The following is a 57671-nucleotide window of genomic DNA, read 5'->3' on the forward strand; positions in this document are numbered from 1 at the left end:
CGGCCGTCCGCGAGGCGGAGGACCGCGGCGTCCGGCCGTCGTCGCCCGATATGAGCAACGGGTCGAACATGACCACCGCCGTGGCGAACAGCAGGAAGACGAGCGGGCCGAGCAGCATCGGCAGCACGACCGACATCACGTGCGTGCCGGAGCCGCCGCCGCCCGGTCCGTTCACCCCTTGGTCAGGACATCCTGACCATCACCCACATTCCGCACCCCACGCCCCGGCGTCGTTCCCCGACTCCCTGCGAGATCCAGCCCCTCGGGCTCACCGAAGAGCGCCCGCCGGACGTCCGCGCGGGTCCGGCGGACGGTCGTACGGACGGAACCGAGAGCCTGTCGCGTGGCGCGTCCCACACGACGGCCCGCCTCCGCGGCCGGCCGCAGCACGGCGTCGCGCACCAGATGCCCCACCGGGGTCAGCACGCCGCGGTACACCCACCGCACGGGCTCCACGAAGGTCCACCGGAAGAGCGCCGCGAGGAACCGCCCCACGGCGAGCGAGACATGACCCGCGATCCGCCAGGCATGCCCGAAGGCGGCGCCGATCTCCCGCGCGACCACCGCCAGCACCCGCCCGACCGGCGCCAGGACCCAGCGCCACACCGCGAGCGCGGGGAGCACCAGCAGGACCCGGGCCGTCCAGTACAGCGCCGTAGCGACCCCGGTGACGATCATCGTCAGCAGCCACAGAAGGCCCCTCCCGCACCAGGCGAGCCCCCTGCCGCACCACACCGCCGCGTGCCCGACCGGCGTCAGGATCCACCGGTACACCCACCCCGAGGGCACCACGACGAGATACCGCCCCAGCCACGCCAGCCCCGCCCACACCCCGGCCCCGGCGGCGGCGAGCGCCCGGCCGGCCGGAGTCAGCACATACGCGTACACCCATACCGCGACATGCCCGAGCGGAGTCAGCACATACCGGTGGAACGCCATGGCCGGAAGGACCACGAGCACCTTCCCCAGCCACGCCGCCGCCCGCCCCAGCGGCACGAGCACATACCGCCACAGCCCCACGAACGGCCACACGAACACCGCCCGCCCCACCCACAGCAGGGCCCGCCCGACAGGCCGGAACACCGTGTCGTTCAGGAACCGCCCGCCGACGACGAGCGCGTCCCGGACCATCCGCACCGGCACGACCAGCACGAGCACCACGATCCGCACGGGGATGCGGATCGCCACGGCGAGGCACCCCTCACCACGCGCGGGCTCCGACGACTTCTCGAGATCCATACCGGCGTGGACGCCGCAGCGGCCCGCACGGATCCCGGATACCCGCGAAAACGCCCCTCATATGCTGAACGCCAGTCGAAAAAAAGGAATTCCGAGGCTTATATAAAGCAATTTTACCTCCGGCTGTTCACTCATTCACCGCGCATCCAAGTGATTCGGACGCCGTTAGTCGCTGTATGAAGGCAAGCAGGTCAGGGCCGCCCCAACCACCCACTGCAGAACCGCTGTTGAATGCCCCCACCGGCCCGATGAATCAATCCTGACATGAATGATGAACGCTACGACCCCCTCTGGTACGGCGCCGACATCCCGGACCAGTTCAATGAGACGGGCACGGGACGGCACCGGGCCGGAGCCGTCTACGCGGAACCCGTGGAATCCGCCGTCCCGCCCTGGAACCCCGTCAGGGAACCGGTCACCCCCGCCTGGGACCCGGCCATGGAACCGGTCACCCCCGCCTGGGACCCGGCCATGGAACCGGCCGTCCCGCCCTGGGACCCGGCCGAGGAACTGGCCTACCTCCTCCAGGAGGCCCGCAGCGAGGAGTACGGCACCACCGTGCCGCCCCCGCGCGAGGAGGCCTCGGTCACCGCGCCCCCCGCCGGCACCCCCATGGGCAACCTGCAGGAGATCACGGCCGAGCTGCCACCGCTGCGCGCCAGCCCCCGCGGCCACCGCAAGCCCCCGCGCAAACGCCCCGACGCACTGCGCGTCGCCAGCTACATCATCGCCGCCATGGCCGCGGTCACCGTGTCGATGGTGAGCGTCTTCAGCGGCGTGGTCACGTACGAACCCCTGCTCCTGGTCACCACGGCGCACAGCAGCGGCAGCACATCGGCCTGGTGGCCCATCCTGGTCTACGGCCCCTGGCTGGCGGGCTCCCTCTCCATCCTCCGCGCGGCACTGCACCAACGACGCGCCCTGCACTCCTGGTTCGTCGTCCTGCTCTTCTCCTCCGTCGCGGTCCTCCTCTGCGTGGCCGAAGCCCCCCGAACCCTCACCGACACGGCCGCGGCGGCCCTTCCGGGCGTCGCCGCCCTGGCATGCTTCCAGCAGCTGGTCCGCCAGATCACCCTCACCCGCCCACCCCGGCGCACCGTCTCCCCCCGGCACCGCATCCGCCCCTACGGCCGCCAGGTCCCGTAGCGGCGCCCCCCCAGCACGCGGAAGCGGCCCCCGCCGTCGACGGGGGCCGCTTACCTGTCCGCACCGCACGGGCGCCGCACTCACCTCAGTGCGCGTGACCGCTCAGTGCGCGTGACCGCTCGGTGCGGGTGCCCCGTTCTTGACCGTCAGCGGCAGCAGCTTCGCACCGGTTGGCCCGACCTGGATACTGGTGTCCATCTGAGGACACACCCCGCAGTCGAAGCACGGGGTCCAGCGGCAGTCCTCGACCTCCGTCTCGTCGAGGGCGTCCTGCCAGTCCTCCCAGAGCCATTCCTTGTCGAGGCCGGAGTCGAGGTGGTCCCAGGGGAGGACCTCCTCGTAGGTGCGCTCGCGGGTGGTGTACCAGTCGACGTCGACGCCGAACGGGGCCAGGGCCTTGTCGGCGCAGTTCATCCAGCGGTCGTAGGAGAAGTGCTCACGCCAGCCGTCGAAGCGGCCGCCGTCCTCGTAGACCGCGCGGATGATCGCGCCGGTGCGGCGGTCGCCCCGGGAGAGCAGGCCCTCGACGATGCCGGGCTTGCCGTCGTGGTAGCGGAAGCCGATGGAGCGGCCGTACTTCTTGTCGCCGCGGATCTTGTCGCGGAGCTTGCCGAGGCGCTCGTCGGTCTCCTCGGCGGACAGCTGCGGGGACCACTGGAAGGGCGTGTGCGGCTTGGGGACGAAGCCGCCGATGGAGACCGTGCAGCGGATGTCGTTGGAGCCGGAGACCTCGCGGCCCTTGGCGATGACGCGGGTGGCCATGTCGGCGATCTGCAGGACGTCGTCGTCGGTCTCGGTGGGCAGACCGCACATGAAGTACAGCTTCACCTGGCGCCAGCCGTTGCCGTAGGCAGTCGCGACGGTCCTGATCAGGTCGTCTTCCGAGACCATCTTGTTGATGACCTTGCGGATGCGCTCGGAGCCGCCCTCGGGGGCGAAGGTGAGGCCCGAGCGGCGGCCGTTGCGGGTCAGCTCGTTCGCCAGGTCGATGTTGAAGGCGTCGACGCGGGTGGAGGGGAGGGAGAGACCGACCTTGTCCTCCTCGTAGCGGTCGGCCAGGCCCTTGGCGACGTCGCCGATCTCCGAGTGGTCGGCGGAGGAGAGGGAGAGCAGGCCCACCTCCTCGAAGCCGGTGGCCTTCAGCCCTTTGTCGACCATCTCGCCGATGCCGGTGATCGAGCGCTCGCGCACCGGGCGGGTGATCATGCCGGCCTGGCAGAAGCGGCAGCCGCGGGTGCAGCCGCGGAAGATCTCCACGGACATGCGCTCGTGGACCGTCTCGGCGAGCGGGACGAGGGGCTGCTTGGGGTAGGGCCACTCGTCGAGGTCCATGACGGTGTGCTTGGACACGCGCCAGGGAACGCCCGACCTGTTCGGTACGACACGGGCGATACGGCCGTCGGGGAGGTACTCGACGTCGTAGAAGCCGGGGACGTAGACCCCGCCGGTGCGCGCCAGGCGGAACAGGAGTTCCTCGCGGCCGCCGGGGCGGCCCTCCTCCTTCCAGGCGCGGATGATCCGCGTGACCTCCAGGACGACCTGCTCGCCGTCGCCGATGACCGCGCAGTCGATGAAGTCGGCGATCGGCTCGGGGTTGAAGGCGGCGTGGCCGCCGGCCATGACGATCGGGTCGTCGAGCGTGCGGTCCCTGGCCTCCAGGGGAATGCCGGCGAGGTCCAGGGCGGTGAGCATGTTGGTGTAGCCGAGCTCGGTGGAGAAGCTCAGGCCGAACACGTCGAACTTCTTCACCGGGCGGTGGCTGTCGACGGTGAACTGCGGGACCCGGTGTTCCCGCATCAGCGCCTCCAGGTCCGGCCAGACGCTGTAGGTGCGCTCGGCGAGGACGTCGTCCTGTTCGTTGAGGACCTCGTAGAGGATCATGACGCCCTGGTTGGGCAGTCCGACCTCGTAGGCGTCGGGGTACATGAGCGCCCAGCGGACGTCGCAGCTGTCCCACGGCTTGACCGTGGAGTTGAGCTCTCCGCCGACGTACTGGATCGGCTTCTGCACATGCGGGAGCAGAGCTTCGAGCTGCGGGAACACAGACTCGGCGGCTTCGGCAGGCATCTCGCGAACCTTTGTGTGCTGAGTGGGGTGACCATTCAGCGTAACGCGGCCGGAGGGGTACTCCCTACGTTGTCCAGGGCCGAAGGTCCTTGCTGATCGACTTCCAGGCCTCGGGGAGGGCGCTCTCGGCGATCTCCGCGCGGCGTTCCTCGCGGGCGTGGAGGACGCCGTGGGTGAAGGTGTTCTCCCCCGCCGCGTGGGCGACGGCAGCGAGCTCGCGCAGGGTTCGGCGGGCCATGACGCTGTCCTGGTGGTCGCCGAGCAGGCCCTGGAGCGACTTCATGGCTCCGGCCAGTTCCTCCGCCGGTCCGCCGAGCGCGGGGGCGGCCGTCTCGGCGGCGTAGCGGGTGCGCTTGGTCTTCTTGCGGGCCTCGTGCAGGGCGACGTCGCGGTCGGTGCCGGGTGGGAGTTCGAGGGCGTGGGTGACGAGGGCGGCGAGTTTGTCGAGGTCCTTGCGTACGGCCCGGGTGAGGACCTTCTCCGGTGCGGCGCCGGCCTTCTTGCGCAGGGGCGGGTCCTCGAGCAGGGCGGCCAGGGCGTCGAGGAGGGTGAGGTAGCGGCGGGAGCCGAGGATGGCGGTGAGGTGGCCGTGGGCTCCGGCGTGGCGGGCCTCGGACCAGGCGGTGAGGCGGTCGCCGACGGGGCCGGAGACGAGGGTGCCGGGCAGCGCGGCGAGGGCCGCGCCGAGGCGTTCGGCGAGGACCTCCCGGTCGCGGTCCAGGCCCAGCTCGCCGGCCAGCCATGTGAGGTCGGTGGCGATGGGGTCGGTGCTCTCGCGGTCGAGGACGCTGCCGAAGGTGCGGAAGGTGCTGCGCAGGCGGCGGGTGGCGACGCGCATGCTGTGCACGGAGTCGGGGAGGTCCTGGCGTACGGCCGGGTCCAGTTCGACGAGGGCGTCGTGCTGGGCGCGGACGCAGGCGAGGACGTGGTCTCCGGCGGTGACGGGTGTGCCGACCGCTCGTGAGCGCCGTTTCTGTCGCGGGGCCGCCTCGGGTGCCGTGGCGGGGGTGGAGGTGGTGGCGGTGTCCGGTGCCGTCTCGGCGAGTGCCCTGGCCAGTTTGGAGGTCGACTCCGAGGGGCGGACGCCGGCCTTGCGCAGGCGTTTTTCCACCTTGTCGAGGAAGGCGGGGTCGCCGTCGTCGGCGAGTTCGACCTCGATCTCGGTCCACCGGGCGGTGCCGCCGTCGCCGGTGAGGCGTTCGGCGTGGACGGTGTCGACACTGACCTCGGCGAGCAGCCGGCCGTCGGTGTCGACGAGGTGGTGCACGTCGCGGTCGGAGCGCAGCCGGACGACGGGCAGCAGGGGCCGGTCGCGGACGCGGGAGCGGACGAGGGCGGCGAGCTCGTCCGGGAGGGTGTCGGAGAGCGGGGCGCGGATCTCGTCGCGCACTCCGGGGGCCACGGGGAATTTCAGGTGCCAGCCGGCGTCGGAGCCGCCGGTGCGGTGTCGCAGGGTGACGGCGGACGCGGCGAGGCGTGCGTCGGTGGTGTCGTGGTAGGTGGCGTCGAGGTGGCTGACGCCCTGGTGGAGCACGGACGCGACGCCGGTGACGCGGGTCAGGTCGGGCAGTGTGCCGGTGTCGGACTCGTACTTTCGCTCGATCTCACGCTTGGTGTCCGCCATGATTCGAATCTAGTCGCCGTGGGTGCGGAGCGGCAGTGGGCCGCTCCGCACCGGTGAGGTACGGGACCGGCGGAGGGGCCGGTGGCCGCGTGGGTCCCCGGCCGTGGGTCTCCGCCGTGGGCGCCGGCCGCTACGCGGACATGGGCCGTTGCATTCTGATCGACTGCAGGAGCCCTATGGCCAGCCATACGGCGAACATGGAGGAGCCGCCGTAGGAGACGAACGGCAGGGGCAGACCGGTGACGGGCATGATGCCGAGGGTCATGCCGATGTTCTCGAAGGTCTGGAAGGCGAACCAGGCGACGATGCCGGCGGCGACGACGGTGCCGTACAGGTCGGTGGTGTCGCGGGCGATCCGGCAGGCGCGCCAGAGGATGATGCCGAGCAGGCCGATGATCAGGGCGCCGCCGACGAAGCCGAGTTCCTCACCGGCGACGGTGAAGACGAAGTCGGTCTGCTGTTCGGGGACGAACTGGCCGGTGGTCTGGGAGCCGTGGAAGAGGCCGGAGCCGGTCAGTCCGCCGGAGCCGATGGCGATGCGGGCCTGGTTGGTGTTGTAGCCGACGCCGGCGGGGTCGAGTTCGGGGTTGGCGAAGGCGGCGAAGCGGTTGATCTGGTACTCGTCGAGGATGCCGATCTGCCAGACGGCGATGGCACCGGCGGCGCCTGCGCCGATCAGGCCGAAGATCCATCGGTTGGAGGCGCCGGAGGCGAGCAGGACGCCGAGCACGATGATGACCATGACCATGACCGACCCGAGGTCGGGCATGAGCATCACGATGATCATGGGGACGACGGCGAGGCCGAGGGCCTGCAGGACCGTGCGGTGGTCGGGGTAGGGCTTGTCGCCGGCGTCGACTCTGGCGGCGAGCAGCATCGCCATGCCCAGGATGATCGTGATCTTCACGAACTCGGAGGGCTGGAGGGAGAAGCCGCCGGGGAGCTTGATCCACGAGTGGGCGCCGTTGATCGTGGAGCCCAGCGGGGTGAGGACCAGCAGGATCAGGAAGACCGAGGCACCGTACAGCAGGGGCACGGCGGTGCGCAGGACGCGGTGGCCCAGCAGGACGGCGCCGATCATCAGGGCGAGTCCGATGCCGGTGTTGAGCCAGTGCCGGACCAGGAAGTAGTAGGGGTCGCCCTGGTTGAGTTCGGTGCGGTTGCGGGTGGCCGAGTAGACCAGGAGGGAGCCCAGCAGGGACAGGGCGATCGCCGAGAGCAGTATCGGCCAGTCGAGGCGGCGGGCGAGGGAGTCGCGGGCGAACACCCGGGTCCAGCCGGCCCGCTCGGGTCCGTATCCGGAGACCTGGAAGCTGTTGACGCCGCCGGTCATGACGTCGTCCTCCGTGTTCCCGTGCGGCCGGCGCTCCGGTGGCGGGTGCGCCGGAGGGCGGCACCGCCGCCGGGTCCGCCGGCCCGTCGTCGCTCGCGGCGGCGGGTTTCGCGGTTGGTGTTCTCCGGTGAGGGGACCGTGCCGGGCTGCTGCGGGTCGGCGGGGTCGCCGTCCTGCGGGGTGGTGGCCTGGGCGTCGGGCGAAGAGGTGGCGCGGTCCTTGGCGGGGTCCTTGGAGACCTTCGGGGACTTGATGGTGCCGTCCGTGCGGACCTTGGGGAGGGTCTTCTGCGGGGTGGGCAGCAGCGCCTTCTTCTTGTCGATCTCGCCGTCCTCGGAGACGCCGTACAGGGCGTTGTAGATGTTGCGCACGGCGGGGCCGGAGGCGCCGGAGCCCGTGCCGCCCTGGGAGATCGTCATGACGATCGCGTAGTCCTCGGTGTACGTGGTGAACCAGGAGGTGGTCTGCTTGCCGTGGACCTCGGCGGTACCGGTCTTGGCGTGCATCGGGATCTCGTCCTGCGGCCAGCCCCCGAACCGCCACGCGGCGGTACCGCGGGTGGCGACTCCCTCGAGGGCTTCGTCGATCTGGGCGAGGGTCTTCTTCGACGTCGGCAGCTTGCCGTGCGCCTTGGGCTCGATCTCGGTGACCGTTTTGCCGTCGGGGCTGATGACGGCCTTGCCGACGGTGGGGTTGTAGAGGGTGCCGCCGTTGGAGATGGCCGCGTAGATGGTGGCCATCTGGATGGGCGTGACGAGGGTGTCGCCCTGGCCGATGGAGTAGTTGACGGAGTCACCCGCGCGCAGCCGGTTGCCTTCGAGACAGTTCTCGAAGGCGATCTTCTCGGCGTAGCTGCCGTCCTTCTTCCCGTACTTGCACCAGTCGTCCTTGTTGGCCGTCCAGTAGTCCTTCTTCCACTGGCGGTCGGGGACGCGGCCGGTCACCTCGTTGGGCAGGTCGATGCCGGTCTCTTCGCCGAGGCCGAACTGGTGGGCGGTCTTGTAGAACCAGTCGTGGGCGTTCTTCTTGGGCTTGTTGCCGCCGTCGCGCTTCCACTCCTCGTGGGAGAGCCGGTAGAAGACGGTGTCGCAGGAGACCTCGAGGGCGCGGCCGAGGCTGATGCCGCCGAAGCTCTGCGACTCGAAGTTCTTGAAGACCTGTCCGCCGATGGAGTACGAGCTGGAGCACTCGTAGGGGCCCTCGAAGGAGTAGCCGGCCTGTATGGCGGCCGCGGTGGGGATCACCTTGAAGACGGAGCCGGGCGCGGACAGGCCCTGGGTCGCGCGGTTGAGCAGTGGGTAGTTGGACTTCTCGCCGGTGAGGGTGGCGTAGTCCTTGGCGGAGATGCCGCCCACCCAGGCGTTGGGGTCGTAGGTCGGGTTGGAGGCCATGGCGACGACGCGGCCCGTCTTGGCCTCCATGACGACGACGGCGCCGGAGTCGGCCTCGTAGTTCCGGTTGGTGTTGCGGTCGTGCTGCTTGCGGGCTTCCTTCATCGCCTCGTTCAGCTCGTACTCGGCGACGCGCTGGACGCGCGAGTCGATGCTGGTGACGAGGTTGGCGCCGGGCTGGGCCGGGTCGGACTCGGCCTCGCCGAGGACGCGGCCGAGCTTGTCGACCTCGTAACGGGTGACGCCGGCCTTGCCGCGCAGCTGCTTGTCGTACTGGCGTTCCAGGCCGGAGCGGCCGACCATGTCGGAGCGCAGGTAGGGCGAGCTGGTGTCCTGCGCCTTCTGGATCTCCTCGTCGGTGACGGGTGAGAGGTAGCCGAGGACCTGTGCGGTGTTGGCCTTGCCGGGGCTCGCGTAGCGGCGCAGGGCCTGCGGTTCGGCGGTGATGCCGGGGAAGTCCTCGGCGCGTTCGCGGATCTGCAGGGCCTGCTTGGGCGTGGCCTCGTCGGTGATGGGGATGGGCTGGTACGGCGAGCCGTTCCAGCAGGGCTGGGGGGTCTCGGCGTTGCACAGGCGGACCTTCTGCTCGACGTCCTCGGGCTTCATGCCGAGGACGCCGGCGAGTTTGGTGAGGACCGCCTTGCCGTCGTCCTTCATCTTCATGAGGTCGGTGCGCGAGGCGGACACGACCAGCCGGGTCTCGTTGTCCGCGAGGGCCACTCCGCGCGCGTCCAGGATGGAGCCGCGGACGGCGGGCTGGACGACCTTCTGGACGTGGTTGCCGGAGGCCTCCTTGGCGTACTGGTCGCCCTCGCGGATCTGGAGGTACCACAGCCGCCCGCCGAGGGTGCCGAGGAGGGAGATGACGAGGACCTGGATGACGACGAGCCGGATCTGGACCCGCGGGCTGCGGCCGGTCTCGGGGATGTTGGTCACGCGGTTTCCTCCTCTCTCAGAGCGTGTGCGCGGATGTGCGTACGAGTGATGAACGGCCGGTGTGCCGGTCGGCGTTCCGCCTTCGTTCACTCGTTCCGGTGAAGTTCTGGGAGGTCACAGGCGCTTGACCCCCTTGATGCGGCCGGCGCGGGCCATCCGGGCGCGGGCCGCCTTGACCTTCAGTCCGCCGCGCTGGCCGCCGACGCGCAGTCCGGTGCCGCCGGAGAGCCAGCCGGAGGAGATGTCGCCGGACCCCGCGGAGCCGGTCTCGGCGAGTGGGTCGTTCTCGGCGCGCCGGGCCAGGGCCATGACGCCGGGGACGACGAACGGCGCGAGCAGCAGGTCGTACAGGGCGGCGGTGAACAGCAGGCCGCTCAGGCCGACATGGCGGGCGGCGGTGTCGCCGACGAGGGCGCCGACACCGGCGTAGAGCAGGGTGGAGCCGACGGCGGCGGCGACCACCACGACCATCGGACCGGTGGCCGACTTCACCTGGCCGCTCTCGGGTTTGACGAGTCCGGCGAGATAGCCGATGACGCACAGCACGAGGGCGTAGCGGCCGGCGGCGTGGTCGGCGGGCGGGGCGAGGTCGGCGAGGAGTCCGGCGGCGAAGCCGACGAGGGCGCCGCCGACATGGCCGTAGACCAGCGCGAGGCCGAGGACGACCAGCAGCAGCAGGTCGGGGACGGCGCCCGGGAGGTGGAGGCGGGCGAGGACGCTCACCTGGATCACCAGGGCCACGACGATCAGCGAGCTGGAGAGCAGGATCCGGTTGACGCGCATGGGGTGACAGCTCCTACTGCTCTTGCTGGTTCAGGCCGTCGGCAGCGGCGGAGGGGGTGACGGTCACCGTCACGGTCGGCGTGGGCGTCGGCTTGGGCTTCTCGGGCAGCACCGTGTCGCGCGGGTCCTTCTCGGGCGCCTGGACGACGACGCCGACGACGTCGAGCTTGCTGAAGCTGACGAACGGCGTGACGTAGAGGGTGCGGGTGAGGTCGCCGCCGGAGGGGTCGACGCGGGAGACGACGCCGACCGGGACGCCGGGCACGAACGGCTTGTCGGCCTGTGAGCCGAACGTGACGAGGCGGTCGCCCTTCTTGATCTCGGCCTTGCCGTTGAGCAGTTCGACCCGCAGCGGGCGGTCGCCCTGGCCGGAGGCGAAGCCCAGTTCGTCGGAGCTCTCCATCCGGGTGCCGACGGTGAAGTCGGGGTCGCTGGCGAGCAGCACGGTGGCGGTGTTCGAGCCGACGGTGGTGACGCGGCCGACGAGCCCGTCGCCGTTGAGCACGGTCATGTCGCGCTCGATGCCGTCGTCCGCCCCCGCGTCGATGGTGACGGTCCAGGAGAAGCCCTGGGCCGCTCCTATGGCGATCACCTGGGCACCCTTGATGCCGTACTGGCCCTTGCCGGAGACCTTCAGCAGCTTGTCGAGCTGGGCGAGGCGGCTGCGGGCGCGGTCGTCGCTGCCGAGTTCGGCCTTGAGCGCGGCGTTCTGCTGCTCCAGTTCGGCGAGCCGGTCGTGCCGGTCGCCGGATTCACGCACGGCGGTGACCGCGTTGCCGATCGGGTCGACCGCGCTGGAGACGCCGTTCTCGATCGGGCCGAAGACGGTCGCCGCGGCGTGCCGGGCACCGTCGACCGGTGAGTCCTCCCCGCCGCGGATGTCCACCGTGATCAGTGCGAACGCGGTGGCGATCAGCAGCACCAGGAGCAGCCGGCTCTCTCGTGTGTCCCTCACGTGCGGCGGCCGTGCCTTCCTCGTCGAGAACGGGTGTGCGATGTCGTGTTGTTCGGATTGTCCGGTTGTCCGGCGGTCAGGCGGTCAGGCGGCCCGTCGGCCGGCGGTCCGCTGCCGGGTCGCCAGGGGGCCGGTGGTCCGGTGCCTGACGGTCAGCTGTCTGACGGTCCGTGGGTGGCTTCGAGGCTTATGGGGGAGCCTATGTCTCTATACCAGCGATCCGCCGTACGAGAGGAGAACATCCCGTACGGCGGAATCGAGGCGTCGCGTCATCTGCGGGGCTGGGCGTCCAGCACCTGCTGGAGCGCCTCGAACTCCTCGACGCACTTGCCGGATCCGAGCGCCACGCTGTCCAGCGGGTCCTCGGCGATGTGGATCGGCATGCCCGTCTCCCGGCGCAGCCGCTCGTCGAGGCCGCGCAGCAGCGCTCCCCCGCCGGTCAGCACGATGCCCCGGTCCATGATGTCGCCGGACAGCTCCGGCGGGCACTTGTCGAGGGTCGTCTTGACCGCGTCCACGATGGCGTTGACGGGCTCCTCGATCGCCTTGCGCACTTCGGCCGCGGAGATGACGACGGTCTTGGGCAGCCCGGAGACCAGGTCCCGGCCGCGGATTTCGGTGTGCTCGTCGGTGTCGAGGTCGTACGCCGAGCCGATCGTGATCTTGATCTGTTCGGCCGAGCGCTCACCCAGCAGGAGGGAGTACTCCTTCTTGATGTGCTGGATGATGGCGTTGTCCAGTTCGTCGCCCGCGACGCGGATGGACTGGGCGGTGACGATGCCGCCGAGGGAGATGACCGCGACCTCCGTGGTGCCGCCGCCGATGTCCACCACCATGTTGCCGGTGGCCTCGTGGACCGGCAGTCCGGAACCGATGGCGGCGGCCATGGGCTCCTCGATGATGTGCACCTGGCGGGCGCCGGCCTGGGACGACGCCTCGATGACGGCGCGGCGCTCGACGCCGGTGATGCCCGAGGGCACACAGACGACGACCCGCGGACGAGCCAGGTACCTCCGCTTGTGGATCTTCAGGATGAAGTAGCGGAGCATCCGCTCGGTGATCTCGAAGTCGGCGATGACGCCGTCCTTCAGCGGGCGGACGGCAACGATGTTGCCGGGTGTGCGCCCGATCATCTTCTTCGCTTCGGCACCGACCGCGAGGATGCCACCGGTGTTGGTGTTGATCGCGACGACGGACGGCTCGTTGAGTACGATCCCGCGACCCCTGACGTACACCAGCGTGTTGGCGGTCCCGAGGTCGACAGCCATGTCACGGCCGATGAACGACATTGAGTTCCCCATCAGGATTCGACTGGCCTTCCCACGAGCTTGAGGGCTTCTCAGGTTGGCGAGGTGGGTGCGGTGACGTGAAGGCTCCATGGTAGACGCGCCTTCGCGCACACTGTGCGAGGGTCTTCGCCATTGTCATCAGATGGCGACGCGCCCTGCTTGTGGAGACGGGCCATCGGGGGCATCCGTTCCCCCGAACGCCGCGCATATGCCAGAAACGGCCCGGGGGCAAAGCCCCCAGACCATCCGACAGGCGGCAAACGTGGCGCACACGGCCGCGACGTGATCGTTATGCGCGGGATTTCCGCACGTCCGGCCGTACGGCGTCACCCGCGACCCGCTGTACGACGTCACGCACGGGGGGTCGCGACGGCGCCGCGCGCGGCGCGTCGCGACGGCGTCACGCGCGCCCGGGGAAGAAGATCTTCACCTCGCGCTCGGAGGACTCCTCCGAGTCGGACGCGTGGATCAGGTTCTCGCGGACGATCACACCGAAGTCGCCCCGGATGGAGCCCGCCTCGGCGGCGATCGGGTCCGTGGGACCCGCCAGCCGGCGCACGCCCTCGATGACCCGCTCACCCTCGACGATCATCGCGACGACCGGGCCGGAGGCCATGAACTCCACCAGCGGCTCGTAGAAGGGCTTGCCCTTGTGCTCGCCGTAGTGCTGCTCCAGCGTGTCCTGGTCCAGGGTGCGCAGCTCCAGCGCGCTGATCTGCCAGCCGGCCTTGCGCTCGATACGGCTGATGATCTCGCCGGTCAGGCCACGACGGACGGCGTCAGGCTTGAGCAGGACGAGGGTGCGCTGGGTCACGACGGAGCTCCTTGTGCGTGAAGTGGTGCGGAAACACGAGGTTACCGGGCGTGTCGGGGCATCTGTCACGCAGCGTCAGGCTGCTCCGCCGCAGCGGCGAAACGGGCCTTCGCTTCGTCCACCTTTCGGCCGAAGTGCACCGACGCCCACCACAGCAGCGCGAAGACCGCGCCCATGAAGAACATCATCGGGACGAACACGCCCGAGGCGATGAGCGCGATCTGCAGCGCCCAGCCGAGGGCCACCCCGCCGGGCCGGGTGATCACCCCGCACAGGGTCACACAGAGGAACATCGCGATGCCGCACACCGTCCACACCGTGCCGGTGGACATGTCCTGGTCCTTCATGGCGACCAGCCCGGCGAAACCGATGATGAAGAACTCGCCGATCAGCGTCGAAGCGCAGAGCGTACGCACAGGTCTCAGCCCCTCCTCAGGAGCAGTCGGGCCTCGCCGACGGTGATGACGGAGCCGGTGACGAGCACACCGCCGCCCGCGAACTCGCCCTCCTCCTCGGCCAGCGTGATCGCGGCCTCCAGCGCGTCGGGCAGCCGCGGTTCGACCTGGACCCGGTCCTCGCCGAACACCTCGACCGCCACCGCGGCCAGCTCGTCGGCGTCCATCGCGCGGTGGCTGGAGTTCTGGGTGACGACGACCTCGGCGAAGACCGGCTCGAACGCCTCCAGCAGCCCGCGCACGTTCTTGTCGCCGCTCGCGCCGACCACGCCGATGAGCCGGGTGAACTCGAACGCCTCCCCGATCGCCCCGGCCGCCGCCCGCGCGCCCGCCGGATTGTGCGCGGCGTCCAGGACGACGGTCGGCGAACGCCGTACGACCTCCAGCCGGCCCGGGGAGGCGACGGCGGCGAACGCCTTGCGCACGGTGTCGATGTCGAGCGGACGGGCGTGCTCGGAGCCGATGCCGAAGAACGCCTCCACGGCGGCGAGCGCCACGGCCGCGTTGTGCGCCTGGTGCGCGCCGTGCAGCGGGAGGTACACCTCGGGGTACTCGCCGCCCAGCCCGCGCAGCGTCACAACCTGGCCGCCGACGGCGATCTGCCGGGCGACGACCCCGAACTCCAGACCTTCCCGGGCCACCGTGGCGTCCACCTCGACGGCCTTCTTCAGCAGCACCTGAGCGGCGTCGACCAGCTGCTGGGCCATGATCACCGTCGCGTCCCGCTTGATGACGCCGGCCTTCTCGGTGGCGATCTCCGCGGGCGTGTCGCCCAGCCGGTCGGTGTGGTCGAGGTCTATGGGCGTCACCACGGCGACGCTCCCGTCGATCACGTTCGTCGCATCCCAGCTGCCGCCCATGCCGACCTCGACGACCGCCACGTCCACGGGCGCGTCGGCGAAGGCGGCGTACGCCATGCCGGTGAGCACCTCGAAGAAGGACAGCCGGTACTCCTGACGGGAGTCGACCATCTCGACGTACGGCTTGATGTCCTGGTACGTCTCGATGAACCGCTCGGCGGAGACCGGCGCCCCGTCGAGACTGATCCGCTCGGTGACCGACTGGACGTGCGGCGAGGTGTAGCGGCCGGTGCGCAGCTCGAAGGCACCGAGCAGGGCCTCGATCATGCGGGCGGTGGAGGTCTTGCCGTTGGTGCCGGTGATGTGGATCGAGGGGTACGCGCGCTGCGGCTCCCCCAGGACGTCCATCAGCGCGGAGATGCGGCTGACCGAGGGCTCGAGCTTGGTCTCGCCCCAGCGGGTGGCGAGTTCCGCCTCCACCTCGCGCAGCGCCTTGTCGACCTCGGGGTCGACCGGGCGCGCGGGTACCTCCGCCTGGGGCCCGCCGCCCTGGGTGCGCAGGGTACGGCTGCCGGCCTCGATCACCGCGAGGTCGGGGTCGCGGCGGGTCTCCTCCTCGACGAGTTCCGCGAACTCGTCAAAGGTGTCGTCCGGGTCGGGACCTGCTGATTCTGGGCGCTCGCTCACGGTCCCAGTCTACGGACCGCCCTGCCCGTGCCCGGCAGACCCCGGCCCGGCGTCAGCCGAGCCATCTGCGCAGTCCCAGACTGCCCCACAGAACGCTCACGGCGAAGGCCGCCGCGACCGCGGCCGACGCCGTCACGGCGAGCGCCACGGGCGCCCAGAAGCCGCGCGGCAGCCACTCGGCCACGGGCCTGACCAGCAGCAGCACCCACAGCAGATGCACCAGGTACGTCCCGAACGACGCGTCCGACAGCCGCCCCAGCAGCGCCCGCGCCCGCTCCGGCACCCGCACTCCGCGCCCCGCGCCCCGCGCCGAGGACGGCGAAGGTCAGCGCGGCCACCGTCACACTCCCGTACGCGGCGGGGTGCCGCACGGTGAGCTGGTACAGGACGAGCGCCGCGAGCGCGACCACGGCGCCCGCGAGCCAGAGCGGACGCGGGCCGTACCGCCAAGCGGCGAGCAGCGCGCCGCCCGCCACCGCGTACCCCAGCGAGGACAGCGACACGCTCCACTCCCACTCGGGCAGCGGCAGCCCGGTGAGCGTCCGCGCGTCCCCGGCGAACGCCGGTGCGACGGCGAACGCGACGAGCAGCAGCAGCGCGCGGCGGGGCGTGTCGCGCCGCCTGACGACGAGCACCGTGACGCCGAGGAGCAGGAGGAGCGGCACGTAGGTGTAGAGGTACCAGAGGTGGTAGGCGGCCCGCACAGAGCCGAAGAGCGCGTGCACAGCACCTCCTCGGCGCCGTCGTCCAGGGGCGGCCCGGCCACGAACTGCCAGAGGAGGTAGAGCGCCGTCCACACCGCCATCGGGCGCAGGATCCGGCCGAGCCGGGTGAGGAGCTGGGCCTCGCCGCGCACCGGCGAGCCGGCCAGGGCGGCCCAGCCGGCCATCGCGAAGAACGCGGGCACGGCGGACCGGCCGGCCGAGTCGCCGACCACACCGGTGGTGCGGTGTCCCCCGTGGATGAACTCGGCGGAGGCGTGCACCAGCACGACGACGGCGGCGGCGGCGGCGGTGCAGACGACCCGCAGGAGGTCGATGTCGTGGCGCCGCTCCCGCTCGGACTCGCGCCGCGCGGTCGGTCCGGCGGGCGGCGCGGCGGGGGTGGGCACGGTGCGGGACATCGGAGGGCTCGCTCCTGGGGCGTCGGCCTGGGAAGGGGTCGAAGCCACAGAATCCCGCCGACGGGTTACGCGACGGCCACCACGACATGAACGGCCCCCGGCCGAAGAGGCCGGAGACCATGGACACACCGGCGCCGGTAAGGCCCGGGGCCGGTGGCGCTCCGGCACCGGCGACGATCGAGACCGCCGCCGCCCTCGGCCCCCGGGCCGTCCTCGGGGCCCGGCGCCCGGCAGGGCCCGGCGCCGGGGACGATCTCGGTCGACGCCGACCAGGACCCGGGACGGTCCGGGGCCCAGGACGGTCCGGGCCCCGGGGACGGTCCGGGCCGTATCCCTGGTTCCCGCCTCGGGTCAGGCGGTGGGGAGGCGGTCCAGTTGGGTGCGGATGCGGGCGATGTCCTCGTCCGCCTTGGCCAGGCGGGTGCGGATCTTGTCGACCACGTGGTCCGGGGCCTTCGACAGGAACGCCTCGTTGCCGAGCTTCGCCGTCGCCTGGGACTTCTCCTTCTCGGCGGCGGCGAGGTCCTTGGCCAGACGCTTCCGCTCCGCGGCCACGTCGATCACGCCGGACAGGTCCAGCGCGACCTCGGCACCCGAGACCGGCAGGGTCGCCGTCGCGGTGAAGGAGTCCCCCTCCGGCTGGAGACGCAGCAACTGCCGGATGGCCGGCTCGTGCGGAGCGAGCGCCGTGCCGCCGAGGGCGAGCCGGGCCGGGACCCGCTGGCCGGGCTGGAGCCCCTGGTCGGCACGGAAGCGGCGGACCTCGGTGATCACCGACTGGAGCGTCTCGATCTCCCGCTCGGCGTCGCCGTCCCGGAAGCCGCTGTCCTTCGGCCACTCGGCGATGACGACCGACTCGCCGCCGGTCAGCGTGGTCCAGAGGGTCTCCGTGACGAACGGGACCACCGGGTGCAGCAGCCGCAGCGTGACGTCGAGGACCTCGCCGAGGACCCGCTTGCTGACCTCCGCCGGCTCGCCGCCCGCCTGGAACGTCGTCTTGGACAGCTCGACGTACCAGTCGAAGACCTCGTCCCACGCGAAGTGGAACAGCGTGTCCGACAGCTTCGCGAACTGGAAGTCCTCGTAGTACGCGTCGACTTCGGCGACCACCGAGTTCAGCCGGGACAGGATCCAGCGGTCGGTCGGCGACATCCGCGACGCGTCCGGCAGCGGGCCGTCCACCGTCGCGCCGTTCATCAGCGCGAAACGCGTGGCGTTCCAGATCTTGTTGGCGAAGTTGCGCGAGCCCTGGACCCAGTCCTCGCCGATCGGCACGTCGACGCCCGGGTTGGCGCCGCGCGCGAGGGTGAAGCGCAGGGCGTCGGAGCCGTACTTGTCCATCCAGTCCAGCGGGTTGACCGCGTTGCCGAAGGACTTCGACATCTTCTTGCCGAACTGGTCGCGGACCATGCCGTGCAGGGCGATGGTGTGGAACGGCGGGGTGCCGTCCATCGCGTACAGGCCGAACATCATCATCCGGGCGACCCAGAAGAAGAGGATGTCGTAGCCGGTGACCAGGACGGAGTTCGGGTAGAACTTCGCGAGGGATTCGGTCTGTTCGGGCCAGCCGAGCGTGGAGAACGGCCACAGGCCGGAGGAGAACCAGGTGTCGAGGACGTCGGTGTCCTGGTGCCAGCCCTCGCCGGCCGGCGCCTCGTCGTCCGGTCCGACGCAGACGATCTCGCCGTTCGGCCCGTACCAGACGGGGATACGGTGACCCCACCACAACTGCCGCGAGATGCACCAGTCGTGGAGGTTGTCGACCCAGTCGAAGTACCGCTTCTCCATCTCCTGCGGGTGGATCGTGACGCGGCCGTCGCGCACGGCGTCACCGGCGGCCTTCGCCAGCGGGCCGACCTTGACCCACCACTGCATGGACAGCCGCGGCTCGACGGTGGTCCTGCAGCGCGAGCAGTGGCCGACGGAGTGGACGTAGGGCCGCTTCTCGGCGACGATCCGGCCCTCGGCGCGCAGCGCGGCGACGATGGCGGAACGGGCCTCGAGCCGGTCCAGGCCCTGGAAGGGGCCGTGGGCGGTGATGACGGCGTGCTCGTCCATGACGGTGATGGCGGGCAGGTCGTGCCGCCGGCCGATCTCGAAGTCGTTCGGGTCGTGCGCCGGCGTCACCTTGACGGCGCCCGTGCCGAACTCGGGGTCGACGTGCTCGTCCGCGACGACCGGGATGGAACGGCCGGTCAGCGGCAGCTTGATGAGCGTGCCGACCAGGTGCTTGTAGCGCTCGTCGTCCGGGTGGACGGCGACGGCGGTGTCGCCGAGCATCGTCTCCGCGCGGGTGGTGGCGACGACGATCGTCTCGTCCCCGTCGCCGTACTTCATGGAGACGAGCTCGCCGTCGTCGTCCTGGTACGAGACCTCGATGTCGGAGATCGCGGTCAGACAGCGCGGGCACCAGTTGATGATGCGCTCGGCGCGGTAGATCAGCTCGTCGTCGTAGAGCCGCTTGAAGATGGTCTGAACGGCCTGGGACAGGCCCTCGTCCATCGTGAAGCGCTCACGCGTCCAGGCGACACCGTCGCCGAGGCGGCGCATCTGGCCGGAGATCTGGCCGCCGGACTCGCCCTTCCACTGCCAGACCCGCTCGACGAACGCCTCGCGACCGAGGTCGTGACGGGACTTGCCCTCCTTGGCGAGCTCCCGCTCGACGACGTTCTGCGTGGCGATGCCGGCGTGGTCCATGCCCGGCTGCCACAGCGTCTCGAAGCCCTGCATGCGCTTGCGGCGGGTGAGGGCGTCGATGAGCGTGTGCTCGAAGGCGTGCCCGAGATGCAGGCTTCCCGTGACGTTCGGCGGCGGGATGACGACGGTGAAGGGCGGCTTGTCGCTCGCCGCGTCCGCCTCGAAGTAGCCGCGCTCTACCCAGCGCTCGTACAGCGGCCCCTCTACATCGGCCGGCGCGTACTGGGTCGGCAGTTCGGTCGTGGGCGCGGGTGGCTGCTGCTGAGCGTTCTCGGTCACGCGGCTCAGTTTAGAGGCGTCACGGGCCTGTCCCGAAACGCCTTTCCTTTGTAACGGTGCGACCCCCGCCTGCCTGAAGGCGTCGCTCCTGAGTCAGGATGTCAGCGACGCATAAGCATCTGGAGGGGAACCCAGAAATGAGCTACAACCAGCCGGGCCCGTACGGCGGGCAGCCCCAGCAGCCCGGGCCGTACGGCCGGCCGGGACCTTACGGCCAGCAGCCGCAGGCTCCGCAGCCCGGCTACGGCTACCCCCAGCAGGCGCCTCCGCCCGGTCAGCCCGGCTACGGCTACCCGCCGCAGCCCGGCCAGCCCGGCGTCCCGCCGCAGCAGGCCCCGTACGGCCAGCAGCCTCCCTACGGGCAGGCCCCGTACGGCATGCAGCCCCAGCCCCCCGCCCCGGGCGGCGGCGGCAAGAAGGCCGGGATCATCGTCGGCGCGGTCGCGGTCGTCGCGGCGATCGGCGTGGGCGTGTACTTCGTGGTCGGCGGGGGCGGCGGCGCGGGCGGCCTGGAGGACGACGGCGCGCACAAGCTGTCGACGCCAAAGACAGTACTGAACGACTACACGCGCTTCGGCGACGGCACCGAGGAAAGCGGCTCCGACACCGCCAAGGACATGGCGAAGAGCGGAGTCGAGGACGGCAGCGCCGTCCTCGCGCAATGGTCGACCGCCGACTTCGGCGATTATGACCCGACGGACCCGAGCACGGCAGACGACTTCCCCGACCAGTCCGAGTTGCTGACCGCTAAGGGCATCACCATGGTCGGCGGTTATGGCAAGATCGCCGACCCTGAGGCGACACTGGACAGGTTCTTCACCACCATCCAGGAGCGTGTCGAGAAGAACTCCTCGAGTTCTTCGAGCGGCATGCAGAACGCCAAGCTGATCGGTGAGCCCGAGAAGGTCGAGATCGACGGCACGGTCGCCAAGTGCCAGTCGACCAAGAGCACCAACTCGCTGACCAAGAAGGAATCGACCGACTGGTTCTGCGCCTGGGCCGACTACAGCACGTTCGCCATGGTCTCTCCCGGTGACAACACCGGCACGGGCGTCGACAAGGAATCAGTGGTGGACCTCACCATCAAGCTTCGCGAGCAGATCCGCGTCAAGGCTTGACCGGACCACACCAGTGGGGGGCAGTGGCCAGCCGTAGCCGGGCCCCCAGCCCGGCTACGGCTACCTCCGGCAGACGGCTGGGACACCTCGGCGCGGTCATCGCGGCGATCGGTGTTTGGGGGACTTCGTGATCAGCGGAGGCGGCAGCGCGTGGGCTGGGGCACAACGGCCCGCACAAGCCCACCGCGCTGTCGACACTGCTATCGCATAAATGCCACCGCGTGGGCGAAGCCAACGAGCTCGTGCACGGTAGGCGGTGAGGCGTCGAGCTCTTGATCGTCGATCATGGTCGTGTGGTGGGGAACGCGTCTCGTGCAGCGATCATCAGCGACCGGAGGATCACGGGCCTGTCGGCCGACGTGATCGCTGAACTCGTGGCAGATCTGGGCCCGTTGTGGCATGAACGGCACCAGGCCAGACTTGCCTCCAGGCCGCGGAAGCGGGCTGTGGGCGCGGGTGCGAAGTACCGGCTGGTGTTCGTCGACCGCGCTCCTGGCCACGCTCGTGCACCTCCGGCACGCGACCACGCACGACGTGCTCGCCTGCTGGTTCGGCGTCGACCGCTCCACCATCACCCGCGCCATCGGCGAGGTACGACCACTGCTCGCCGAACGCGGCTGCACCATCAGCCCGGGTGTGCGGCTGCGGACCCTGGCCGAGGTCGTCAACCACCTCGGAACCAGTGGGAAGACCGGCATCATCGACGGCACCGAGATCCGGGTCCGCCGGCCGGCAGCCGGACGCAAGGACCGGGAGACGTTCATCTCCGGCAAGAACAAGCAGAACGCGGTCAAAACCATGGTCGTCACGGACGGCGACGGGCGGGTGACCTTCTGCAGCCCGGCCAAGCCCGGAAGCTGCGCGGACATCACCCACGCCCGCCAGCTCGGGCTGGTCAAGCTCCTGGCCGACGGACCCGCGGTCGAGATCCTTGCTGATGCCGGCTACCAGGGCCTGGGTGCCCAGACCGGCGGACGGGTGATCACACCACCACACCGCAAGTTCAAGAAGAACGCTCCCGACTGGTACGAAGAGATGCACGAGCGCCAGCGCAAAGCTCACTCCTCGAGGCGTATCCGGGTCGAGCATCAGGGCTTGATCAAGTTCCGTTGAGGTCGTGCTTGTAGGTGATGCCCAGGATGGGGAGGGCTCGTTCGGGTTGGTCGCGGATGGCGCGGGTGGTCTTCGCGATGTTGGTCGCTCCGAGGGCTTTGAGGGCTCCGATCGCGAGGTTGCGGAGGGTGGCCATGACGCGGGGTGCGTTGCCGGCGTGGACGGTGGAGGCGTCCTCGGCGAAGGTACGGTCGCGGATGTGGTGCTGGGCTTCCACGGTCCAGTGTCCGCGCAGGTGGGAGGCGAGTTCGGCCGGTTTCGCCTGGTGGACGTCGAGGCTGGTGACCGCATAGACGGTCTCGCGGGTCTCCTTCCTGCCGGTCTCTTTGCGGCGGCGGTGGACGCGGAGGGCGAGCTTCGCGTGGGGGAAGGCGATGCCGCCCAGGTTGTCGGCGATGGCCAGAGTCTTGACCGAGCGGGACTCGCGACGGCCGTGTCCCTTGTTCGAGGCGGTGTGCTGGATGGCCACCGCATGCCAGTCCAGACCGTCCAGTTGAGCCCAGGCGGTGGGCTGATTGGGCTTGATCACGGCCACGTAGTGCGCCTTCTTGGTCTCGGCCAGCCAGGCGACGTTGGCCTTCACGGAGTGCAGCGCGTCGAAAGTGACCACGTCCCCGTCCAGGTCGAGCGGTGCAAGCAGGGGCTGGAAGTGCCGTGTCTCGTTGGTCTTGGCCCCGACCTCAGCCTGGGCGAGGGTGACCGGGCAGCCGTGGGTGACGGCGGACAGCAGATGCCGGCGGGTCTGGTTTAGGCGGGCGGAGCCCCGCAGCGCCTTGCCGTCCACGGCGATCACCCGTCGCCTGCCCGGGGCTGCGGCCCTGTGGCGGTGAGCCAGCCAGGCGCCCACGGCCGCATCGAGTGCGTCGGTGTCGAGACGCTCGAGGACCCTCCCGGTCGCCGACCTGGACGGCGCATGCCGCCAGCACAGCAGGTGACGGCGCACGCCGAGCGCGGCGAGCAGCCCTGCGTCGGCGCGAGCGCCCCACTCGGCGAGTTCGTCGATGGTCCGGGCTCCCGGGACCACGGCGGCCGCGCAGACCAGCAGGATCGAGGTCAGCGAGTACCAGCGGCCCCGCCGGGAGCGCGGATCGGGCACCGCCTCCAGGAGGAATCGCAGGTCAGGCATGTCGTCCGGATTGAGCGGCCCCAACTTGGCCAACACGGCAGGGATCGGGGAAGATGAGACAGCGGACACGGGAACCCTTTTGATCACTTGGCTTAGACACCTGAATGATCACGGATCCCGTGTCCGCTCTGTCGTCCACCCCAACCCGCGGCACCCTCACGCCAGTTGGGCGATCCCGGGAACTTGCGCAAGCCCTGGCTCCAGGCTATCGGCGTAAATACCAGAAACGCGGACACAGCTTGCACGTGGGCTTAAAGGTAGACATCGCTCACACCTGTAGATGGCGACCTTGGGCGGGTAATGCACCAAGGTGGACGTGATCGCATTCGCCGTCGAACTCCTTCAGCTCCGCCTCGAAGTCCTCGCAGACCTTGCGCATGATCTCTTCGCAGCGCGTCAGCACCTCGTCGTCGAACACCCCGCGCGCCGGGGAGCTTCACCACAAGGGCAAGCGCGCCTCTCCATCACGGATGGTGAATGCGTCTTATATGCCTTTTGCCGTTCTGCATCGTGAGGAGGTGAACAATCGTAGGGTCCTGGGTGTGCAGCTCCGCTACAACTACCGGGCCTACCCGGACGCCGCACAGCGCCGCGCACTGGCCAGTGCGTTCGGGTGCGCCCGCGTGGTGTGGAACGACTGCCTGCGCGACCGGAAACAAGCCCACGCGGCAGGACTGCCGTACGTGACGTCGGCCGAACTGTCCCGGCTTCGCATCACCCAGGCCAAGCGAACCGAGGAACGCGCCTGGCTCGCCGACGTGTCAGCGGTCGTCCTGCAACAGTCCCTGCGGGACCTCGACACCGCCTACAAGAACTTCTTCGACAGCCTCAGGGGCAAGCGGCAGGGCCGGAAGGTCGGCCCTCCCCGCTACAAGTCGAAGAAGGACACCCGGCAGTCGATCCGCCTCAACACCAACGCCTTCACCGTCCAGGGCGACGGCACGGTGTACGTGGCCAAGGTCGGCAACCTCAAGGTCCGGTGGTCCCGCAAGCTTCCGGCCGCACCCACGTCCCTGACCGTCACCAAGGACAGCTCCGGCCGATACTTCCTCAGCTTCGTCGTGGACACCGAGCCGGACATCCTCCCCGAGCTTCAGACCGACGCCGGTATCGACCTCGGCCTGTCCGCCTTCGCCGTCCTGTCCGACGGCAGGAAGATCGACAGCCCTCGCTTCCTGCGCCGTGCGGAGAAGAAACTCAAGCGTCTTCAGCGGGAGCTGTCCCGCAAGCAGAAGGGGTCGAAGAACCGGGCCAGGGCCCGTATCAAGGTCGCACGCCAGCACGCCAGGGTGGCCGACCGGCGCCGGGACTTCCACCACAAGGCTTCCACACAGATCATTCGCGACAACCAAGCGGTGTATGTGGAAGACCTCGCGGTGTCCGGTCTCGGCCGTACCCGGCTCGCCAAGTCCGTGCACGACGCGGGATGGTCCGCGTTCGTCGGCATGCTCCAGTACAAGGCGGCTCTGCACGGCCGCACCTTCACCAAGGTGGACCGGACCTTCCCCTCCTCTCAGGTCTGCTCGGCCTGCGGATTCCGGGACGGCCCCAAGCCCTTGCACGTCCGGGAGTGGACATGCGGGGCCTGTGGCACCGTGCACGACCGCGACCACAACGCAGCCCGCAACGTCCTCTTCGAAGGACGCCGAATCGTCGCCGCCGGACGGACGGAGACGCTAAACGCCCGTGGAGCGCCGGTAAGACGGGCACCCGTGCCCGCACAGCGCGGTGAAGCAGGAAGCCCCCGGAAGGGTCAGACGGCCCAGGCCGGAATCCCTGGACTCTAGGTCAGGGAGCACGTCAAGCCGTCTTCTGCTCGCCGGATCCCCGGCCGCGGGCGTCGCGCGGGATCAGGGTCGGGTTGACGTTGGAGAGGACCACGTCGGCGGTGATGACGACGCGGGCTACGTCCTTGCGGGACGGGACCTCGTACATCACGCCCTGGAGGACTTCCTCCATGATGGCGCGCAGGCCGCGGGCGCCGGTCTGGCGGAGGATGGCCTGGTCGGCGATGGCCTCCAGCGCCTCACGCTCGAAGTCCAGCTCCACACCGTCGAGTTCGAAGAGGCGCTGGTACTGCTTCACCAGCGCGTTGCGCGGCTCGACGAGGATCTGGAGCAGGGCCTCGCGGTCCAGGTTGTGGACGCTCGTGAGGACCGGGAGCCGGCCGATGAACTCGGGGATCATGCCGAACTTGACCAGGTCCTCCGGCATGACCTCCTCGAACTGGTCCTTGTTCTCCATCTCCCGCTTCGAGCGGATCGTCGCACCGAAGCCGATGCCCTTGGCGCCCGCCCGGCCCTCGATGATCTTCTCCAGTCCGGAGAAGGCGCCGCCCACGATGAACAGCACGTTCGTCGTGTCGATCTGGATGAACTCCTGGTGCGGGTGCTTGCGGCCGCCCTGCGGCGGGACCGAGGCCGTGGTGCCCTCGAGGATCTTCAGCAGGGCCTGCTGTACACCCTCACCGCTGACGTCGCGGGTGATCGACGGGTTTTCACTCTTGCGGGCGACCTTGTCGATCTCGTCGATGTAGATGATCCCGGTCTCGGCCTTCTTGACGTCGTAGTCGGCCGCCTGGATCAGCTTCAGCAGGATGTTCTCGACGTCCTCGCCGACGTATCCCGCCTCGGTGAGCGCGGTGGCGTCGGCGATCGCGAACGGGACGTTCAGCATGCGGGCCAGGGTCTGGGCCAGCAGGGTCTTGCCGGAGCCCGTGGGGCCCAGCAGGAGGATGTTGGACTTCGCCAGCTCGATGGCGTCCTCACGGCCCTGGGCGCCGCCGTTCTCGCCGGCCTGGACACGCTTGTAGTGGTTGTACACGGCTACGGAGAGGGCCTTCTTGGCCGACTCCTGCCCGACCACGTAGCTCTCGAGGAACTCGTAGATCTCGCGCGGCTTGGGGAGTTCCTCCCAGCGGACCTCACTGGTCTCCGCGAGCTCTTCCTCGATGATCTCGTTGCAGAGATCGATGCACTCGTCGCAGATGTACACACCGGGCCCTGCGATGAGCTTCTTGACCTGCTTCTGGCTCTTGCCGCAGAACGAGCACTTGAGCAGATCGCCGCCGTCACCGATGCGTGCCACGGTGTGCTTCCCCTTCGCCTGTGAGACGACCGGACGACCACGTCCGGCGGCTCCTGGTGCTGCCTTATGTCCGACGGTACCTTGCCTGGCCCCCCGTTCGGGCCCCCCTTGGCACGGTTCACTTTGACGTGGACCGTGCCAAACCGTGCCAAGGAGCGGCAGACGTTACACCCCCGCGGCGCGTCAGCGCAGGCTGGAGTTGTCCATCTTCCGGGTGGTGATGACCTGGTCGATCAGTCCGTACTCCAGCGCGTCCTCGGCCGTGAGGATCTTGTCGCGCTCGATGTCCTCGCGAATCTTCTCGAGCGGCCGGGTGGAGTGCTTGGCCAGCATGTCCTCCAGCTGGCTCCGCATCCGGAGGATCTCGTTGGCGGCGATCTCCAGGTCGGAGACCTGACCGCGGCCGGTCTCGCTGTACGGCTGGTGGATCAGCACACGCGCGTTCGGCAGGGCCATGCGCTTGCCGGGTGTGCCGGCGGCCAGCAGGACGGCGGCGGCGGAGGCCGCCTGGCCCATGCAGACCGTCTGGATGTCCGGCTTCACGTACTGCATCGTGTCGTAGATCGCCGTCAGCGCGGTGAAGGAGCCGCCGGGGCTGTTGATGTAGACCGAGATGTCCCGGTCGGGGTCCATCGACTCCAGGCACAGCAGCTGCGCCATGACGTCGTTGGCGGAGGCGTCGTCGATCTGCACGCCGAGGAAGATCACGCGCTCCTCGAAGAGCTTCGCGTACGGGTCGTACTCGCGGATGCCCTGGGAGGTGCGCTCGACGAAGCGCGGGATGACATAACGGGACTCGGCAGCGGGGCCGGTGTACCGGCCCTCGGAGGCGGCGGGGGTGCGGTCGTACAGGCCGCTGCCGGGGAAGTCGTTCACGGTGTCTCCTGGAAGGGGGCTGAGGCGGTCGGCTGGGGCTGCTGGGGCTGGTTCACCGGGCCGGGGGCCCGGAGGGGCGGGTGCGGGGCCACAGGGCGCCGCGCGGGCCCGCTCAGGCCCCGGTGCCGCCGCCGCCCGGCATACCGGCGGCCGTCGGGATCACGTCGTCGATGAGGCCGTACTCCTTGGCCTCGAAGGCGTCGAACCAGCGGTCGCGGTCGGAGTCGCGGGTGATCTGCTCGACCGACTGGCCGGTGTGCTGGGAGGTCAGCTCGGCCATGCGCTTCTTGGTGTGCAGCAGCCGCTCGGCGTGGATCTTGATGTCCGAGGCCGAGCCGGCGAGGCCGGCGGACGGCTGGTGGATCAGGATCTCGGCGTTCGGCAGCGCGAAGCGCTTGCCGGGGGTGCCGGCGCTCAGCAGGAACTGGCCCATGGAGGCCGCCAGGCCCATCGCGATCGTCACCACGTCGTTCTTGATGAACTGCATGGTGTCGTAGATCGCCATGCCGGCCGTGATGGAGCCGCCGGGGCTGTTGATGTACAGGAAGATGTCCTTGTCCGGGTCGGCGGCAAGGAGCAGCAGCTGTGCGGTGATCTTGTTGGCGATGTCGTCGTCGACCGGCTGGCCGAGGAAGATGATCCGCTCGCCCAGCAGCCGGTTGTAGACCTGGTCGCCGAGGCCACCACCGATAGAAGGCTCGCCGGCGGCTGAGGGCATCAGATTCGTCACGTATCCACCTGCTCGTCTTACGACGGCGCCGGGCCGTCTCACGTATCCCTGTGGGGCTGGAGCCGTATTCGGTGACTCCCGTCCCCTGGTATTCATGGACCCTAACGCGGGGGCTCCGCCGGGGAATCCCGGTAACGGGGGTGTTCGCCGGGGGCGTAGAGGGGTGTAGCCCGCGCTCTCCGGGGCGCCGGGCGCGTTCCCACCGTGCGGCGCGCTGGTGGGGGCGGGGTGCGGGACGGCTGGGGGCTGAGCGCGCAGTTCCCCGCGCCCCCGGGGTGGTACGCCCACCCCGGTTTGGCGACAGGGCCGGGTTGCGCCGGACGATGCGCGCTCGGGGCGGGGTGCGGGACGGCTGGGGGCTGAGCGCGCAGTTCCCCGCGCCCCCGGGGTGGGACACGCCTACGCCGGTTGGCGGCGGGCCCGGGTTGCGCCGGGCGATGCGCCCTCGGGACTGAGCGCGCAGTTCCCGCGGCCCTGGGCACCTGGCCCCACCCGAAACGGGTCCGGGTTGGGCCGTCGGGGCGGCTGGGGGTGTGCGAGGGCCCCGGGGCGGTGTGCGTCCCGGGGCCCTGTGGTCGCGTCGGAGGGGATCAGCCCTCGGTCTTCTCCTCGGCGGGGGACTCGGCCTCGGCAGCGGCCGCGGACTCGGTGGTCTCGTCCTCGTCCTCGTCGTCGAGGTCGACGACCTCGCCGTTGGTGTCCTTGACCGTGGCCTTCTCGACCACGACGGCCAGGGCCTTGCCGCGGGCGACCTCGCCGACGAGGAGCGGGACCTGGCCCTGCTCGACGACGGCCTGGGCGAACTGGTCGGGGGACATGCCGGAGGAGGACGCCCGCCGCATGAGGTGCTCGGTGAGCTCCTCCTGGTTGACGTTGAGCTTCTCCTGCTTGACGAGCTCGTCGAGGACGAACTGGGTCTTGATGCCCTTGACCGCGGCCTCACGGGTCTCGGTGTCGAACTCCTCCTCGGTCTTGCCCTGGATCTCCAGGTACTTCGCGAGGTCGAGACCCATCTGGCCGAGCTGGTGGTGCTCGAGGTTGTGCTTACGGGTGTTGATCTCGTCCTCGAGCAGCTTCTCGGGGACCGGGACCTCGACCAGCTCGAGCAGCTTCTCCAGGACGCGCTCCTGGGCCTGCGTGGCCTGGTCGTACTGCTTCATGTTCTCCAGGCGCTTGCGGCTGTCCGCCTTCAGCTCCTCGAGGGTGTCGAACTCGGAGGCGAGCTGGGCGAACTCGTCGTCCAGCTCGGGCAGCTCGCGCGCGGCGACCTGGGTGACCTTGACGGTGACCTCGGCCTCCTTGCCGGCCGCCGAGCCGCCCTTGAGCTCGGAGGTGAAGGTGGCCTCGCCACCGGCCTCCGCGCCCTTCACGGCGTCGTCGATGCCTTCCAGCAGCTCACCGGAGCCGATGGTGTAGGAGACGTCGCTCGCGACGCCGTCCTCGAGGACCTCGCCGTCGACCTTGGCCTCCAGGTCGATGGTGACGACGTCGCCGTCCGCGGCGGCGCGCTCGACCGGGGAGGTCGAGGCGAAGCGCTCACGCAGCTCCTCGACGGCCTTGTCGACGTCCTCCTCGCTGACCTCGACCGCGTCCACCTCGACCTCGATGCCGGAGTAGTCCGGGATCTCGATGGCCGGGCGGATGTCGACCTCGGCGGTGAAGTTCAGCGTCTCGCCGTCCTTCAGCTCCGTGATGTCGACCTCGGGCTGGCCCAGCGGGTTCAGCTCCGCCTCGTTGACCGCGTCGGTGTAGAACTTCGGGAGGGCGTCGTTGACGGCCTCCTCCAGCACCGCACCGCGGCCGAAGCGCTGGTCGATGACCCGGGCCGGGACCTTGCCCTTGCGGAAGCCCTTCACCGTGACCTGCTGGTTGATCTTCTTGTACGCCGCGTCGAGGCTGTCCTTGAGCTCCTCGAAGGGCACCTCGACAGTGAGCCGAACCCGGGTCGGGTTCAGGGTCTCCACGGCGCTCTTCACGGTTCGGTCTCCTTGTGGCTGACTTCTCGGGTTCTGCCGGGACCAGAACGGTCCGGCCGATTCGCCGCCCGGAGGACTTCTGAGACACACAGGGCGTGCAGCTTGCATAGTAACGGCAGCGGCTACGGCACCCAAAAAGCGATCACCGGTGCGTGAGCAGGTGGGTGGTCGGGGTGGCGGGATTTGAACCCACGGCCTTCCGCTCCCAAAGCGGACGCGCTACCAAGCTGCGCCACACCCCGTCTGGTGCGACACGTAGGGTACATGCACCCAGGCGGGAAGGCCGCCGCATTCCCCGGGCGCGGTGCGCCGCCGGCGGCGCTCCGGAAACGGGGTGTGCGACGAGGGCGCACAACCCGCTACGATGCCTGTCAGTGCCGCGGCCTTCCGACGCGCGGCGCGCTCCGTGCGGGCGTAGCTCAATGGTAGAGCCCCAGTCTTCCAAACTGGCTACGCGGGTTCGATTCCCGTCGCCCGCTCTGTACGGCTCAGGGCCAGGTCAGAGGATCACTCCTCGGCCTGGCCCTGATCGTTTGCGTGGCGGGTCCCGCGGCGCGCGGGTGGGCCGGGTGAGCTCAGAAGCTGATCGAGTTGACCATCTCCGCTATCGAGTCCAGGAACCGCTGGATGTCGTCGGCCATGCCGGTCGAGGCGAGGAAGAAGCCGAAGAGCACGGCGACGATCGCCGGTCCCGGCTTGATGGAGCCGCCTCTCAGCAACACCACCAGGATGATTGCCAACAGCAGCACCACTGACAGTGAAATGGCCACAACTGATCACACCCTTGGTCGGTTCGGCTTCCCCGGCCCGGGCGACGCGACCCCGCGCACCCCGCCAGGACCATCGTGCCACCAACACGGCCCCCCCATGCGGCAGGTGACGCAACGTCCGCGCCACAGTGTCCGGACGGGCGGGTCCGTACGCGCCCGCGCGGGGCAACGGAGATATATCGCACGGCAATTCGAAGAAGTACCCGCGCAGGGAAATTCGACGGGACAGTCGCCGTCTCCACACAATGCGTTCGCAAGTGATCCGAATTGATGTCCCGTTGATGTCGCCGATGACCCAACGGGCCTTCACAGGGCCCCTGAAGGAGGGGCGAAGACGGACATATCGCCGGTGTCACCCGCCGCCCTTATGCCCTGTCCAGTACGGAAGAATCGTGACAAGTGCGGTTGTTCTCGGCGGTCAAACCCTTTACCGACGTCACGTGTTGACCATCACTTCACGAGTGTGCGCACATTCCCCGGAGAGGGGTACCCGGATCGAATACCGGTGACGACGTCGGGTGTTTCACCAAATGCAGCGGACAACGCTAGGGTGCCTCAGATGTGCCACGCTGCCTCGTCCCCCGCAAGCGCAGCGAGCCCACCGATCGCCTCCCCGTTTTCCCGCCGGGAGGGTCAGTGACGAACTCGCAGCGAACGTACGGCAACCGCAGAGCGCCGCTCCCCCCGGCCGAGTCGCTGGCGGGCGGTGTGCCGGGCCCGCGCACCACGCACAAGGAGAGCGCCCGGCCGGCGCCGCCCGTCAGACAGCGCGACGCATTCTTCGACAACGCCAAGTACCTGGCGATCGTGCTGGTGGCGGTGGGCCACGCCTGGGGACAGCTCCTGGACGTCCGGGCCGTGGAGACCGCGTACCGCGTCGTGTACACGTTCCACATGCCGGCGTTCATCCTGATCTCCGGCTACTTCTCGCGCAGTTTCGACCTGCGGCCCAAGTACGTGAAGCGGCTGGTCACCGGGGTGGTCGTCCCCTATGTCGTCTTCGAGACCGCCTACTCCCTGTTCGAACGCCACGGGAACGACAGACCGGACCACGGGATCACGCTGCTGGATCCCACGTACCACCTGTGGTTCCTGTGCGCGCTGGTCGTCTGGCGGGTGACGACCCCGGTGTGGCGGACGGTCCGCCATCCGCTGGCGGTCTCCCTGGTCCTCGCCGCCCTGGGCTCCCTGTCCCCCCGGATCGGTGACGACCTGGAACTCCAGCGGGTGCTGCAGTTCCTGCCGTTCTTCGTGCTGGGCCTGACGCTGCGGCCCGAGCACTTCCAGCGGGTGCGGCACCGCTCGGTGCGTCTGATGTCCCTGCCGGTACTGGCGGTGGCGACGGCCGTCGCCTGGTGGTCGGTGCCGCGGATGCACGTCGGCTGGCTGTACCACAAGAGCGCCGCGGAGGAGTTGGGCGCTCCGTGGTGGTCGGGTCCGGTGATGGTGTCCGGGACCCTCGCCTGTTCGCTGGTGCTGACCGTGTGCTTCTTCGCCTGGGTGCCGCGCCGCCACATGTGGTTCACCGCACTCGGCGCGGGGACGATATACGGCTATCTGGTGCACGGCTTCTTCGTGAAGGCGGGCATCTACGCGGGCTGGTTCGACCACCCGGCGCTGCGGGAGCCGCTCGGTGCGGTCGGGCTGACCGTCCTCGCGGCCGCCGTCATCACGCTGCTGTGCACCGGGCCGGTGCGGCGGACCCTGCGGTGCGTGGTGGAGCCGAAGATGGTGTGGGCCTTCGTGCGGGAACCGGCCGAGGCGGCCCGTGGCCACGCGCGGCGGGAGAACACCGAGGTGCGCACGCAGGGTGAGAGGGTCCCGGTCTAGCGTCCCGCCCGGTTCACTCCCCCAGGCCGAGAAGTGCGCGCATCCGTGCGTACTTCTCGGTCAGTCGTTGGCGGGTGCCCGCGTCGAGGACCGCGAGCCGGGCCGGGTCGGCGTTGTGCGCCAGGTCGGCCTCCTTCACCAGCGGCGCGCCCGGGGTGGCGAGGATACGGGCCGCGTACGCCTCGGGCGGCTCCCCGGGGCGTTTGGTGACCGCGAGGACGATGTCCTTGGTCCGCCGGGTGAGCGGGGCCTCGTCGAGCCACTGGCGGGTGAGCCTGTCGTCCTCGACGGCGTCGTGCAGCCAGGCCGCCGCGATCTGCTCCTCGTCGCCGCCGCGCGCGCGTACGCCCTCGGCGACGGCCCGGAGGTGCTCGGCGTAGGGCCGGCCCGCCTTGTCGGTCTGGCCGGCGTGCGCGGCGCGGGCGGTGGCCTCCACCCGGTCCAGGGTCGGCGGGGCCGGCAGGGGGAACGGGGCGCGCGGTGTCTCGGTCACCCGTCCAGTGTGCCCGGGCGGTCGCCCTGGCGGTCCCGGACGCCGCGCCCGGGCCAAGCACGGGGACGAGGGGGAGGACGAGCGGGTCCGGGCGGGCGGAAACGCGGGGGCAGGGCGCCCCGGTCAGCGGGACGCGGCGGCGGTCGGGCCGTCCCGGCATATGAGCAGCAGGGCCCGGTCGTCGTTGACGTCCTTGGCGACCGACTCGATGAGATGCCAGGCCGCGCCGTGGAAGCCTCCGGCGACATAGCGGTCGGCCGCTCCGGTGAGGCGGTCGATGCCCTCGACGATGTCCCGGTCGGAGGTCTCCACCAGGCCGTCGGTGAACAGCATCAGCACGTCTCCGGGCCGCAGTGAGCCCTTCACCGAGTCGAACTGGGCACCGTCGTACACGCCGAGCAGGGGGCCGTCGGCGGCCTTCTCCTCCCAGCGGCCGCTGCCGGCGCTGAGCTGGAGGCCCGGCGGGTGGCCGGCGGAGTAGAGCTCGTAGTCGCCGGAGTCCAGGTCGAGCACCAGGTGGATGGAGGTGGCGAAGCCCTCGTCCCAGTCCTGGCGGAGCAGATAGCCGTTGGCGGCCGGGAGGAAGGCGTGCGGCGGGAGGCTGCCGAGGAGCCCGCCGAAGGCCCCGGACAGCAGCAGGGCGCGCGAGCCGGCGTCCATGCCCTTGCCGGAGACGTCGGTCAGGACGACCTCCATCGTGCGCCCGCCGTTGGTGCGGGCCGCGACCACGAAGTCACCGGAGAACGACTGTCCGCCGGCCGGGCGCAGCGCCATCTCGCGGTGCCAGCCGTCGGGGAGTTTCGGCAGCTTGCTCTGCACCCGGATGCGTTCGCGCAGGTCGAACAGCATGGTGCCGCCGCGCCGCCAGGGCACGCCCACCCGGCTGCGGAACTGGGCGACGAGCAGCCCGAAGAAACCGCAGGCCGCGACGACGAGGACCACACCGGGGGTGACCCGGGCCGCGCCCTCGGTGTACGGGCCCAGCCGGACCGCCTCCACGATCAGCGCGGTCGCCGCCGCCGCGTACAGGCCGAGCAGGCTCGCCGGACGCAGCAGCAGTCCGCCCACGACGATCGGGATGACCAGAGCGGACGGCGCGCACCATACGGAGTCGGCCAGTGTCCCGGCCGCGATCAGCGGCACGGTGAGGAGCAGACCGACCAGCGCGATCCAGTCGGAGCCGTCCCCCCGGAAGTAGTCGACGGCGGACCGGCGCACGCCGACGCGGGCCCGGTGCCACTGCTTCTTCAACCGGGCCGTGAACGTGTCGGCTTCCGCGCGCCGTTCTCGTCCTGCTGCCATTAGTTCGGGACCCTATCCATCGGACCGGCCGCTTGGCACGGGAGGTCCTGGTTGTCCCCCCGCACGGGGACCGGAATCACAGTGAACTTCACGGAACGCCCTCATGGGGTCCCCCGGGGGAAATTCTCTCGCTCACGCCGCATCGCCCTGGTAGGGATGAGCGCATGGCGAACGAGCAGAGCGGCCCCGCGCCCGAAGTCCGGGCACTGAAGCCGGAGGAATGGGACAAGGTGTACGCGAACCTCATCCGTGCCTTCGGCGGTCCCCCCGAGACGGCGGAGGAGCGGGAACTGTGGAACGCGCTCAGCGAGTTCGACCGCTTCCTGGGTGCCTGGGACGGCGACGAGTGCGTGGGGTCTGCGGGCGCCTTCTCCTTCCGGCTGACCGTGCCCGGCGGCGCGTCCGTGCCGGCCGCGGGTGTCACGATGGTCGGCGTGGCCGCCACGCACCGGCGGCGCGGGGTGCTGACGTCCATGATGCGGCGGCAGTTGGACGACGTCCGTTCCTGGGGCGAGCCGCTGGCGGTGCTCACGGCGTCCGAGCCGGCGATCTACGGCCGGTTCGGCTACGGAGCGGCGACCTTCCAGACGGACGCGGAGATCGACACCGCGCGCGCGGGTCTGTCGGTGCCGCCCGGCACGGATGACGTACGGCTGCGGTATGCGGAGCCCGCCGATGTACTGGACGCCTGCGAGGCGGTCTACGCCCGACGGGTGGCGGAGCGCCCGGGAATGCTGGCACGCGGGCCGGGCTGGGAGCGGCTCGGGGTGCTCGACCCGGAGAGCGAGCGGGGCGGGGCGTCACCGCTGCGGTGCGTGGTCGCCGAGCGGGACGGTGGGACGGTCGGGTACGCGCGGTTCCGTGTGAAGCCGTCCTGGGGACCGGGCGGGCCCGACGGCGAGGTGCTTCTCAGCGCTCTGGAAGCGCTGGATCCGGCGGCGGACGCGGCGCTGTGGCGCTTCCTGTTCGACATCGACCTGACGTCGAGGGTGGTGGCGCGGGGGCGGCCGGTCGACGAGAGCTGGCAGTTCCTGGTGTCGGACATACGGCGGTGCGGGCCGCGGCTGCGGGACGCGCTGTACGTACGGCTGGTGGATGTCGGCGCGGCGCTCCGGCAGCGGACGTACCAGGCCCCGGTGGACGTCGTGTTCGAGGTGGAGGACGCCTTCTGCCCCTGGAACGCGGGCCGTTGGCGGCTGACCGGCGACCCGAAGGGCGCGTCGTGCGGGCGTACCGAGGACGCCGCCGATCTCACCCTGTCGGTACGGGAGTTGGGCGCCGCCTATCTGGGCGGGGTGAGCCTCACGGCACTCGCGGCGGCCGGCCGGGTGCGCGAGGTACGGCACGGCGCACTCGCGGAGGCGTCCCTGGCCTTCGGAACCAGCCGCGCACCGTGGCTGCCGCACGGCTTCTGAGGGCTCAGGGACGCTGGCAGGCGGGGCACCAGAAGAGGTTGCGGGCGGCGAGGTCGGCGGTGCGGATCTCGCCGCCACAGATGTGGCAGGGCAGGTTCGCCCTGCGGTAGACGTACACCTCGCCGCCGTGGTCGTCGACGCGCGGCGGGCGGCCCATCGCCTCGGGGGTGTGTTCCGGGCGGACGGTGTCGATGCGGTTGTCGCGGACGCCCTCGCGCATGAGCGCGACCAGATCGGCCCAGATCGCGTCCCACTGGGCCGGGCGGATGTCCCGGCCCGCGCGGTACGGGTCGATGCCGTGCCGGAAGAGGACCTCGGCGCGGTAGACGTTTCCCACGCCGGCGATGACCTTCTGGTCCATGAGGAGCGCGGCGATCGTCGTACGGCTGCGGCTGATCCTGCGGTACGCGTGGGCCGGGTCGGCGTCCGGGCGGAGCGGGTCGGGGCCGAGCCGGTCGTGTACCGCCCGCTTCTCGCCGTCCGTGATCAGGGTGCAGGTGGTGGGGCCGCGCAGATCGACGTACGAGGCGTCGTCGGCGAGGCGGAGCCGGACGGTGTCCGTGGGCGGTGGCGCCGGGGCCGGGCCGAAGGTGACCTTGCCGAACAGGCCGAGGTGGATGTGGACCCAGTCGGTGTGCTCGGGCCCGGGGTCGCCGAAGCCGAGGAAGAGGTGCTTGCCGTGGGCGTCGGTGGTGTGCAGCGCGGTGCGGTCGAGAAGGGCGGCGGCGTCGGTGAACTTGCCCTGGGGGCTGGTGACGCGGAGGGGGTCGCCGGTCACGAAGGCCTCGGCGTAGTCCTTGGCCAGCCGGTGGATCGTGTGACCCTCGGGCACGGGTCCCCCCTCGCTCGCTCTTCTTCCTCGTCTGCTGTTCCGCCGCCTACCGCTGGGGGTGGTGGGCCGGGATCGGGGGGAGATCGCCGGTGGTCTCGTACGCGGAGAGCATGCCGATCCGGCGGATGTGACGCTCGTCACCGGAGAACGGCGTGCTCAGGAAGGTCTCGACGAACTTCGTCGCCTCGTCCTGGCTGTGCATGCGCGCGCCGACGGCGACCACGTTGGCGTCGTTGTGCTGACGGCCGAGTGCCGCGGTCTCCTCGCTCCACGCCAGAGCCGCCCGCACGCCCTTGACCTTGTTCGCGGCCATCTGCTCGCCGTTGCCGGAGCCGCCGATCACGATGCCGAGGGCGTCCGGGTCCGCGGCGGTCCGCTCCGCGGCGCGGAGGCAGAAGGGGGGGTAGTCGTCCTGGGCGTCGTAGATGTGCGGGCCGCAGTCGACGGGCTCGTGGCCCGCTTCCCTGAGCCACTCGACGAGGTGGTTCTTGAATTCGTAGCCCGCATGGTCGGAGCCGATATACACGCGCATGCGACGAGTGTGACACGGCTGCCGCCGCGCGGCGGCGCGGGGTGGCGAGGTGGACGCGGCCACTCCCCCACGCGGCCGGGGCCGGGTGGAGGCGTACTCCCGGGTCGCCGTGGGTGAGCGGCGGACCGGGCGGCGCGCTCGTGGCCGGTTGCCGTCCGGGGACGTGCGGTGGGACCCGGTTCCCGCCGCCGGGGACCGGGGGACGCGCGGAGGCTCGCCGTCGACCACGACCGGCGAGCCTCTCCGCCTCGGGGACCGTCAGGGGTCACCGCTTGTCGACGAACTTCCAGGCCGTCGGCAGCACGCCCATCGCCAGCGCCGCCTTCAGGGCGTCACCGATGAGGAACGGGGTCAGGCCGGCGGCGATGGCCGCGGAGGCGGACATACCGGTGGCGAGGGCCAGGTAGGGCACGCCGACCGCGTAGATGATCGCGGAGCCGAGCACCATGGTGCCCGCGGTCCGCCAGGCGGAGCGGTCGGCGCCGCGACGGGCGAGCGCGCCCACGGCGACGGCGGCCAGCAGCATGCCGAGGATGTAGCCGAAGGACGGCATCCCCATCCCCGACTTGCCCTCCGCGAACCACGGCACGCCGGCCATGCCCACCAGCGCGTACACCGCGAGGGAGGCGACGCCGCGGCGGGCGCCGAGGGTGGTGCCGACGAGCAGCGCCGCGAAGGTCTGGCCGGTCACCGGCACCGGCGAGCCGGGAACGGGCACCGCGATCTGGGCGGCGAGGCCGGTGAACGCGGCACCGCCGAGCACCAGCACGGCGTCCCGCACGCGGGAGGCCGGGACGAGGTCGGCGAGGACCTGTCCGGATCGGGCGGACGTGACGGAAGCGGTGCTCATGTGGTCTCCGCGGGGATGAGGGCGGTTGGGGACACCGCGACGCTATACCGGTGGCCCCGCGTCGATCACCGTCAGCGTTCGACAAAGCCGCGAACGGGGGCTTGGTGGGCTCCGGACAAAGAACCGAGGTGACCGGGGGTACGGGGTGACGCCGGTCACTGAGGTGAGGTGGTGTCGTCCACACGCGCCGGTGGAGAACCTGCTGTAGGGAACCACCAAACCGGCCGTCCGGCACACCGGGCGCCGGGACGGCCGTCGGCGACCCCGCCGGCACCCGCCGGGTAAGCGGAGTGCCACCCTCCGCACCGTCCCGGTCCATATGCTGGGCGGCCTCCCCATGATCACGGGGCAGCCGCCCAGACTGGACGACGTTTTTGCCGTCTCCCGCACTGGACGAGTCGCGCCCATGCCCAGCACCACCACGCAGACGCCCCCGGAGCCGGACGGTGCCTCCCTCTCGCACGGCCTGAAGCAGCGCCACCTGTCGATGATCGCCCTCGGCGGCGTGATCGGCGCCGGGCTCTTCGTCGGCTCCGGCGCCGGTATCGCCGCCGCCGGGCCCTCATCGTCCTCGCCTACACCCTCTCCGGCCTCCTGGTGATGCTGGTGATGCGGATGCCGGGCGAGATGTCCGCCGCCCACCCGTCCTCGGGTTCCTTCTCCTCGCACGCCGAGCGGGCCATCGGCCCCTGGGCGGGATTCACCGCGGGCTGGGCGTTCTGGGTCCTGCCGTGCACGGCGGTGGGCCTGGAGGGCATCGGCGCCGCGAAGATCGTCACCGGCTGGCTGCCGGGCACGCCGGAGTGCGCGTGGGTGGCCCTGTTCATGGTGGTCTTCCGCGGGTCGAACCTCGCCGCGGTGAGGAACTTCGGCGAGTTCGAGTTCTGGTTCGCCGCCCTGAAGGCCGGTGCGATCGCCCTGTTCCTCGGCCTCGGTGTACTGGCCGTCGCGGGTGTGCTGCCGGGCACGGACTCCCCCGGCACCTCCCATCTCACCGACTTCCTCCCCCAACGGCGGCGAGGGTCTGGTGATCGGACTGCTCGCCTCCGTCTTCGCGTACGGCGGTCTGGAGACCGTGACCATCGCGGCGGCCGAGTCGGAGAACCCGGTCAGGGGTGTGGCGAGCGCGGTCCGTACGGCGATGTGGCGGATCGCGCTGTTCTACGTCGGCTCGATGGCGGTCATCGTCACCCTGGTCCCGTGGGACTCCCCGGCGGTCGTCGAGGACGGCCCGTACGTCGCCGCCCTGGACAGCCTCGGCATCCCGGGTGCCGGCCCGCTGATGAACGTGGTGGTGCCGGTGGCGCTGCTGTCCGCGATGAACGCCACCATCCACGGCGCCTCGCGCATCGGCTACTCGCTGGTGCGGCGGGGTCAGGGCCCGAAAGCCCTCGGCCGGGTGTCGGGCGGGGTGCCGCGGATCGCCGTACTGGCCTCCTCGGCCTTCGGCTTCCTGTGCGTCCTGCTGAGCTACCGGCGGCCGGACGACGTCTTCCCCTGGCTGCTGAACATGATCGGCGCGGTGATCCTGATCGTCTGGATCTTCATCGCCGTCTCCCAGTTGCGGCTGCGCCGCCGGCTCGAGCGCGAGGCGCCCGAGAGGCCGGCGGTGCGGATGTGGGCGTTCCCGTGGCTGACCTGGGTGGCGCTGGCCGGGATGGCGGCGGCCTTCGTGCTCATGGCTCGGGAACCGGGCACCCGTGTGCAGCTGTACGCGACGGGCGGGATGACGCCGGCCCTGGCGGCGGTGGGCTACGCCCGGCAGCGGGCGTCCGCCCGGCACTGACCGCCTCCCCGCCCTCCGTGACGGCTCCCGCGCGGACACGCGGGAGCCGTTGCGCGTGCCCGGAGCTCAGCGGACAGCCCTTTCTGCTGTTAGCGTGTTATTGCAAGTACATTGCAATAAGCCTCCTGTCCTCGTGACCGTCTTCTCACCGTTCACCCGGCAGGCGGAAAAAGGGAAGCCCCCGTGAGGACGTGACTCACGGGGGCTTCCGGTATACGGCATTCCGGGTCACCGTTGCGCAATGGCGACACAGAGGACGAAGAGGGACTACTGCTGGACCTGCGGCACGGACCAGCAGCACCGCCGGCTGAACAAGAAGGAGGAGGACTGGCTCAAGGAACGGCTGGGCCGGTCCGGGGTCGGCGAGTTCCGGCTCTGTGTGAACGTGCTCGACGTCGACAGCGGAAAGCAGTGCCGCAACCTGCGCACGGGCTTCAACAAGAAGCCGTTCCCCGAGCCGATCAAAGTACCCGTGCTGGACTGACCGTCACAGGTTGCTGAAGTCCGGCCCCTTGGTCCGGGTGCGCTTGATCTCGTAGAAGCCCGGTACGGAGGCCACCGCGAGGGTGCCGTCCCACAGGCGGGCGGCACCCTCGCCCTGCGGGGCCGGGGTGACGACCGGGCCGAAGAAGGCGATCTCCTCGCCGTCGGGGCCGGGGACGGCGATGACCGGGGTGCCGACCTCCTGGCCCACCTTCTCGATGCCCTCCTTGTGGGAGGCGCGCAACTGGGGCTCGTACGGGGTGGAGTCCCAGTGGTCCATGAGCGACTCGGGCAGGCCGACGTCCTTCAGGGCGGCGGCGACCGTCTCCTTCTCCGGGCCCTCGTCCTGGTTGTGGATGCGGGTGCCGAGCGCGGTGTAGAGGTCGCCGAGCACCTCGGGACCGTGCTCCTCCTGTGCCGCGATGACCACCCTCACCGGACCCCAGGCCTTGACCTCGAGCAGCTCGCGGTACTCCGCGGGGAGCTCGTCGAGCTTGTCCTCGTTCAGGACCGCGAGGCTCATCAGGTGCCAGCGGACCTCGATGTCGCGCAGCTTCTCCACCTCCAGCACCCAGCGGGAGGTCATCCAGGCCCAGGGGCACAGGGGGTCGAACCAGAAGTCGACGGGCGTGGCGGGAGACTTGTCCGGCATGTCACTCCTCGGGAAGGCGGTACCTCGGGGAGAGAACACCGCGGCCCGCCCCGGCCATTCCCGGCTGCCCCGCGTCAGGGGCACATGGCAGGATCGGTGCTGTTCATCCATGACGACGACGCATGAGGAGTCCACCCGTGCCCGGTGAGAACCTGACCCGCGACGAGGCCCGGGAGCGGGCGGCCCTGCTGTCCGTCGACGGGTACGAGGTGTCCCTCGACCTGCGGTCGGCGGTCGGCGAGCACGGCGGCGAGGGCCGGCGCACCTTCCGCTCCGTGACCACCGTGCGGTTCCGCTGCGCCGAGCCGGGCGCGAGCAGCTTCGCGGATCTGATCGCGCCGGGCGTCACGGCCGTCTCGCTGAACGGCCGGGACCTCGACCCCGGCCAGGTGTTCGACGGCTCACGGATCCTGCTGGAGGACCTCGCCGCCGAGAACGAACTGGTGGTCGACGCGGACTGCGCCTACTCCCGCACCGGCGAGGGCATGCACCGCTTCGTCGACCCCGAGGACGGCGAGGTGTACCTGTACACGCAGTACGAGCCCGCCGACTCCCGTCGCGTCTTCGCCAACTTCGAGCAGCCCGACCTCAAGGCCCCGTACCGCTTCGAGGTGCGCGCGCCCGAGGGCTGGACGGTGTGGAGCAACGGCGCCGGTGAGCTCGCCGACGGCGTGTGGCGGTTCGCGGAGACCAAGCCGATCTCGACCTACATCACCTGCGTGGTGGCGGGCCCTTACCACTACGTCACCGACAGCTACGAGCGGGTCTTCGAGGACGGGACGCGCCTGGAGATCCCGCTGGGCGCGATGTGCCGCAAGGGGCTGGCCCCGCACTTCGACGCCGACGACGTCTTCCTGGTGACCAAGCAGGGCCTGGACTTCTTCCACGACCACTTCGACTACCCGTACCCGTTCGGGAAGTACGACCAGGCCTTCGTGCCGGAGTACAACCTGGGCGCGATGGAGAACCCGGGGATGGTCACCTTCCGCGAGGAGTTCATCTTCCGGGGCAAGGTCACGCGGGCGTCGTACGAGGGCCGGGCGAACGTCGTCCTGCACGAGATGGCGCACATGTGGTTCGGCGACCTGGTCACCATGGAGTGGTGGGACGACCTGTGGCTGAAGGAGTCCTTCGCCGACTTCATGGGCGCCTTCTCGCTGGTCGGCGCGACCCGTTTCACCGACGGCTGGATCACCTTCGCCAACCGCCGCAAGGCGTGGGCGTACCGCGCGGACCAGCTGCCCTCCACACACCCGATCACCGCGGACATCCGCGATCTGCAGGACGCCAAGCTCAACTTCGACGGCATCACGTACGCCAAGGGCGCCTCGGTGCTCAAGCAGCTGGTGGCGTACGTGGGCCAGGACGCGTTCCTGGAGGGCGCGCGGCGCTACTTCAAGCGGCACGCGTACGGCAACACCACCCTCGGTGATCTGCTGTCGGTCCTTGAGGAGACCAGCGGGCGGGACATGGGCGCGTGGGCCCGTTCCTGGCTGCAGACGGCGGGCGTCAACTCCCTGACGCCGCAGGTGCTGTTGGACGCGGACGGCCGGATCGACGAGCTGGCCGTCGTGCAGGAGGCCGCCGAGTCGCATCCCGAACTGCGCCCGCACCGGGTGGCGGTGGGTCTCTACCGGCGCACGGAGTCCGGCACGCTGGAACGCTACGCGCAGGCCGAGACGGACGTCGACGGCGCGCGCACGGTCGTGACGGAGCTGGCGGGCGCGGACGCGCCGGAGCTGGTCCTGGTCAACGACGACGACCTGACGTACTGCAAGACCCGCTTCGACGACACGTCGCTGGCGGCGCTGCGCGAGCACCTGGGCTCGCTGACCGACCCGCTCGCCCGCGCCCTGTGCTGGTCGGCGCTGTGGAACATGACGCGGGACGCGCTGCTGCCGGCCCGGGAGTTCATCGAGCTGGTGCTGCGGTTCGCGGGCCGGGAGTCCGACATCGGCGTGCTGCAGATGCTGCACGCGTGGGCGGAGTCGGCGGCGGTGCACTACACCGCGCCGGGGCGGCGGGAGCAGGCGGGGCGCCGGCTCGCCGAGGGCGTGTCCCTCCAGCTGTACGCGGCCGAGGCGGGCAGCGAACACCAGCTGGCGTGGGCGAGGTTCTTCGCCCGTACGGCCGAGGCACCGGCCGGCTTCGAGCTGCTGACCTCGCTGCTGGACGGCACGGTGACCCTGCCGGGTCTGGAGGTGGACCAGGAGCTGCGCTGGGCGTTCCTGGAGCCGCTGGCCGCGCACGGGGAGGCGGACGAGAAGCGGCTGGACGAGGAGCTGGCCCGGGACGACACCGCGTCCGGCAAGCGGCACCACGTGCGCTGTCTGGCCGCCCGCCCGTCGGCGGCGGTCAAGGCGCAGTGCTGGGCGCAGGTCGTGGAGTCGGACGCGCTGTCCAACGCGCTGGTGGAGGCGACGATCGCGGGCTTCGTCCAGCCGCCCCAGCGGGAGCTGCTCGCGCCGTACGCGGAGCGGTACTTCGCGGTGATCGAGCGGGTGTGGACGGAGCGGTCGATCCAGATCGGCATGGATGTGGTCCGGGGCCTCTTCCCCTCCTTCCAGGACTCACGGGCGACGCTGGACGCGACGGACGCCTGGCTCGCCTCCCACGAGGACGCGGCGCCCGCCCTGCGCCGTCTCGTCCTGGAGTCCCGCGACGACCTGGCGCGGGCGCTGCGCGGCCAGGAGTGCGACGAGGCGGCGGCCGGCCGCTGAGGGGACCGGGGCGCCGCCTTCGGCCCCGGGGTGCGGGTGAGCCGGTGGCTGCTCGCACGGTTCCCCGCGCCCCAGGAGCATGGAGCTTTGGCCTACGATTCGGCGCTCCGTGATCGTTACGGAATGCGGCACACAGCAGCCGTAACCCCTGGCCGCAGCCGAGCGGACCAGGGGTTTTCGGTATCCGAACACGCGTCCTTTAGTGAGGGCTTGTCCTCATTTGTCGACGAGCGTGTAACAGGGGTTCAAGGACGGGCGGGAGGCGGGAAATTGCCGGTCATGAACCACGACACCCCGCTCTCCCCGCGCCCCCTGCACCAGCTCTCGGCCGGCGCCGGACGCCGTGTGCTGACCCACGCACAGCTGCGCGCCCACGGCGTCTCGGCCGCCGAGGCCGGTGAGCAGTGCCGCTCCGGCGGGCCCTGGCAGCAACTCCTGCCGGGCGTGGTCCTGCTCCACCCGGGTCCGCCGACCAGCGAGGAGCGGCTGCACGCGGTACTGCTGTACGCGGCACGGGAGCGGACCGTGGGCGTCCCCGTCCAGCCCGGCACGGACCAGCCGCCCGCCTCCCCCTACGGGGAGGCCATGATCACCGGCCTTGCGGCGCTGACCCTGCACGGCTTCGCGTCCGCTCCCCCGCTGCCGTCCCTGGAGGTCGTCGACGTCCTGGTCCCGCGGCTGCGCCGGCTGCGCTCGACCGGTCCCGTCCGGATCGTCCGCGCTCCGGCCCTGCCCGTCCCGGAGCAGGTCACGGGCCTTCCGGTCGCCCCGGTACCGCGCGCGCTGGCCGACGCGGTGGCGGTCCTGGAGGACGCGACCGCCGTCCGCCGGCTGCTGACGGAGGCGGTACGCGGCGGCCACTGCGACCCGGCGGCGGTGGTGCGGGAGCTCACCGGCGCGAAGCTGCTCAACCGGCCGCACGTGGTGGACGCGGTGGACGCGCTGCTGGCCGAGGGCCGGGCGCTGGCCGAGGCCCGGCTGTACCGGATGGTCCGCGACCACGGCCTGCCGGACCCGTACTGGAACGTCGATCTGCGTCTTCCCGGCGGCCCTCACCTCGGCGGCCTCGACGCGTACTGGCCGGAGCAGGCGGTGGCGGTGGAACTCGACACCCGCGCGCCCCGGCCGGGCCGGCGCCCCGGGGACGACGCCGCGTGGACGGAGCACACCCGCAAGCGCGAGCATCTGGAACGGCTCGGCATCACGGTCGTCCACCTCACCCCGCGGGGGCTGCGCGACGCGGCGGAGCAGCAGGCGGCGGCGGTCCACACGGCCCTGACGACCGCGACGGACCGCGACCCGGCGGCGTACGTCGTGGTCCTGCCCCGGTAGTGCCCGTCCGGCGGAACATGCCGGGACAGCGGGGTCCGGCGCGCTCTTCCCCCGCTGCCGCGACGACGTGGACGGCCTCCCGGCGGCCCGCCCCCTCGCCTCGCCCCTCGACCGTCGCGTACGCCTACTCCCGCCCGTCCACCGGCTCCGCCCGCCCTGTCGGCGGGCGTTCGCGCCACAGGCGCAGCGCGATGTCGATCAGGTGGATCCGGGTCAGACCCGGAACGGTGTCGAAGGGCTGCCAGGCGGCGAGGTCGGTGGAGCCGTCGGCCTCGTTGCGGAGTTCACCGCCGGTGACCCGGGCCTCGTAGACCAGCCGTACGCCGTGATGGTCGACGGTGCGGCCGAGGCGGGCGGGAAGGTTGCGACGGGTGGAGTGCACGCCGAGCAGTCCGGTGACCTCGACGGCATAGCCGGTCTCCTCCTCGACCTCCCGGCGCACGGTGTCGCAGGGGTCCTCGCCGTGTTCCATGCCCCCGCCCGGAAGGACCCACTCGGGGACGCCGCCGGGGCCCGGGGAACGGGCGAGCAGGAGCTGTCCGTCGCATACCACCACGGCGCAGGCCGCCACCCTCAACGTCTGTCGCATCAGGGGACGTTGACCCGGCCGCCGTGCACGACCGGTCCGTTCGGCCGGCAGCTGTCCGGATGCGTCCTGACGCCACGCGCGCACCGGTGACGCACGACCCCGCGCCCGCAAGGGTGACTTGTCGGCTTCGGACCCCATCTCCCCATAAGCGCATCGGGGGTTTTCCCCACACATCCATTTTCTTCTCGCCAACCCTCGCCAAACATCACCCCTTGCGTAAGGCTCAACGATCGTCCGGCGCTGCCTTCCGGACCGTCGCGACCAGGGTCGATCGGCTCCGGTCGCTCGCGATCGTTCCTTTACTTACAAGGGATGCCGATGACCAACTCTCCCCACCGTGACTCCATATCGGGCACCAGACGCGTGGCCCGTATAGCCGTGGCCGCCGGTCTCGTCGCCGCACTCTCCGCGGCCGGACCTGTCACGCTGGCGTCCGCCGCCGACAACCCGGCCGCCGCGCCGGCCGACGCGGACGTCAAGTCAGCTCACGACAAGCTCGGTTCGGCCGACGCGGAGCTGCTCGCCGAGGCGAAGGCCGACGGCGCCAAACACGTCACGATGATGATCGCCACCGCTCCCGGAAAGACCGAGCGGGTCGCCGGGCAGCTGGACGCGGTCAAGGGCGGCTCGGTCGGCCGGACCGACGACAAGCTGGGCTACGTCCGCGCCACCGTCCCCACCGGCAAGGCCGACGCGGCGATCGCCGCCGCCACCAAGCTCTCCTCCGTGCACGGCGTCGACCTGCGCGACGAGATCCCGCTGGACGACCCCACGCCCAGTGCTGACACCACGCAGCACGCCAAGGGCAAGCACAAGGGCACGAAGTCCTACTCCGGCCCCGACCGGCGGACGCCCGCCGAGAACCCGTACAACCCGTCCTTCGAGACCGGTGCCGTCGAGTTCGTCGAGGACAACCCGAGGGCGGACGGCCGCGGCGTCACCATCGGCATCCTCGACTCCGGCGTGGACCTCGGCCACCCCGCGCTGCAGAGGACCACCACCGGCGAACGCAAGATCGTCGACTGGGTGACGGCGACCGACCCGATCGTGGACAACGACCGGACCTGGCGCCCCATGGTCTCCTCCGTCGCCGGGCCCACCTTCACCTACGGCGGCGAGACCTGGACGGCCCCGGCGGGCACGTACCAGATCAGCTCCTTCCTGGAGTCCTACACCACGGGCGGCGACGCGGGCGGCGACGCCAACCGCGACGGCGACACCACCGACTCCTGGGGCATGCTCTACGACGCCGCCGCGGGCACGGTCCGCGTCGACCTGAACAACAACCGGGACTTCTCCGACGACACCCCGATGAAGCCGTACAAGGACGGCTTCCAGATCGGGTACTTCGGCACCGACGACCCGACGACCGACGTCGCCGAGCGCCAGCCGTTCGTCGTGGAGATCCGCGAGGACGTCCCGATGGACCCCTACGGCGGCGACTGGATCGGCAAGACCGCCGACTTCGTCAACATCGGTGTCATCGAGGGCTCGCACGGCTCGCACGTCGCCGGCATCACCGCCGCCAACGGCCTGTTCGGCGGGCGGATGGACGGCGCCGCGCCCGGCGCGAAGCTCGTCTCCTCGCGCGCCTGCACCTGGTCCGGCGGCTGCACCAACGTGGCGCTCACCGAAGGCATGATCGACCTCGTCACCGAGCGCGGCGTCGACATCGTCAACATGTCCATCGGCGGTCTGCCGGCGCTCAACGACGGCAACAACGCCCGCGCCGAGCTCTACAACCGGCTGATCGACACCTACGGCGTCCAGCTGGTGATCTCCGCGGGCAACTCCGGCCCCGGTGCCAACACCATCGGCGACCCGGCCCTGGCCGACAAGGTCATCTCCGTCGGCGCCACCGTCTCCAAGGAGACCTGGGCCGCCAACTACGGCTCCGAGGTGCGGACCAAGTACGACATGATGCCGTTCTCCTCGCGCGGTCCGCGTGAGGACGGCGGCTTCACGCCGACGCTGGCCGCCCCCGGCGCCGCGATCAACACCATCCAGACGTGGGCCCCGGGCGCCCCGGTCGCCGAGGCGGGCTACTCCCTCCCGGCCGGTTACGGCATGCTCCAGGGCACCTCGATGGCCTCCCCGCAGGCCACCGGCGCCGCCGCGCTGCTGCTGTCCGCCGCGAAGCAGAAGCGCATCGACCTCACCCCGGCGAAGCTGCGCACCGCCCTCACCTCCACCGCCGAGCACATCCGCGGTGTGCAGGCGTACGAGGAGGGCGCCGGCCTCATCGACATCGAGGACGCCTGGGACGCCATCCGCGACGGTGCCACCGCGCACCAGTACGAGGTGAAGGCGCCGGTCGACACCGCGATCGACCAGTTCCTGAAGACCCCCGGCTTCGGCACGGGCCTGTACGACCGTGAGGGCGGCCTGGAGGCCGGCCAGAAGAAGACGTACGACATCACCATCACCCGTACGTCCGGCCCCGACCGTGCCCTGCGGCACGAGCTGGACCTCGAGAACAACGAGGGCCGCACCTTCCGCATCCTCGGCGACGACGACATCCGGCTGCCGCTGAACAAGCCGGTGACCGTCAAGGTCCAGGCCGCGCCCGGCTCGGCCGGCATCAAGAGCGCGATCCTGGAGGTCGACGACCCGCGCACCGAGGGTGTCGACCGGCAGATCCTGACCACCGTGGTCGCCTCGGCGCCGCTGGAGTACACCTTCTCCGCGTCCGGCACGGCCCAGCGCAACAGCACCACCTCCTACTTCGTCACCGTGCCCGAGGGCGCGAGGACGCTGGAGATCGCGATGAGCGGGCTGAAGGCCACGAGCCAGACCCGGTTCATCGCCATCCACCCGTACGGCGTCCCGGCCGACCCGACGTCGACGGTCAACTGCTACCCGAACTACGCAAACCCGGCCAACACCTGCCGTCCCGACGTGCGTTCGTACGCGGACCCGCAGCCGGGCGTCTGGGAGATCGAGGTCGAGTCGCGCCGTACGTCGCCGCTGCTCGACAACCCGTACAAGCTGGACGTCGCCGTCCTCGGCGCGGCCTTCGACCCGGAGACCGTGACGGTGCCCGAGGCGAAGATCGGCACGCCGGCCGCCGTCTCCTGGAAGGTGACGAACGAGCTCGCCGGCCTGGAGGGCAAGCTGGTGGGCGGCCCGCTCGGCTCGTCCAAGACCGACCGGCCGGCCATCAGCACGGGTGACACCCACACGACGACGGTCGAGGTGCCCGAGGGCGCCGCGTCCCTCGACGTGGCCATCGGCAACGTCTCCGACACCGCCGCCGACCTGGACCTGACGGTCTACGACCAGGCCGGCAAGCAGGTCGCCCAGTCCGCCGACGGCGACTCGGAGGAGTCGGTGTCGATCGCCTCCCCGGCGGCCGGCACGTACACCGTCGCGGTGGACGGCTACTCGGTCCCGGCCGGTTCGACGGACTACGACTACCTGGACGTGTTCTTCTCCTCCACGCTCGGTTCCGTCGCGGTCGACGGTTCCGCGCCGGTGAAGCTGGGCACGGGCGACTCGGCCACCGTCTCCGGCGACGTCACCGTCGCGGCGGCGGCACCCGAGGGACGCGCGTTCTTCGGGCGCGTGCAGCTGGTGAACGAGCGCGGCACGGTCGCGGGCCTCGGCAACGTGGCGATCGAGAAGGTCGTCCCGTAAGCGGCTGACCTACGGCAAGGAAAGGGGGCGGGCGTCCATTCGGGCGCCCGCCCCTCGTCGTACCCGGTCGTCCGTCGAGCCCTCCTCGTCCTCAGTCGCAGGTCAGGGTGCGTGACTCGGGGAGCGAGGCGGTGATCAGGGCCCGTTCGCGGGCGATGTCCGGCTCGCCGACGACCACCCTGTCCGGGTGGACGCCGTCCAGGGGCATGCCGACCAGGACGCGGTCGCCCGCGCGCAGCGGGGAACCGTCGGCGGTGTACCTGAGGAACGTGACCTCGCCCCCGCCCTGGTAGTACCGGCTCACCTCCAGCGTGACACGCTCCGTGCCGGTGGCCCCCGGCACCTGCTCCACCTCCGTCACCGAACCCTCGGCGACCAGACGCGCGCACGCCAGATAGCGAGGGCTGCCGAAGAGGACCCCGCCCGCCTCCTTGGAGTCCGCGGCGACACTGCCGTCCGCCGCGCCGGTCACCCCCTCGCCCTGCGTCACGAGCCATCCCATGCCGAGCACCAGACCGGCGGCGCCGGCGGCGACCAGTCCGCCGAGGACGACCTTCGCCGTCCGGCGACGGGGGCTGTGAGGGCGCCGTCTCGCCGACGCACCGGCCCCCTGCTCGTCCGCCGCCGCCTCACCGGGGACCGTGAGGGCGTCGCCGATCAGCGCCAGTTGCTCCCGCAGCACAGCAACATCGGCGATGGCCACCCGGTGTGCGTCCACGAGCGCCGCATCCCGCTGTGCCCATGCGGGAAGGGGCTCATCGAGGATGACGGCCATCAGCATGTCCGAACCGTCGAGCTCGTCGCGCTGGACGTTCTCCGGGTTCTCGTACCGAGGCTCCGGGTTGTCGTCTCGTGCATTCATGTCACTGGAAACCCTCCGAGGACATCCCTGGCCTCAGCCGGGGGAGGAATCGGATTCCTGCGAAGCAGGAAACGGAACGGGATTTCATCCCAAAAGTGAGGGAACATCCACACGGCAGGGTAGATTGGCCGCTGTGCGTCGCGAGAACCAAGCACGCGCAACTCCTTTGTCTTGACGGGCAACCGGGCAGGTTCCGTCCCGGCCGGTATTGAGAGCGTCGGACTCACTCGCCTGCCGAGCGGATGAGCAGCTTGAGCCAGGAATCCCCCTACTTCGGGGGGAGGGTTCAAACCACCTCGTCCTCGTGCAGGCGGGCGCGCAGGGCCCGTACGGCAGCGTGCAGCCGGCTCTTGACGGTGCCCTCCGGGACGCCGAGCTGCTCGGCGATCGAACGCACCGGCAGATCGGCGTAGAAGCGCAGCACGACGACCTGGCGCTGCGCGTCGGGCAGCCGGTCCAGGCCCCGGGCGACGGCGAGGGAGAGCACGCTGGTCTCCTCGCCGGACGGCTCTTCCGCCGGACGCAGCGCGGCCAGCCGCTCCCCGAGCCGCTCCTGGCGGCGCTTGGCCCGGTGCCAGTCCATGGCGAGGTTGGAGGCGACCACCGCCGCCCACGCGGAGACGTCCCGGGGCGCCTCCCGCCCGCTCGCGGCGCGTTCCAGCAACCGCAGGCGGACCTGCTGTACCCCGTCCGGCAGGTCCGCCTGCGGTACTCCGCCCAGTGCGAGCACCGCCCGCACCCGGCGTTCCTGCGCCGCGTCCAGCGGGTCGTCGTCGCCGGCGACGTACGCCCCCCGGCCGCGCCGGATCCTTCCGCGCAGCACTGGCCCACCCCCTCACGCTGTTTCTCCTACGACGCCACCCGGGCCCGGAACGTTCGCGCGGGTTCTCCGGGTGCGGCAGAGGCGTACGTCACACCTCCGTGTGGACGGGGGCGAACCGGGCAGGGAACCTTGCGGTCCATGACCCCCGGTGACCGAATTCCTCCTGGTCAGCGGGGTGACGGCCGAAGGTCCGCGACCTTCCCGTCCTGCCCCGCCGTCCCAGTACGCGGGCAGAACGGCAAAGAAGTGGACAGGCGGGCCGTGGTCGGCCGCATCATGGAAGAGCCTCGGCCAGGCACACATCAGGCATCAGGTACGTATCAGGACGCAGTAGGGAGTCACCGTGAGGGTCGGAATCGTCGGAGCCACCGGTCAGGTGGGCACGGTCATGCGCAGGATCCTCAAGGAACGGAACTTCCCGGTCACGGAGCTGCGCCTGTTCGCCTCGGCCCGCTCGGCGGGCACGGAGCTGGACGGCGTGACGGTGGAGGACGCGTCCACCGCCGACTACAGCGGCCTGGACATCGTGCTGTTCTCCGCGGGCGGCGCGACCTCGAAGGCGCTGGCCGAGAAGGTCGCCGCGCAGGGCCCGGTCGTGATCGACAACTCCTCCGCCTGGCGCAAGGACCCCGAGGTCCCGCTCGTCGTCTCCGAGGTCAACCCGCACGCGATCGCGAACCGCCCGAAGGGCATCATCGCCAACCCGAACTGCACCACCATGGCCGCGATGCCGGTGCTGCGTCCGCTGCACGCCGAGGCGGGCCTTCAGGCGCTGGTCGTCGCCACGTACCAGGCGGTGTCCGGTTCCGGTCTCGCGGGCGTCGCGGAGCTGCACGGCCAGGCGCAGAAGGTGATCGACGAGGCCGACAAGCTGACCCACGACGGTTCGGCGGTCGACTTCCCCGAGCCCGGCGTCTACCAGCGCCCCATCGCCTTCAACGTGCTTCCCCTCGCGGGCAGCCTCGTCGACGACGGTCTGAACGAGACCGACGAGGAGCAGAAGCTGCGCAACGAGTCGCGCAAGATCCTGGACATCCCCGGGCTCAAGGTCTCCGGCACCTGCGTGCGCGTCCCGGTCTTCTCCGGCCACTCGCTGCAGATCAACGCCCGTTTCGCCCGCCCGATCAGCGCCGAGCGCGCGACCGAGCTGCTGGCGCAGGCCCCCGGTGTCGTCCTCACCGACATCCCCACCCCGCTGCAGGCCGCCGGCCAGGACCCGTCGTACGTGGGCCGCATCCGCCCCGACGAGACGGTCGAGAACGGCCTCGCGCTGTTCGTCTCCAACGACAACCTCCGCAAGGGCGCCGCGCTGAACGCGGTGCAGATCGCGGAGCTGGTCGCGGCCGAGCTCAAGGGCTGAGCGGGCCGACGCACGTCGCGAGGGGCGGTCACCGGGCTCGGTGACCGCCCCTCGGCGCGTTCACAGCGCCAGATGTCGCCGCAGCGCCACGTCGATCTCGGCCATACGCTGCCGTGGGACCGCACCGATCGGCCGCAGCAGCCTGTCCGGGGCCAGCGCCCGGACTTGCTCGCACTGCGCCTTGCAGTCCTTCAGGAGCCCGCACTCCCCCGCGGGCAGCAGCACCTGGAACGGGTAGACGCGGGACGTGTTCGTCGTCAGCGGCACCAGCGTGATCACACCCCGCCCGGCCCGCTCGACGGCCGCGTTGGCGCCGTCGTTCGAGACGATCACGCCAGGACGTGCCTTGTTGGCCTCGCTGCCCCGGGCCGGCCCGTAGTCGACCAGATAGATGTCACCGCGCTTCATCGGACACCCCGTCCCCCGAGAAGCGGTCCCAGAACTGCGCGTCCTCGCTCTCGTCCCACTCCGCGAAGGCCTCCGTGTACTGCTGCTCGAGTTGCGCTTGCCGTAGCAGTTCGATCGCGGCGTGTATCACCGAGGACCGGGAAGCGGCGTCCATACGGGCGGCGTACTCGTCGACGAAGGCGACATCCTCCTGCGGCAGACTCACACTGATCTTCATACATTCAATGCTACCCAGGGTATGACCCTCTCGGCTACCCATACCCGGTGCCAGCGCGACCGGAGCCCCTCCCTCAGGTCCGACCGAGGGGTATCCCCATGGTCCGGCTGCGTCATCGCCCGATGCCGATCCCGCGTGGAAGGATGACGCAACCCACACATAACGAGGAGATGACCGCGTGCCTGGCACAAACCTGACCCGCGAAGAGGCGCAGCAGCGGGCGAAGCTGCTGACCGTTGACTCGTACGAGATCGACCTGGATCTCTCCGGCGCGCAGGGTGGGGGTACCTCCCACTCGAGCGAAGCCGAGAGTGGGGGAGGGACCTACCGGTCCGTGACCACGGTGCGCTTCGACGTGGCCGAGGACGGAGACGGCGCCGAGTCGTTCATCGACCTGGTCGCTCCGGCCGTGCACGAGGTGACCCTCAACGGTGACTCCCTCGACCCCGCCGAGGTCTTCGCGGACTCCCGCATCGCCCTGCCGGGCCTGTTGAAGGGCCGCAACATCCTCCGGGTGGAGGCGGACTGCGCGTACACCAACACGGGTGAGGGCCTGCACCGCTTCGTCGACCCGGTCGACGGCCAGGCGTACCTCTACACCCAGTTCGAGGTGCCGGACGCCCGCCGCGTCTTCGCGAGCTTCGAGCAGCCGGACCTCAAGGCGACCTTCCGGTTCACCGTGAGGGCGCCGGAGGGCTGGACGGTCGTCTCCAACTCGCCGACCCCCGAACCGAGCGGCAACGTCTGGGAGTTCGAGCCGACCCCGCGCATCTCGTCGTACATCACGGCGCTGATCGTCGGCCCGTACCACTCCGTGCACAGCGTGTACGAGAAGGACGGCCAGTCCGTCCCGCTCGGCATCTACTGCCGCCCCTCGCTCGCCGAGTACCTCGACGCGGACGCCGTCTTCGCGGTCACCCGGCAGGGCTTCGAGTGGTTCCAGGAGAAGTTCGACTACGCGTACCCGTTCGCGAAGTACGACCAGCTGTTCGTACCGGAGTTCAACGCGGGCGCCATGGAGAACGCGGGCGCGGTGACGATCCGCGACCAGTACGTGTTCCGGTCGAAGGTGACCGACGCCGCGTACGAGGTGCGGGCCGCGACGATCCTGCACGAGCTGGCCCACATGTGGTTCGGCGACCTGGTCACCATGGAGTGGTGGAACGACCTGTGGCTGAACGAGTCGTTCGCCACCTACGCCGAGGCCGCCTGCCAGGCCGACGCGCCCGGCTCGAAGTGGCCGCACTCGTGGACGACGTTCGCGAACCAGATGAAGACCTGGGCCTACCGCCAGGACCAGCTGCCGTCCACGCACCCGATCATGGCCGACATCGGCGACCTGGACGACGTGCTCGTCAACTTCGACGGCATCACGTACGCCAAGGGTGCGTCGGTGCTGAAGCAGCTCGTCGCGTACGTCGGTGAGGACGAGTTCTTCCGGGGCGTGCAGGCGTACTTCAAGCGCCACGCGTACGGCAACACGCGCCTGTCGGACCTGCTGGGCGCCCTGGAGGAGACCTCCGGCCGCGATCTGAAGACGTGGTCGAGGCAGTGGCTGGAGACGGCCGGCATCAACATCCTGCGCCCGGAGTTCGAGACGGACGGCAACGGTGTCATCACCTCCTTCGCCGTCCGCCAGGAGGCCCCCGCGCTGCCGGCCGGCGCGAAGGGCGAGCCGACCCTGCGCCCGCACCGCATCGCGATCGGCTTCTACGACCTCGACGAGGCGAGCGGCAAGCTGGTGCGCGGCGACCGCGTCGAACTGGACGTCGACGGCGAGCTGACCGCCGTGCCGCAGCTGGCCGGCAAGCGCCGTCCGGCGGTCGTCCTCCTCAACGACGACGACCTGTCCTACGCCAAGGTCCGCCTGGACGAGCAGTCCCTGGCCTTCGTCACCGAGCACCTGGGCGACTTCGAGTCCTCGCTCCCCCGCGCGCTGTGCTGGGCCTCCGCCTGGGACATGACGCGGGACGCGGAACTCGCCGCCCGTGACTACCTCTCCCTCGTCCTGTCGGGCATCGGCAAGGAGTCCGACATCGGTGTCGTGCAGTCGCTGCACCGCCAGGTGAAGCTGGCGATCGACCTGTACACCGATCCGGCCGCCCGCGAGACGCTGCTGTCCCGCTGGACCGACGCCACGCTGGCCCACCTGCGGTCCGCGGAGGCGGCGAGCGACCACCAGCTGGCGTGGGCACGCGCCTTCGCGGCGACCGCCCGCACCCCGGAGCAGCTGGACATGCTGGAGGGGCTGCTGGCCGGCACGCAGACCGTCGAGGGCCTGGCCGTCGACACCGAGCTGCGCTGGGCGTTCGTCCAGCGGCTGGCGGCGGTGGGCCGCTTCGACGAGGCGGAGATCGCCGGCGAGTACGAGCGGGACAGGACGGCGGCCGGTGAGCGCCACGCCGCGACCGCCCGCGCGGCCCGTCCGACGGAGGAGGCCAAGGCGGAGGCCTGGGCCTCGGTCGTGGAGTCCGACAAACTCCCGAACGCCGTCCAGGAGGCCGTCATCGCCGGCTTCGTCCAGATCGACCAGCGCGAGCTGCTGGCCCCGTACACGGACCGGTACTTCGAGGTCCTGGCGGACGTCTGGTCGTCCCGCTCGCACGAGATGGCCCAGCAGATCGCGGTCGGCCTCTACCCCGGCATCCAGGTCTCGGGCGAAACCCTCGACAAGACCGACGCCTGGCTGGCGGCCACGGCCCCGGGCGCGGCCCTGCGCCGCCTGGTCTCGGAATCCCGCGCGGGAGTGGAACGGGCGCTGCGCGCCCAGGCGGCGGACGCGGGAGCGTAACCCGTACGCCTGCCGCACCAGGGGCGCCCGGCTTCGTGCCGGGCGCCCCTGTTTCCGTACGAGGGGTGGTCAGCGCAGCACTTGGAGAACGCGCTCACGCAATGCCTCGTCCTCGATACCGACCGCGTCCCGCCATGCGGCGGCCGTAACCTCCTCGGCCTGCACCGCGACGACTTCGGCCGCCGTGCGGAAGACGAACCGGAAGTCGAAATGCCGGTGGTCCGGCTCGCCCTTACCGGGGTTGGCCGGGATCGGGTGGTCATCGATGTGCACCGGCCGCCGCCCGACCGGGGTGATCGCCGACAGTGGAATGCCGGTCTCCTCGGTCAACTCCCGCTGTGCGGCCGCGAGGAGGCTGCTGTCCTCGGTCTCGACGTGCCCGCCCGGGAGAAGCCAACGGTCCAGGGCGCGGTGGCGGATGTGGAGCACGCGGCCCTCCGCATCGCTGAGAACCGCTCCGGCGGTCACATGGCCACGGAACTCCTTGCGGCTGCTGAGGTCCGCGGCTTCGTCCAGAAGCTCGGACAGGGCAGTCAGCCGCTCCCCCTCGTCCGGGTACGCGCCGAGATACTCGTCGAGCGTCGCGCGGATGTGATCGGCAGTGATGGGCATGGGGTGTCTCCTCACCTGTTGAAGTAGTCGAGCCAGGTCGCGGCGATGGTGGCCCGGTCGGCCGACCCGATCTCGTGCAGGCCCGGTTCCAGGTTGCCGCGCACGAGGGCCGCGGAAGCGGCCAGGATCTCGGCCTGCACGAGGAAGATGAACGGTCCGACACTCGCTCCGTGGAGAAAGTTGACGGCGTTGCCTCCGTTGAGCAGGTAGAAGTAGTGCCCGGTCGTCAGATACCGGGTGACGTTCTGACCCACGTGGGCCCGCTCGTACACGTCGTGCACTCCCGCGAGTTCGAGTTCATCCTCGCTGCTGGTAACGGTGGCGACGTACGCACCGTTGCGCAGGCGGCCGAAAGCCTCTCCCCGCATCGAAAGTGCGCCGCTGGCACACAGGACCAGCCCGGCGTCCTCAAGCCCCGCTTCCAGTGCGCGCGCCACTGAGAAGCCCTGGGAGAGAGCTTGCGTACGCCGAACCGGGTCGATGTCGTGGACCGTGACGCGCACGCCCTTCGCGTGGAGCAGACGCGCAATGCTCGAACCCAGCTTCCCGAAGCCGATGACGAGGGCGGTGCGGCCGTGCAGGATGTCGCCACGGCTGCGCATGAGTGCCTCGGTCGAGAACACGACGGACTGCCCTACCAGGAAGTCTTCCGGCTCCTTGAGTGGTGAGCGGGCCACCGAGACGACCGGACAGGGCAGCTTGTCGAGTTCGGCGTACCGGCGGTGGCCGTTCTCGGTGTCCTCGACCACGCCGGCGATGCTTCCCGAGAAGCGCTCGCACAGGGCATGGAGTGAGGGCGCAAAGTATCCGCCCACATCGAGCAGGGCGACCCGCAGTCCCGCCGCTTTCTCCTCGACGTACCGCAGTGCGCGGTCAGGGTCGGCGAACAACTCCCGCGACAGCTTGTCGCACACGTACCCGCTGCTCTCGACCCGCCTCACGGCCTCCGGATGCACGGACTTGGGTTTGGGTAACACCGCCCGCAGTTCGGTCACCGCCGCCACACCCCGAACGAACGCCGGACGCTCCGGCAACAGATGCGTGATCAGCAGTGAGGCCGGTCTGTCCGCCGGAGCGAAAAGAGAGGCAATACGCCCGAAGTAGGCGTTGAGTCGCGCGTGCTCAGCTGCTTCCATCGCTGCCCTTCCATTGTGAGTCCATCTTGAGTACGGCCCAGACGGTCTTGCCGGGGTCGTGCGGCGTCACACCGAAGTCGTCGGCGAGGGCCATGACGAGGTGCAGCCCCCTCCCTCCACAGCTGTCCGGCGCCATCCTGGGTACCTGCGGCCACCCCGCCCCGCTGTCCCGCACCTCGATGCGGACGAATGGACCGTCTCCGACCACCACCAGCGCGTACTCACGCCTCGGCGGCACACCGTGCAGCAGAGCATTGGTCGTCAGCTCCGACACACAGAGGCGTACGTCGTCCTGTCGCTCCCGGTAGCCCCACTCGGTGAGTGTTTCGAGAGCGAACCTGCGCGCGATCGGCACAGAGTGGCGAGTGCGCGGGAACCGGCGTTGCCGAGACAGAAGCACAGTGAGCGCCCCCTTGATCCAGTGGTTGCAAGGCCGGAGAAAGCGTATCACTATTCGCGAATAGCAGTAAGCCATGAGCGGACTCGGGAAGCGCTTCGCTTAACGTGTAAAGCAGCAAGGTCGAACAACCGCCCTCATGGAGGCCACAGTGAGCGACAGCACGTGGGTCAGCACCTCGTTGCCGTATCTGACTGCA

At 70.4% G+C, this 57671-nt stretch carries 47 protein-coding genes, 2 tRNA genes and 2 pseudogenes (1 of these 51 running past the window's edge); 15 read left to right on the top strand and 36 right to left on the bottom strand.

All coding sequences use genetic code 11. The annotated features are described in order from the left end of the window. Positions 1-171 precede the first annotated feature (171 nt). Complete coding sequence (locus tag B9S61_RS37120; RefSeq protein WP_103546091.1) at positions 172-1239, bottom strand: hypothetical protein; 1068 nt, start codon at positions 1237-1239, stop codon at positions 172-174. A 264-nt stretch (positions 1240-1503) separates the two neighbouring features. Between B9S61_RS37120 and B9S61_RS37125 the strand changes: the two genes are divergently transcribed. Beyond that, entirely contained in the window at positions 1504-2385 is an 882-nt protein-coding gene (locus B9S61_RS37125; RefSeq protein WP_219820007.1) for a hypothetical protein, read from the top strand. Positions 2386-2487: 102 nt separating this feature from the next. On the opposite strand, the gene B9S61_RS37130 is transcribed toward B9S61_RS37125, so the two are convergent. The 13 genes from B9S61_RS37130 to B9S61_RS37185 all read right to left on the bottom strand — a co-directional run bounded on the left by B9S61_RS37130 (position 2488) and on the right by B9S61_RS37185 (position 19618). Next, positions 2488-4452 carry a TIGR03960 family B12-binding radical SAM protein gene (locus B9S61_RS37130; protein ID WP_103546092.1) on the bottom strand — a complete coding sequence of 655 codons (1965 nt, stop codon included), beginning with the start codon at positions 4450-4452 and terminating at the stop codon, positions 2488-2490. Between the two features lie 64 nt (positions 4453-4516). Then, entirely contained in the window at positions 4517-6076 is a 1560-nt protein-coding gene (locus B9S61_RS37135; RefSeq protein WP_103546093.1) for a CYTH and CHAD domain-containing protein, read from the bottom strand. 130 nt (positions 6077-6206) lie between these two features. Beyond that, complete coding sequence (gene rodA, locus B9S61_RS37140; protein WP_103546094.1) at positions 6207-7409, bottom strand: rod shape-determining protein RodA; 1203 nt, start codon at positions 7407-7409, stop codon at positions 6207-6209. Further along, the gene (gene mrdA, locus B9S61_RS37145) at positions 7406-9736 is read right to left on the bottom strand and encodes a penicillin-binding protein 2 (protein ID WP_103546095.1); all 2331 of its coding nucleotides are present in this window, start codon (positions 9734-9736) and stop codon (positions 7406-7408) included. The genes rodA and mrdA overlap by 4 nt, the downstream gene beginning before the upstream one ends. 114 nt (positions 9737-9850) lie before the next feature. Continuing rightward, positions 9851-10519, bottom strand: a complete 669-nt coding sequence (gene mreD, locus B9S61_RS37150) for a rod shape-determining protein MreD (RefSeq protein ID WP_103546096.1) — start codon at positions 10517-10519, stop codon at positions 9851-9853. A gap of 13 nt (positions 10520-10532) precedes the next feature. Further along, positions 10533-11474 carry a rod shape-determining protein MreC gene (gene mreC, locus B9S61_RS37155; protein ID WP_103546097.1) on the bottom strand — a complete coding sequence of 314 codons (942 nt, stop codon included), beginning with the start codon at positions 11472-11474 and terminating at the stop codon, positions 10533-10535. 269 nt (positions 11475-11743) lie between these two features. After that, positions 11744-12763 (bottom strand): rod shape-determining protein, encoded by a 1020-nt coding sequence (locus B9S61_RS37160; RefSeq protein WP_024887540.1) that lies wholly within the window; start codon positions 12761-12763, stop codon positions 11744-11746. A gap of 400 nt (positions 12764-13163) precedes the next feature. Further along, entirely contained in the window at positions 13164-13577 is a 414-nt protein-coding gene (gene ndk, locus B9S61_RS37165) for a nucleoside-diphosphate kinase (protein ID WP_103546098.1), read from the bottom strand. Positions 13578-13642: 65 nt separating this feature from the next. Next, positions 13643-13993 (bottom strand): DUF4233 domain-containing protein, encoded by a 351-nt coding sequence (locus B9S61_RS37170; protein ID WP_103546099.1) that lies wholly within the window; start codon positions 13991-13993, stop codon positions 13643-13645. Between the two features lie 5 nt (positions 13994-13998). Next, a complete protein-coding gene (locus B9S61_RS37175) occupies positions 13999-15519 on the bottom strand; it encodes a folylpolyglutamate synthase/dihydrofolate synthase family protein (RefSeq protein WP_103546100.1) in 1521 nt (506 codons plus the stop codon). Positions 15520-15571: 52 nt separating this feature from the next. Then, a complete protein-coding gene (locus B9S61_RS43080; RefSeq protein WP_258040073.1) occupies positions 15572-15802 on the bottom strand; it encodes a hypothetical protein in 231 nt (76 codons plus the stop codon). 57 nt (positions 15803-15859) lie between these two features. Beyond that, positions 15860-16642 carry an acyltransferase family protein gene (locus B9S61_RS37180; protein WP_258040074.1) on the bottom strand — a complete coding sequence of 261 codons (783 nt, stop codon included), beginning with the start codon at positions 16640-16642 and terminating at the stop codon, positions 15860-15862. Between the two features lie 351 nt (positions 16643-16993). After that, the gene (locus tag B9S61_RS37185; RefSeq protein ID WP_103546101.1) at positions 16994-19618 is read right to left on the bottom strand and encodes a valine--tRNA ligase; all 2625 of its coding nucleotides are present in this window, start codon (positions 19616-19618) and stop codon (positions 16994-16996) included. A gap of 137 nt (positions 19619-19755) precedes the next feature. Here B9S61_RS37185 and B9S61_RS37190 point away from each other — a divergent pair, with 137 nt between their 5' ends. Continuing rightward, positions 19756-20736, top strand: coding sequence for a hypothetical protein (locus B9S61_RS37190; protein WP_103546102.1), 981 nt, complete (start codon positions 19756-19758; stop codon positions 20734-20736). Positions 20737-21192: 456 nt separating this feature from the next. After that, positions 21193-21849 carry a transposase gene (locus B9S61_RS37195; RefSeq protein ID WP_258040075.1) on the top strand — a complete coding sequence of 219 codons (657 nt, stop codon included), beginning with the start codon at positions 21193-21195 and terminating at the stop codon, positions 21847-21849. Here the strand turns inward: B9S61_RS37195 and B9S61_RS37200 are convergent. Beyond that, positions 21836-22975 carry an ISAs1 family transposase gene (locus B9S61_RS37200; protein WP_103546103.1) on the bottom strand — a complete coding sequence of 380 codons (1140 nt, stop codon included), beginning with the start codon at positions 22973-22975 and terminating at the stop codon, positions 21836-21838. The two genes, B9S61_RS37195 and B9S61_RS37200, sit on opposite strands and share 14 nt — an antisense overlap. A 279-nt stretch (positions 22976-23254) precedes the next feature. Continuing rightward, positions 23255-23399, bottom strand: a pseudogene (locus tag B9S61_RS43630) (transposase); the annotation flags it as partial. Positions 23400-23517: 118 nt separating this feature from the next. Between B9S61_RS43630 and B9S61_RS37210 the strand changes: the two are divergent. Next, on the top strand, positions 23518-24762 hold the full coding sequence (locus B9S61_RS37210; protein ID WP_103546104.1) for an RNA-guided endonuclease TnpB family protein: 1245 nt from the start codon (positions 23518-23520) through the stop codon (positions 24760-24762). Between the two features lie 13 nt (positions 24763-24775). On the opposite strand, the gene clpX is transcribed toward B9S61_RS37210, so the two are convergent. From clpX to B9S61_RS37235, 5 genes are all read right to left on the bottom strand, one after another. After that, entirely contained in the window at positions 24776-26062 is a 1287-nt protein-coding gene (gene clpX, locus B9S61_RS37215; RefSeq protein ID WP_103546105.1) for an ATP-dependent Clp protease ATP-binding subunit ClpX, read from the bottom strand. Between the two features lie 183 nt (positions 26063-26245). After that, positions 26246-26938 (bottom strand): ATP-dependent Clp protease proteolytic subunit, encoded by a 693-nt coding sequence (locus tag B9S61_RS37220; RefSeq protein WP_103546106.1) that lies wholly within the window; start codon positions 26936-26938, stop codon positions 26246-26248. A 112-nt stretch (positions 26939-27050) separates the two neighbouring features. Then, positions 27051-27656, bottom strand: coding sequence for an ATP-dependent Clp protease proteolytic subunit (locus B9S61_RS37225; protein ID WP_064731751.1), 606 nt, complete (start codon positions 27654-27656; stop codon positions 27051-27053). Positions 27657-28258: 602 nt separating this feature from the next. Further along, entirely contained in the window at positions 28259-29644 is a 1386-nt protein-coding gene (gene tig / locus B9S61_RS37230) for a trigger factor (protein WP_103546108.1), read from the bottom strand. Positions 29645-29809: 165 nt separating this feature from the next. Continuing rightward, positions 29810-29886, bottom strand: a tRNA-Pro gene (locus tag B9S61_RS37235). 166 nt (positions 29887-30052) lie between these two features. Here B9S61_RS37235 and B9S61_RS37240 point away from each other — a divergent pair. After that, positions 30053-30123 (top strand) — tRNA-Gly (locus B9S61_RS37240). A gap of 96 nt (positions 30124-30219) precedes the next feature. Here B9S61_RS37240 and B9S61_RS37245 read toward each other — a convergent pair. Next, a complete protein-coding gene (locus tag B9S61_RS37245; protein ID WP_103546109.1) occupies positions 30220-30414 on the bottom strand; it encodes a hypothetical protein in 195 nt (64 codons plus the stop codon). 636 nt (positions 30415-31050) lie between these two features. On the opposite strand from B9S61_RS37245, the gene B9S61_RS37250 reads away from it, so the two are divergent. Next, positions 31051-32244, top strand: coding sequence for an acyltransferase family protein (locus B9S61_RS37250; RefSeq protein ID WP_103546110.1), 1194 nt, complete (start codon positions 31051-31053; stop codon positions 32242-32244). Positions 32245-32257: 13 nt separating this feature from the next. Here B9S61_RS37250 and B9S61_RS37255 read toward each other — a convergent pair whose 3' ends face one another. Beyond that, positions 32258-32737, bottom strand: coding sequence for an HD domain-containing protein (locus B9S61_RS37255; protein ID WP_103546111.1), 480 nt, complete (start codon positions 32735-32737; stop codon positions 32258-32260). A gap of 123 nt (positions 32738-32860) precedes the next feature. Continuing rightward, the gene (locus B9S61_RS37260; RefSeq protein ID WP_103546112.1) at positions 32861-34039 is read right to left on the bottom strand and encodes a PP2C family protein-serine/threonine phosphatase; all 1179 of its coding nucleotides are present in this window, start codon (positions 34037-34039) and stop codon (positions 32861-32863) included. 164 nt (positions 34040-34203) lie between these two features. On the opposite strand from B9S61_RS37260, the gene B9S61_RS37265 reads away from it, so the two are divergent. Beyond that, positions 34204-35454, top strand: coding sequence for a GNAT family N-acetyltransferase (locus B9S61_RS37265; RefSeq protein ID WP_103546113.1), 1251 nt, complete (start codon positions 34204-34206; stop codon positions 35452-35454). A gap of 4 nt (positions 35455-35458) precedes the next feature. Here the strand turns inward: B9S61_RS37265 and B9S61_RS37270 are convergent, their stop codons facing one another. From B9S61_RS37270 to B9S61_RS37280, 3 genes are all read right to left on the bottom strand, one after another. Then, positions 35459-36286: an Fpg/Nei family DNA glycosylase gene (locus B9S61_RS37270; RefSeq protein ID WP_103546114.1), complete on the bottom strand. Its 828-nt coding sequence runs from the start codon at positions 36284-36286 to the stop codon at positions 35459-35461. 46 nt (positions 36287-36332) lie between these two features. Next, positions 36333-36818 carry a ribose-5-phosphate isomerase gene (locus B9S61_RS37275; RefSeq protein WP_103546115.1) on the bottom strand — a complete coding sequence of 162 codons (486 nt, stop codon included), beginning with the start codon at positions 36816-36818 and terminating at the stop codon, positions 36333-36335. A 265-nt stretch (positions 36819-37083) separates the two neighbouring features. Next, positions 37084-37668 (bottom strand): biotin transporter BioY, encoded by a 585-nt coding sequence (locus B9S61_RS37280; RefSeq protein ID WP_103546116.1) that lies wholly within the window; start codon positions 37666-37668, stop codon positions 37084-37086. Positions 37669-38074: 406 nt separating this feature from the next. Here B9S61_RS37280 and B9S61_RS37285 point away from each other — a divergent pair. Beyond that, a pseudogene (locus B9S61_RS37285) lies at positions 38075-39454 on the top strand (amino acid permease). A gap of 241 nt (positions 39455-39695) precedes the next feature. Beyond that, complete coding sequence (locus tag B9S61_RS37290; protein ID WP_103546117.1) at positions 39696-39938, top strand: hypothetical protein; 243 nt, start codon at positions 39696-39698, stop codon at positions 39936-39938. A gap of 3 nt (positions 39939-39941) precedes the next feature. On the opposite strand, the gene B9S61_RS37295 is transcribed toward B9S61_RS37290, so the two are convergent. After that, positions 39942-40589 (bottom strand): DsbA family protein, encoded by a 648-nt coding sequence (locus B9S61_RS37295; RefSeq protein ID WP_103546118.1) that lies wholly within the window; start codon positions 40587-40589, stop codon positions 39942-39944. A 137-nt stretch (positions 40590-40726) separates the two neighbouring features. Here B9S61_RS37295 and pepN (B9S61_RS37300) point away from each other — a divergent pair, with 137 nt between their 5' ends. Beyond that, positions 40727-43309 (top strand): aminopeptidase N, encoded by a 2583-nt coding sequence (pepN, locus tag B9S61_RS37300; protein WP_103546119.1) that lies wholly within the window; start codon positions 40727-40729, stop codon positions 43307-43309. 279 nt (positions 43310-43588) lie between these two features. Further along, positions 43589-44641, top strand: coding sequence for a hypothetical protein (locus B9S61_RS37305; protein ID WP_181007710.1), 1053 nt, complete (start codon positions 43589-43591; stop codon positions 44639-44641). Between the two features lie 124 nt (positions 44642-44765). Here the strand turns inward: B9S61_RS37305 and B9S61_RS37310 are convergent, their stop codons facing one another. After that, positions 44766-45230 carry an NUDIX hydrolase gene (locus B9S61_RS37310; protein ID WP_103546121.1) on the bottom strand — a complete coding sequence of 155 codons (465 nt, stop codon included), beginning with the start codon at positions 45228-45230 and terminating at the stop codon, positions 44766-44768. 318 nt (positions 45231-45548) lie between these two features. Between B9S61_RS37310 and B9S61_RS37315 the strand changes: the two genes are divergently transcribed. Continuing rightward, complete coding sequence (locus B9S61_RS37315; protein ID WP_103546122.1) at positions 45549-48866, top strand: S8 family serine peptidase; 3318 nt, start codon at positions 45549-45551, stop codon at positions 48864-48866. Between the two features lie 91 nt (positions 48867-48957). Here B9S61_RS37315 and B9S61_RS37320 read toward each other — a convergent pair whose 3' ends face one another. Beyond that, entirely contained in the window at positions 48958-49728 is a 771-nt protein-coding gene (locus B9S61_RS37320) for a hypothetical protein (protein WP_258040076.1), read from the bottom strand. Between the two features lie 286 nt (positions 49729-50014). After that, positions 50015-50551, bottom strand: a complete 537-nt coding sequence (locus tag B9S61_RS37325) for an RNA polymerase sigma factor (protein WP_103546123.1) — start codon at positions 50549-50551, stop codon at positions 50015-50017. Between the two features lie 343 nt (positions 50552-50894). Between B9S61_RS37325 and B9S61_RS37330 the strand changes: the two genes are divergently transcribed. After that, positions 50895-51911, top strand: a complete 1017-nt coding sequence (locus B9S61_RS37330) for an aspartate-semialdehyde dehydrogenase (RefSeq protein ID WP_103546124.1) — start codon at positions 50895-50897, stop codon at positions 51909-51911. 60 nt (positions 51912-51971) lie between these two features. Here the strand turns inward: B9S61_RS37330 and B9S61_RS37335 are convergent, their stop codons facing one another. Further along, on the bottom strand, positions 51972-52319 hold the full coding sequence (locus B9S61_RS37335) for a type II toxin-antitoxin system PemK/MazF family toxin (RefSeq protein WP_103546125.1): 348 nt from the start codon (positions 52317-52319) through the stop codon (positions 51972-51974). Then, positions 52306-52536, bottom strand: a complete 231-nt coding sequence (locus B9S61_RS37340) for a ribbon-helix-helix domain-containing protein (protein ID WP_103546126.1) — start codon at positions 52534-52536, stop codon at positions 52306-52308. Before B9S61_RS37340 ends, B9S61_RS37335 begins: the two co-directional genes overlap by 14 nt. A gap of 178 nt (positions 52537-52714) precedes the next feature. Here B9S61_RS37340 and pepN (B9S61_RS37345) point away from each other — a divergent pair, with 178 nt between their 5' ends. Continuing rightward, on the top strand, positions 52715-55327 hold the full coding sequence (gene pepN / locus B9S61_RS37345; RefSeq protein WP_103546127.1) for an aminopeptidase N: 2613 nt from the start codon (positions 52715-52717) through the stop codon (positions 55325-55327). A gap of 69 nt (positions 55328-55396) precedes the next feature. Here the strand turns inward: pepN (B9S61_RS37345) and B9S61_RS37350 are convergent, their stop codons facing one another. From B9S61_RS37350 to B9S61_RS37360, 3 genes are read right to left on the bottom strand one after another with little or no spacing between them, the layout of a single operon-like run. Continuing rightward, positions 55397-55939, bottom strand: a complete 543-nt coding sequence (locus B9S61_RS37350; protein ID WP_103546128.1) for an NUDIX hydrolase — start codon at positions 55937-55939, stop codon at positions 55397-55399. A gap of 11 nt (positions 55940-55950) precedes the next feature. Further along, on the bottom strand, positions 55951-57075 hold the full coding sequence (locus B9S61_RS37355) for an adenosylhomocysteinase (RefSeq protein WP_103546129.1): 1125 nt from the start codon (positions 57073-57075) through the stop codon (positions 55951-55953). Then, positions 57062-57475: an ATP-binding protein gene (locus tag B9S61_RS37360; protein ID WP_374936276.1), complete on the bottom strand. Its 414-nt coding sequence runs from the start codon at positions 57473-57475 to the stop codon at positions 57062-57064. The genes B9S61_RS37355 and B9S61_RS37360 overlap by 14 nt, the downstream gene beginning before the upstream one ends. 148 nt (positions 57476-57623) lie before the next feature. Between B9S61_RS37360 and B9S61_RS37365 the strand changes: the two genes are divergently transcribed. Next, positions 57624-57671: the beginning of a GntR family transcriptional regulator gene (locus B9S61_RS37365; protein ID WP_103546131.1), read on the top strand. It continues 495 nt past the right edge of the window; 48 of the gene's 543 nt are visible here — the first part of the coding sequence; it begins with the start codon at positions 57624-57626; the stop codon falls past the right edge of the window.

It is taken from the genome of Streptomyces sp. SM1 (genome assembly GCF_002910825.1).
Taxonomy (GTDB): Bacteria; Actinomycetota; Actinomycetes; order Streptomycetales; family Streptomycetaceae; genus Streptomyces; species Streptomyces okerensis.

Coding starts and splice junctions, on each gene's coding strand:
- B9S61_RS37265 (WP_103546113.1), top strand. CDS start 34,204: ATGGCGAACGAGCAGAGCGGCCCCGCGCCCGAAGTCCGGGCACTGAAG.
- B9S61_RS37260 (WP_103546112.1), bottom strand. CDS start 34,039: ATGGCAGCAGGACGAGAACGGCGCGCGGAAGCCGACACGTTCACGGCC.
- B9S61_RS37295 (WP_103546118.1), bottom strand. CDS start 40,589: ATGCCGGACAAGTCTCCCGCCACGCCCGTCGACTTCTGGTTCGACCCC.
- B9S61_RS37180 (WP_258040074.1), bottom strand. CDS start 16,642: ATGTCCCGCACCGTGCCCACCCCCGCCGCGCCGCCCGCCGGACCGACC.
- B9S61_RS37120 (WP_103546091.1), bottom strand. CDS start 1,239: ATGGATCTCGAGAAGTCGTCGGAGCCCGCGCGTGGTGAGGGGTGCCTC.
- B9S61_RS37200 (WP_103546103.1), bottom strand. CDS start 22,975: ATGCCTGACCTGCGATTCCTCCTGGAGGCGGTGCCCGATCCGCGCTCC.
- B9S61_RS37190 (WP_103546102.1), top strand. CDS start 19,756: ATGAGCTACAACCAGCCGGGCCCGTACGGCGGGCAGCCCCAGCAGCCC.
- B9S61_RS37355 (WP_103546129.1), bottom strand. CDS start 57,075: ATGGAAGCAGCTGAGCACGCGCGACTCAACGCCTACTTCGGGCGTATT.
- B9S61_RS37315 (WP_103546122.1), top strand. CDS start 45,549: ATGACCAACTCTCCCCACCGTGACTCCATATCGGGCACCAGACGCGTG.
- B9S61_RS37135 (WP_103546093.1), bottom strand. CDS start 6,076: ATGGCGGACACCAAGCGTGAGATCGAGCGAAAGTACGAGTCCGACACC.
- B9S61_RS37130 (WP_103546092.1), bottom strand. CDS start 4,452: ATGCCTGCCGAAGCCGCCGAGTCTGTGTTCCCGCAGCTCGAAGCTCTG.
- rodA (WP_103546094.1), bottom strand. CDS start 7,409: ATGACCGGCGGCGTCAACAGCTTCCAGGTCTCCGGATACGGACCCGAG.
- B9S61_RS37125 (WP_219820007.1), top strand. CDS start 1,504: ATGAATGATGAACGCTACGACCCCCTCTGGTACGGCGCCGACATCCCG.
- B9S61_RS37280 (WP_103546116.1), bottom strand. CDS start 37,668: ATGAGCACCGCTTCCGTCACGTCCGCCCGATCCGGACAGGTCCTCGCC.
- B9S61_RS37225 (WP_064731751.1), bottom strand. CDS start 27,656: ATGCCCTCAGCCGCCGGCGAGCCTTCTATCGGTGGTGGCCTCGGCGAC.
- B9S61_RS37320 (WP_258040076.1), bottom strand. CDS start 49,728: ATGAATGCACGAGACGACAACCCGGAGCCTCGGTACGAGAACCCGGAG.
- B9S61_RS37310 (WP_103546121.1), bottom strand. CDS start 45,230: ATGCGACAGACGTTGAGGGTGGCGGCCTGCGCCGTGGTGGTATGCGAC.
- B9S61_RS37275 (WP_103546115.1), bottom strand. CDS start 36,818: ATGCGCGTGTATATCGGCTCCGACCATGCGGGCTACGAATTCAAGAAC.
- B9S61_RS37340 (WP_103546126.1), bottom strand. CDS start 52,536: ATGAAGATCAGTGTGAGTCTGCCGCAGGAGGATGTCGCCTTCGTCGAC.
- mreD (WP_103546096.1), bottom strand. CDS start 10,519: ATGCGCGTCAACCGGATCCTGCTCTCCAGCTCGCTGATCGTCGTGGCC.
- B9S61_RS37305 (WP_181007710.1), top strand. CDS start 43,589: ATGAACCACGACACCCCGCTCTCCCCGCGCCCCCTGCACCAGCTCTCG.
- B9S61_RS37290 (WP_103546117.1), top strand. CDS start 39,696: ATGGCGACACAGAGGACGAAGAGGGACTACTGCTGGACCTGCGGCACG.
- B9S61_RS37350 (WP_103546128.1), bottom strand. CDS start 55,939: ATGCCCATCACTGCCGATCACATCCGCGCGACGCTCGACGAGTATCTC.
- B9S61_RS37335 (WP_103546125.1), bottom strand. CDS start 52,319: ATGAAGCGCGGTGACATCTATCTGGTCGACTACGGGCCGGCCCGGGGC.
- B9S61_RS37160 (WP_024887540.1), bottom strand. CDS start 12,763: ATGTCGTTCATCGGCCGTGACATGGCTGTCGACCTCGGGACCGCCAAC.